Source organism: Brevibacterium antiquum CNRZ 918 (genome assembly GCF_900169145.1).
GTDB classification, from domain to species: domain Bacteria; phylum Actinomycetota; class Actinomycetes; order Actinomycetales; family Brevibacteriaceae; genus Brevibacterium; species Brevibacterium koreense.
Window position 1 is genome coordinate 173,015 of record NZ_FXZD01000002.1, and the last position, 57,671, is coordinate 230,685.

The 57,671-nt window shown below is 64.3% G+C and carries 48 protein-coding genes and 2 pseudogenes (2 of these 50 running past the window's edge); 32 read left to right on the forward strand and 18 right to left on the reverse strand.

Annotated features, from left to right (window positions below):
- Nucleotides 1–334 carry the end of an NAD(P)-dependent alcohol dehydrogenase gene (locus tag BANT918_RS03440; protein ID WP_101618957.1) on the forward strand. Its footprint begins 752 nt before the window's first position, so the window shows 334 of its 1,086 coding nt (coding positions 753–1,086); the start codon falls outside the window, past its left edge; it ends in the stop codon at nt 332–334.
- A gap of 175 nt (nt 335–509) precedes the next feature.
- A complete protein-coding gene (locus BANT918_RS03445) occupies nt 510–977 on the forward strand; it encodes a VanZ family protein (protein WP_233429332.1) in 468 nt (155 codons plus the stop codon).
- A 20-nt stretch (nt 978–997) separates the two neighbouring features.
- On the opposite strand, the gene BANT918_RS03450 is transcribed toward BANT918_RS03445, so the two are convergent.
- Nucleotides 998–1,471 carry a MarR family winged helix-turn-helix transcriptional regulator gene (locus tag BANT918_RS03450; RefSeq protein ID WP_101618959.1) on the reverse strand — a complete coding sequence of 158 codons (474 nt, stop codon included), beginning with the start codon at nt 1,469–1,471 and terminating at the stop codon, nt 998–1,000.
- 73 nt (nt 1,472–1,544) lie between these two features.
- Between BANT918_RS03450 and BANT918_RS03455 the strand changes: the two genes are divergently transcribed.
- Entirely contained in the window at nt 1,545–1,913 is a 369-nt protein-coding gene (locus BANT918_RS03455; protein WP_101618960.1) for a VOC family protein, read from the forward strand.
- A 3-nt stretch (nt 1,914–1,916) separates the two neighbouring features.
- On the opposite strand, the gene BANT918_RS03460 is transcribed toward BANT918_RS03455, so the two are convergent.
- From BANT918_RS03460 to BANT918_RS03470, 3 genes are all read right to left on the reverse strand, one after another.
- Complete coding sequence (locus BANT918_RS03460; RefSeq protein WP_101618961.1) at nt 1,917–3,002, reverse strand: methyltransferase family protein; 1,086 nt, start codon at nt 3,000–3,002, stop codon at nt 1,917–1,919.
- Nucleotides 2,999–3,838: a PhzF family phenazine biosynthesis protein gene (locus tag BANT918_RS03465; RefSeq protein WP_101618962.1), complete on the reverse strand. Its 840-nt coding sequence runs from the start codon at nt 3,836–3,838 to the stop codon at nt 2,999–3,001. Before BANT918_RS03465 ends, BANT918_RS03460 begins: the two co-directional genes overlap by 4 nt.
- A gap of 248 nt (nt 3,839–4,086) precedes the next feature.
- Entirely contained in the window at nt 4,087–4,767 is a 681-nt protein-coding gene (locus BANT918_RS03470; protein ID WP_101618963.1) for a LysE family translocator, read from the reverse strand.
- A gap of 206 nt (nt 4,768–4,973) precedes the next feature.
- Here BANT918_RS03470 and BANT918_RS03475 point away from each other — a divergent pair, with 206 nt between their 5' ends.
- From BANT918_RS03475 to BANT918_RS03485, 3 genes are all read left to right on the forward strand, one after another.
- A complete protein-coding gene (locus tag BANT918_RS03475) occupies nt 4,974–5,723 on the forward strand; it encodes a M50 family metallopeptidase (protein ID WP_101618964.1) in 750 nt (249 codons plus the stop codon).
- Between the two features lie 74 nt (nt 5,724–5,797).
- Nucleotides 5,798–6,475, forward strand: coding sequence for an HAD family hydrolase (locus tag BANT918_RS03480; RefSeq protein WP_101618965.1), 678 nt, complete (start codon nt 5,798–5,800; stop codon nt 6,473–6,475).
- 270 nt (nt 6,476–6,745) lie between these two features.
- The gene (locus BANT918_RS03485) at nt 6,746–8,737 is read left to right on the forward strand and encodes an HNH endonuclease signature motif containing protein (protein ID WP_101618966.1); all 1,992 of its coding nucleotides are present in this window, start codon (nt 6,746–6,748) and stop codon (nt 8,735–8,737) included.
- 144 nt (nt 8,738–8,881) lie between these two features.
- Here the strand turns inward: BANT918_RS03485 and BANT918_RS03490 are convergent.
- Nucleotides 8,882–10,429: pseudogene (locus BANT918_RS03490) on the reverse strand (nucleobase:cation symporter-2 family protein); the annotation flags it as partial.
- A gap of 498 nt (nt 10,430–10,927) precedes the next feature.
- Between BANT918_RS03490 and BANT918_RS03495 the strand changes: the two are divergent.
- Nucleotides 10,928–12,358 (forward strand): 8-oxoguanine deaminase, encoded by a 1,431-nt coding sequence (locus BANT918_RS03495; RefSeq protein WP_101618967.1) that lies wholly within the window; start codon nt 10,928–10,930, stop codon nt 12,356–12,358.
- 67 nt (nt 12,359–12,425) lie between these two features.
- Here the strand turns inward: BANT918_RS03495 and BANT918_RS03500 are convergent, their stop codons facing one another.
- Nucleotides 12,426–12,911, reverse strand: coding sequence for a hypothetical protein (locus BANT918_RS03500; RefSeq protein ID WP_101618968.1), 486 nt, complete (start codon nt 12,909–12,911; stop codon nt 12,426–12,428).
- Between the two features lie 145 nt (nt 12,912–13,056).
- Here BANT918_RS03500 and BANT918_RS03505 point away from each other — a divergent pair, with 145 nt between their 5' ends.
- The 6 genes from BANT918_RS03505 (at nt 13,057) to BANT918_RS17150 (ending at nt 18,662) form a co-directional block, all read left to right on the forward strand.
- The gene (locus BANT918_RS03505) at nt 13,057–13,506 is read left to right on the forward strand and encodes a DUF2871 domain-containing protein (protein WP_101618969.1); all 450 of its coding nucleotides are present in this window, start codon (nt 13,057–13,059) and stop codon (nt 13,504–13,506) included.
- 154 nt (nt 13,507–13,660) lie between these two features.
- Nucleotides 13,661–14,404, forward strand: a complete 744-nt coding sequence (locus BANT918_RS03510) for a type 1 glutamine amidotransferase (protein ID WP_101618970.1) — start codon at nt 13,661–13,663, stop codon at nt 14,402–14,404.
- A gap of 105 nt (nt 14,405–14,509) precedes the next feature.
- Nucleotides 14,510–16,240: an alanine/glycine:cation symporter family protein gene (locus BANT918_RS03515; RefSeq protein ID WP_101618971.1), complete on the forward strand. Its 1,731-nt coding sequence runs from the start codon at nt 14,510–14,512 to the stop codon at nt 16,238–16,240.
- A 318-nt stretch (nt 16,241–16,558) separates the two neighbouring features.
- A complete protein-coding gene (locus tag BANT918_RS03520) occupies nt 16,559–17,173 on the forward strand; it encodes a DUF6230 family protein (RefSeq protein ID WP_101618972.1) in 615 nt (204 codons plus the stop codon).
- Nucleotides 17,173–17,835 carry a DUF6114 domain-containing protein gene (locus BANT918_RS17510; protein WP_208617994.1) on the forward strand — a complete coding sequence of 221 codons (663 nt, stop codon included), beginning with the start codon at nt 17,173–17,175 and terminating at the stop codon, nt 17,833–17,835. Before BANT918_RS03520 ends, BANT918_RS17510 begins: the two co-directional genes overlap by 1 nt.
- A complete protein-coding gene (locus BANT918_RS17150; RefSeq protein WP_145996926.1) occupies nt 17,832–18,662 on the forward strand; it encodes a hypothetical protein in 831 nt (276 codons plus the stop codon). Before BANT918_RS17510 ends, BANT918_RS17150 begins: the two co-directional genes overlap by 4 nt.
- 250 nt (nt 18,663–18,912) lie before the next feature.
- On the opposite strand, the gene BANT918_RS03540 is transcribed toward BANT918_RS17150, so the two are convergent.
- Nucleotides 18,913–19,566: a GntR family transcriptional regulator gene (locus BANT918_RS03540; RefSeq protein ID WP_101618975.1), complete on the reverse strand. Its 654-nt coding sequence runs from the start codon at nt 19,564–19,566 to the stop codon at nt 18,913–18,915.
- A gap of 253 nt (nt 19,567–19,819) precedes the next feature.
- Here BANT918_RS03540 and BANT918_RS03545 point away from each other — a divergent pair, with 253 nt between their 5' ends.
- The 3 genes from BANT918_RS03545 to BANT918_RS03555 all read left to right on the forward strand — a co-directional run bounded on the left by BANT918_RS03545 (nt 19,820) and on the right by BANT918_RS03555 (nt 25,044).
- Nucleotides 19,820–20,836 (forward strand): 1-aminocyclopropane-1-carboxylate deaminase, encoded by a 1,017-nt coding sequence (locus BANT918_RS03545; protein ID WP_101618976.1) that lies wholly within the window; start codon nt 19,820–19,822, stop codon nt 20,834–20,836.
- A 48-nt stretch (nt 20,837–20,884) separates the two neighbouring features.
- On the forward strand, nt 20,885–23,302 hold the full coding sequence (locus BANT918_RS03550) for a transketolase-like TK C-terminal-containing protein (protein ID WP_101618977.1): 2,418 nt from the start codon (nt 20,885–20,887) through the stop codon (nt 23,300–23,302).
- 347 nt (nt 23,303–23,649) lie between these two features.
- Nucleotides 23,650–25,044 carry an NAD-dependent succinate-semialdehyde dehydrogenase gene (locus BANT918_RS03555; RefSeq protein ID WP_101618978.1) on the forward strand — a complete coding sequence of 465 codons (1,395 nt, stop codon included), beginning with the start codon at nt 23,650–23,652 and terminating at the stop codon, nt 25,042–25,044.
- Nucleotides 25,045–25,355: 311 nt separating this feature from the next.
- Here BANT918_RS03555 and BANT918_RS03560 read toward each other — a convergent pair whose 3' ends face one another.
- Nucleotides 25,356–25,952 carry a DUF402 domain-containing protein gene (locus BANT918_RS03560; RefSeq protein WP_167389369.1) on the reverse strand — a complete coding sequence of 199 codons (597 nt, stop codon included), beginning with the start codon at nt 25,950–25,952 and terminating at the stop codon, nt 25,356–25,358.
- A gap of 554 nt (nt 25,953–26,506) precedes the next feature.
- Here BANT918_RS03560 and BANT918_RS03565 point away from each other — a divergent pair.
- From BANT918_RS03565 to BANT918_RS03575, 3 genes are all read left to right on the forward strand, one after another.
- On the forward strand, nt 26,507–28,135 hold the full coding sequence (locus tag BANT918_RS03565; RefSeq protein ID WP_101618980.1) for a class I adenylate-forming enzyme family protein: 1,629 nt from the start codon (nt 26,507–26,509) through the stop codon (nt 28,133–28,135).
- Entirely contained in the window at nt 28,132–29,502 is a 1,371-nt protein-coding gene (locus tag BANT918_RS03570; RefSeq protein WP_267892064.1) for a beta-ketoacyl-[acyl-carrier-protein] synthase family protein, read from the forward strand. The genes BANT918_RS03565 and BANT918_RS03570 overlap by 4 nt, the downstream gene beginning before the upstream one ends.
- Before the next feature lie 77 nt (nt 29,503–29,579).
- Nucleotides 29,580–30,785 carry an acyl-CoA dehydrogenase family protein gene (locus tag BANT918_RS03575; RefSeq protein ID WP_101619223.1) on the forward strand — a complete coding sequence of 402 codons (1,206 nt, stop codon included), beginning with the start codon at nt 29,580–29,582 and terminating at the stop codon, nt 30,783–30,785.
- Between the two features lie 432 nt (nt 30,786–31,217).
- Here the strand turns inward: BANT918_RS03575 and BANT918_RS03580 are convergent, their stop codons facing one another.
- The 5 genes from BANT918_RS03580 to BANT918_RS03600 all read right to left on the reverse strand — a co-directional run bounded on the left by BANT918_RS03580 (nt 31,218) and on the right by BANT918_RS03600 (nt 36,034).
- Nucleotides 31,218–32,714, reverse strand: coding sequence for a dihydrolipoamide acetyltransferase family protein (locus tag BANT918_RS03580; RefSeq protein WP_101618981.1), 1,497 nt, complete (start codon nt 32,712–32,714; stop codon nt 31,218–31,220).
- Complete coding sequence (locus BANT918_RS03585; RefSeq protein WP_101618982.1) at nt 32,714–33,733, reverse strand: alpha-ketoacid dehydrogenase subunit beta; 1,020 nt, start codon at nt 33,731–33,733, stop codon at nt 32,714–32,716. Before BANT918_RS03585 ends, BANT918_RS03580 begins: the two co-directional genes overlap by 1 nt.
- Entirely contained in the window at nt 33,730–34,842 is a 1,113-nt protein-coding gene (pdhA, locus tag BANT918_RS03590; RefSeq protein ID WP_101618983.1) for a pyruvate dehydrogenase (acetyl-transferring) E1 component subunit alpha, read from the reverse strand. Before pdhA ends, BANT918_RS03585 begins: the two co-directional genes overlap by 4 nt.
- Nucleotides 34,843–34,953: 111 nt before the next feature.
- Entirely contained in the window at nt 34,954–35,439 is a 486-nt protein-coding gene (locus BANT918_RS03595) for a DUF6176 family protein (protein WP_101618984.1), read from the reverse strand.
- Nucleotides 35,440–35,575: 136 nt separating this feature from the next.
- On the reverse strand, nt 35,576–36,034 hold the full coding sequence (locus tag BANT918_RS03600) for an Lrp/AsnC family transcriptional regulator (RefSeq protein WP_101618985.1): 459 nt from the start codon (nt 36,032–36,034) through the stop codon (nt 35,576–35,578).
- A 367-nt stretch (nt 36,035–36,401) separates the two neighbouring features.
- Here BANT918_RS03600 and BANT918_RS03605 point away from each other — a divergent pair, with 367 nt between their 5' ends.
- The 3 genes from BANT918_RS03605 to BANT918_RS03615 are packed head-to-tail and all read left to right on the forward strand — an operon-like array spanning nt 36,402 to nt 40,706.
- Nucleotides 36,402–37,178, forward strand: a complete 777-nt coding sequence (locus tag BANT918_RS03605) for an electron transfer flavoprotein subunit beta/FixA family protein (protein ID WP_101618986.1) — start codon at nt 36,402–36,404, stop codon at nt 37,176–37,178.
- An 11-nt stretch (nt 37,179–37,189) separates the two neighbouring features.
- Complete coding sequence (locus BANT918_RS03610; RefSeq protein WP_101618987.1) at nt 37,190–38,176, forward strand: electron transfer flavoprotein subunit alpha/FixB family protein; 987 nt, start codon at nt 37,190–37,192, stop codon at nt 38,174–38,176.
- Nucleotide 38,177: 1 nt separating this feature from the next.
- Nucleotides 38,178–40,706: a cytochrome b/b6 domain-containing protein gene (locus tag BANT918_RS03615; protein WP_101618988.1), complete on the forward strand. Its 2,529-nt coding sequence runs from the start codon at nt 38,178–38,180 to the stop codon at nt 40,704–40,706.
- A gap of 168 nt (nt 40,707–40,874) precedes the next feature.
- Here the strand turns inward: BANT918_RS03615 and BANT918_RS03620 are convergent, their stop codons facing one another.
- Nucleotides 40,875–41,537, reverse strand: coding sequence for a GntR family transcriptional regulator (locus BANT918_RS03620; RefSeq protein WP_101618989.1), 663 nt, complete (start codon nt 41,535–41,537; stop codon nt 40,875–40,877).
- Between the two features lie 106 nt (nt 41,538–41,643).
- Between BANT918_RS03620 and BANT918_RS03625 the strand changes: the two genes are divergently transcribed.
- From BANT918_RS03625 to purU, 6 genes are all read left to right on the forward strand, one after another.
- Nucleotides 41,644–42,861: a sarcosine oxidase subunit beta family protein gene (locus tag BANT918_RS03625; protein ID WP_101619224.1), complete on the forward strand. Its 1,218-nt coding sequence runs from the start codon at nt 41,644–41,646 to the stop codon at nt 42,859–42,861.
- A gap of 26 nt (nt 42,862–42,887) precedes the next feature.
- On the forward strand, nt 42,888–43,229 hold the full coding sequence (locus BANT918_RS03630; protein WP_101618990.1) for a sarcosine oxidase subunit delta: 342 nt from the start codon (nt 42,888–42,890) through the stop codon (nt 43,227–43,229).
- Complete coding sequence (locus BANT918_RS03635; RefSeq protein WP_101618991.1) at nt 43,226–46,222, forward strand: glycine cleavage T C-terminal barrel domain-containing protein; 2,997 nt, start codon at nt 43,226–43,228, stop codon at nt 46,220–46,222. The genes BANT918_RS03630 and BANT918_RS03635 overlap by 4 nt, the downstream gene beginning before the upstream one ends.
- Nucleotides 46,215–46,880: a sarcosine oxidase subunit gamma gene (locus BANT918_RS03640; RefSeq protein WP_101618992.1), complete on the forward strand. Its 666-nt coding sequence runs from the start codon at nt 46,215–46,217 to the stop codon at nt 46,878–46,880. Before BANT918_RS03635 ends, BANT918_RS03640 begins: the two co-directional genes overlap by 8 nt.
- A gap of 165 nt (nt 46,881–47,045) precedes the next feature.
- Nucleotides 47,046–48,235 (forward strand): IS3 family transposase gene (locus tag BANT918_RS03645; RefSeq protein WP_101618993.1). Its coding sequence is split into 2 segments (ribosomal slippage): nt 47,046–47,330 and nt 47,333–48,235, totalling 1,188 coding nucleotides; the frame shifts between segments, so codons are not numbered across the junction.
- Between the two features lie 91 nt (nt 48,236–48,326).
- Complete coding sequence (gene purU, locus BANT918_RS03650; RefSeq protein ID WP_101618994.1) at nt 48,327–49,181, forward strand: formyltetrahydrofolate deformylase; 855 nt, start codon at nt 48,327–48,329, stop codon at nt 49,179–49,181.
- A gap of 192 nt (nt 49,182–49,373) precedes the next feature.
- Here the strand turns inward: purU and BANT918_RS03655 are convergent, their stop codons facing one another.
- On the reverse strand, nt 49,374–50,954 hold the full coding sequence (locus tag BANT918_RS03655) for an aminotransferase class I/II-fold pyridoxal phosphate-dependent enzyme (protein ID WP_233430340.1): 1,581 nt from the start codon (nt 50,952–50,954) through the stop codon (nt 49,374–49,376).
- Nucleotides 50,955–51,028: 74 nt separating this feature from the next.
- Between BANT918_RS03655 and BANT918_RS03660 the strand changes: the two genes are divergently transcribed.
- On the forward strand, nt 51,029–51,943 hold the full coding sequence (locus BANT918_RS03660; RefSeq protein ID WP_101618996.1) for a LysR family transcriptional regulator: 915 nt from the start codon (nt 51,029–51,031) through the stop codon (nt 51,941–51,943).
- Between the two features lie 66 nt (nt 51,944–52,009).
- Here the strand turns inward: BANT918_RS03660 and BANT918_RS03665 are convergent, their stop codons facing one another.
- Complete coding sequence (locus BANT918_RS03665) at nt 52,010–52,900, reverse strand: IclR family transcriptional regulator (RefSeq protein ID WP_101618997.1); 891 nt, start codon at nt 52,898–52,900, stop codon at nt 52,010–52,012.
- Nucleotides 52,901–53,124: 224 nt separating this feature from the next.
- Between BANT918_RS03665 and BANT918_RS03670 the strand changes: the two genes are divergently transcribed.
- The gene (locus BANT918_RS03670; protein WP_101618998.1) at nt 53,125–53,955 is read left to right on the forward strand and encodes an ABC transporter ATP-binding protein; all 831 of its coding nucleotides are present in this window, start codon (nt 53,125–53,127) and stop codon (nt 53,953–53,955) included.
- 103 nt (nt 53,956–54,058) lie between these two features.
- The gene (locus BANT918_RS03675; RefSeq protein WP_101618999.1) at nt 54,059–54,250 is read left to right on the forward strand and encodes a hypothetical protein; all 192 of its coding nucleotides are present in this window, start codon (nt 54,059–54,061) and stop codon (nt 54,248–54,250) included.
- A gap of 157 nt (nt 54,251–54,407) precedes the next feature.
- Here BANT918_RS03675 and BANT918_RS03680 read toward each other — a convergent pair whose 3' ends face one another.
- Nucleotides 54,408–55,418 (reverse strand): threonine/serine dehydratase, encoded by a 1,011-nt coding sequence (locus BANT918_RS03680; protein ID WP_101619000.1) that lies wholly within the window; start codon nt 55,416–55,418, stop codon nt 54,408–54,410.
- Between the two features lie 97 nt (nt 55,419–55,515).
- Nucleotides 55,516–56,371 (reverse strand): annotated as a pseudogene (locus BANT918_RS03685) (MFS transporter).
- Nucleotides 56,372–56,701: 330 nt separating this feature from the next.
- On the opposite strand from BANT918_RS03685, the gene paaZ reads away from it, so the two are divergent.
- Nucleotides 56,702–57,671, forward strand: the 5' portion of a protein-coding gene (gene paaZ / locus BANT918_RS03690) for a phenylacetic acid degradation bifunctional protein PaaZ (protein ID WP_101619001.1). The gene runs 1,067 nt beyond the window's last position; 970 of the gene's 2,037 nt are visible here — the first part of the coding sequence; its start codon is at nt 56,702–56,704; the stop codon falls past the right edge of the window.

Below are 57,671 nucleotides of genomic sequence, written 5' to 3' on the forward strand. Positions count from 1 at the left end.
CAGTGCGGACATCCCCGTCGACAAGTACCTGCGCCTGCTCAAGCCGCGGGGCGTGATGACCGTAGTCGGCCTGCCCCCGGAGAACCAGTCGCTGTCCTTCGGCTCGGTCATCGGCGGCGCCAAGGTGCTCGCGGGATCGAACATCGGCGGCATCGCTGAGACCCAGGAGATGCTCGACTTCTGCGCCGAGCACGACATCGCCGCGACAATCGAGACCGTGAGCATCGACGAGGCGGATGCGACCTATGATCGAGTCGTCGCCGGAGACGTGTACTTCCGTGCCGTCATCGACACCTCAACCTTCGAGGGCGCCGAGGTGTCCGCGCTCGCCTGATCGTCCCGTGCCGTTTGCTGCCGCTCGCCGAAAGGCCGGCGGCACCGCAGAGTCCGAGGGGTCGTTCCGCTGAACCGGCGGGACGGCCCTTCGGCGTTGTCACGCAGGCTCAGAACACGGTGACTGCGGGCTCGATTCGGACACTGCACGGAGGAAGCAGGGTAGTCTGAGCCGCATGACGACGCGGCACGGGCGGATGGGCAATGCGCCCCTCGTACTGCTGATCTTCTATACCCTGTTCATCGGCTTCATGACCTTGACCCCGATGCAGCTCGACCTCAGCCCTGCGGGGCCGATCGGCAGGCTGCTCCAGTTCTTCGCCGATCATCAGGTGACATCATGGCTGACCTATCCGCGCGTTGAGAAGCTGGCGAATGTCGCCATGTTCGTTCCATTCGGATTCCTGGTCGCACTGCACATGGGTCGCAGGCGCTGGTGGGTCGGTTGGGCGGTCGGCGCGGCGTTCACCTGTCTGATCGAGGGAACTCAGGCGACCCTGCTCTCGCCCACTCGCTACGCCACGATCAGCGATCTCATCACGAACACGCTCGGCGCCGGGATCGGTGCCGTCCTCGCGCTGGTTCTCATGACTCTGCTGCCCCCGCGAGGTGGACCGGAGGAGGTCGATCGCGTCGTGCGCTGAGGTCGAGAGCCTCGCCGACCTCAGATCTCGTGTGTGCTCTTCGTATCCTCGTTCTCGAGGGCGCCGATGCACAGGTCGAGAGCCTCGCCGAGGTGGCTCTTCAGTTCGGCGTCGAGAGTAGAGACCATGAGTGCTGAAATCCTCTCAACTCTTTCGACAGCCTGGTCGAGGGTCTTCCCTCCCTCATCAGTCAGGGTCGTCGGCAGGGCTCTGCCGGTTTCGGCCTTCGTTGCACGCGTCACGAGACCGCGTTCCTGCAGGCCTCTCAGCAAGGTGTTCATCGTCTGCCGAGTCACAAAGGCGCCGCGGGCGAGTTCGGAGTTCGAAGCTCCCGGTTCACGTCTCAGCAGCTCGAGGCAGGCATACTGCGGGGTCGACAGGCCGATCGGACGCAGCGCCTCGTCCATTTGCGAGCGCAGGGCTGACTGCAGATGCTTGAGCTGGTATCCGATCATCGCTTCCAGCGCGGCGGGCGTCTGCGGCTCTTGACTCATGTAAGCATTCTGACATAGATTGAGTATGTCAGAACACTGACATGCAAATTGAAGGCAAGAGATTGGAACCATCATGACTGTGACAGGACCGGATTTTCTCGCACTCCAGGTGCGAGACCTCGAGAAGGCAGCCGAATTCTACGAAACGCGGATCGGGCTCAAGCGGGTGCCAGCAGCACCTCCCGGTGCAGTCCTCTTCGACACCTCACCGATCCCATTCGCCGTCCGTGAACCGCTGCCGGACGTTGATCTCGACGGAGTCGATCGACCTGGCACCGGAGTGGCACTGTGGTTCAAATGCGATGACTCACAGGCGCTGCACGACAGTCTCGCCGCGTCGGGCGTCGAGATTGCGCGTGCTCCCGCACCGAGTCCCTTCGGACTGACCTTCACCTTCGTCGACCCCGACGGTTATGCAGTGACAGTCCACGACGCGAGCTGAGCCTTACTCCTTGCGGTTGGTCGAGTCCTTGGTCGAGTCCTGCTCGTTGCCGTTGCCGTTGCTGACGCTGGCTTCGTCGGCGCTGGTCTCATCGACACTGGTCTCAGCTTCAGCGGCCCAATCGTCGCTGTCCGATGAGGAGAAGCGCGGAATCCAGCAGGAGACTCGCGCGGCGTAGTCATCGAACTCGGTGCCGAAGCGCTCCCTCAGATCAGCCTCCTCGTGCGGACGGATCAGCCAGTTCCACAGCAGTGAACCGGCGACGGCGTAGGCGATGACCATCCAGGAGCCGATGAACAGGCCGATCGCTGCGCCTTGGACGATACCTGCGATGGCCATGGGATTGCGGACGAAGGCATACGGGCCCCGAACGACGAGGTGGTTGGCCATCTCGGCAGGCAGCGGGGTGCCGGAACCGAAGTTCGCGATTGCCCGTGCCGACCACACGCCCAGGACGCTTGCCAGGGCGAGAATGGCGAAGCCGGCCACGAGCACGAGGATCGGGAACTTCACCGACAGATTCCAACGCTGCTCGAAGGAATTGATGATCGCGGGCAGGATCACGAGGAATACGCCCCAGAAGACCACAAGCTGGATCGTGGTCCTGAGCAGGAGTTGAGATCTTACGCGCGTGCGGGAGCTGTGGAAGGAGAAGGGTCCGACGATGAGACGGTCGGACGGGATCCTGCCGAGGAGCATGAGCGCCCCGGCGATGACGCTGCCGACTGCGGCAGCCACCATGAGGACGGCGCCCAGGCCCGCCTCGGTGGTGATGGTGGCATAGATGACCATGCAGACAGCGACGAGGGCAGTCCAGGAGACGGCCACCCACACGGCCCAGCGAAAGTTGAGTGCTGCCAGAGCAGAGCCGATGACGAAGAGTGGGATGTCGATGGCGGAGACGAGCAGCGGGTCGAGGCTTCCCAGCGTGGCCTCGCGCAGTGTGGGAAGAGTGATGACACCGAGCCACCAGGCGGCACCGGCGAGAGCCTGGAGGGCGAAGTACATTCGGCCGTGGAAGATTCGCAGCGGCTTGTTCGCAGTGGTGGGCCTTTTGTGCCTGCTCGGCATCTTCATTGATCGGCTCATGCGAACGCCGTCCCTCGGAAGCACACGGTCGTGGGCCCGCCGACCCAGACCTCATCGTTGTCATGGGAGATCGAGATGACTCCGGCTCGACCGAGCGCGGTGCCCTGCGTGACGGTGTACTTCGCAGGCGCAAGACCGGAGCCGATGAGCCACTGCGCGACTGAGGCGTTGAGGCTGCCCGTCACGGGATCCTCGGCGACGCCTGCGCCGGGGGCGAACGCACGGATCTCATACTCATGGTCGTTCCCTTCCGGGTGGGAGCCCAGGACGCCGATCTTGCTGTCGGGAATCCGGGAGAAATCCGGCTCGAGGTCGAGGACCTGCCGTGCACTTGCCAGTCTCACCGCGGCCCACCCTGGTCCGTTGTCGACCCATTGATGACCGAGGATCTCAGCGCGATCGATGTGCAGGGCTGCGGCGATCTGCTCGACGAAGCCTTCGTCGAGATCACCGGTGCGGATCGGGTCGGGAGCGGCGAACGACAGGGCCTGGCCACCTCGGCGAATATTGACGAGTCCGGCACCGCACTCCTGGACAACGGCCCCTTCGCTGCGTGGGACGCCTCCGGCCTCCAGCCATGCGGCCGCCGAGCCGAGGGTGGGGTGGCCGGCGAAGGGGAGTTCGCGGGAGGGGGTGAAGATTCGCAGGCGGTAGTCGGCGCGTGAGTCGCTGGGTGGGAGGACGAAGGTGGTCTCCGAAAGGTTCGTCCAATTCGCGATCCGCGCCATGTCCTCATCGGCCAGTCCCTCGGCATCGAGGATCACAGCCACAGGGTTGCCGCGGTAGGGCTCGCTGGAGAAGACATCGACCTGGGCGAATGCTCGGTTATGGGGCAAGAGGGGGACTCCTTTGTTGAAAGGGCGCCATTTCCTGGGGGTGCGCACTTCCCATGGTAATGGGGTAAGGCTCCAGCTCGGGGATCAGGCCCCGCCGCGTCGGAGTGTCACCCCCGCAGCATTGCCGTGTGAGAGGAAGGGGAGTTGTCAGAAGGTGCGGCGTGGTTCTCGTGTGTCGAGTTGCTGCTGGCGGCTGAGGGCGGCAGCTGCCGGCTGAAGGCGCAGCGATCCGGTCGGCGACGTGGGGCCTACTGGCTGGCGAAGGCCAGGGTCCCGCCCAAGCCGATGAGCATGCCGCCGCCGATTCCACGGATACGCGACATCCGCCTCGGCGAGCGAGCGAACCAGCTGCGCGCCGTGCCAGCGATGAAGGCCCACGACCCGTCCGAGAACAGGGCAAGAACCTGGAAGAGGAGGCCGAGGAAGATCATCTGCAGCGGCACATGCCCGGCCTCGATCGAAACGAACTGGGGGAGGGCCGCGACGAAGAAGATGATCGTCTTCGGGTTCGAGATGCCGACGACGAAGCCCTGCATGAACATCGAGCGATAGCTGAGCTCACGGCCGGCGGGGACGAACGAATCCACGTCGCTCTCAGCCTCCAGTGCCAGCGATGGGTCCTCTGGCACCTCATTGCCGACCTTGCGATGTCGGATGCCCTGAACGCCCAAGTACACGAGGTAGCCGGCGCCGAGGATCTTGACGATCGTGAAGATGACGAGCGATTGCGCGACGATGGTGCCCACTCCGAACGCCACGGCCACGATGATCGGGATGATGCCGACGCTGCCCCCGAGCACGCTTGTCAGGCCCGAACGCCTGCCGTGGGAGAGTGATTGGCCGACGACGAAGAGCACCGTCGGCCCGGGAATCACGATGATGACGAGGGCTGCGGCGAGAAAGGCGAGAAGGGCATCGGTGGTCGGCACAGAAGAATTCTATGGTCGCGAGCGAACCGCAGGTAAGGGCCCGACGCGGAGAATTCGATCACATGTCAGACGGTCGTGGGGCTCCGGAAGGCTGACCATGTCGGGGAAGCCGACCTCGCGCTGAGGCCTGATCCTGAGGGCGTTACTCAGGGTCGGTTCATAGAGTGGGCCGCGATGAATGAGCTTTTGATGGCGGAGGTGCGTGCATGGATCTGAAGCAGGGTGTATCGACCTGGTGGGAAGCCATCACGTCCGGGTTCGGGCGTCAGGACGGTTTGGAACCCGATGTCGTGCAGCTGCTCCTCGTCATCGGCATTCCTCTTCTCGTCACACTGACGCCAGGGATCTGGCGATTCTTCGGCATGTTCGTCACCTTCGTGCATGAACTCGGCCACGCTTTCGCCGCGCTGATGACGGGGCGAGTCGTCAAGGGGATATCGCTGAATTTCGACCATTCCGGCCAGATGAACTCCTTCGGCAAAGTCGGCTTCTCCGCGACGTGGTCGGGTTTCTGGGGATATCCGGCGCCGGGCGTCCTCGGATTGGTCCTCATCACCTCGGCGACTCAGGGGTGGGCTCCACTGGCGTTGTCGATCGGTGCGCTCATTCTGCTGGTTGCGCTCATATTCATCCGGAACCTTGCTGGTGCCATGATCGCAGTGTTCACGGCCGTAGCCGCGCAGCTCGTCGTCGTGTTCCTGCCCATCGAATGGATCTCGGTGTTCGTCGCCGGCCTGGGAACGGCCCTGGTCATCGGCTCGCTCAAGGACCTGGTCAAGGTCGTCGGCGTCCATACCCGCAGGCGCCACATCCAACAGTCGGACGCCTACATCCTCGCCCAGGGTTCCAGCCTGCCCGCGGGGGTCTGGCTGAGTCTGTTCGCACTGGTCATCATCGTCTGCGCGCTCGCCTCCACATACATCCTGTACTCAGCATCCACGGTGTCGATCGGCTGAATCGGGGTCACTTGGGGCAGCTCGCGGCAAGGGCCGAAGACAGCTGGGTCAGTGCCAGACGGCAGAATCGGAGCATGAATTCGAGTCCGAAGTATGCTGCTGTGCTGTTCGACTGTGACGGAGTGCTCGTCGACTCTGAGCGTCTCACGAACACGGTTCTGTGGGAGATGCTCAATGAGCTGGGGTGGCAGATCTCGCGGGAGGAATGTGTGTCCCGGTTCGTCGGGAAGATGCTCCGCGACGAGGCGGACGTCATCGAGGAGCAGTCCGGCTTCCGTATCGACGCGCAGTGGCTGAGTGAGTTCCGTGGGCGTCGCAACGATGCTCTCGAGGCTTCCTTGGAAGCAATCCCGGGCGTCGCCGAGGCGGTCCGCGCCCTTGACACCGCCTACCCGGGCCGGCTCGCGTGCGCCTCGAGCGCTGACCGTTCCAAGATCAACCTGCAGCTGCAGAAAATCGGGCTCCTCGACGCCTTCGACGGCCGGATCTTCTCAGGAATGGAGCTGCCTCAGTCGAAGCCGGCTCCGGACGTGTATCTGGCGGCCGCCAACGCTCTCGGCGTCGATCCTGTCAAGACAGCTGTGATCGAGGATTCCCCGACCGGCGTGACAGCGGGCGTTGCTGCGGGCGCTCACGTGCTCGGTTTCTGCCCCGATTCGCCGGTCCACCAGCGACCTGAGGCGCTCGAAGGTGTGGGAGCCCATGAGATCTTCACCGCGATGGATCAGTTGCCTGGACTGCTCTTACACTGAGGCGCACGTGGAGGGGTGCGGGATTCCCCGGGGCCGCGGCGTCGGGTTTGTCAGGTGGTCGGCAGGCGGGGGAGGCAGTCTGAAGAAGCGGGCGGAAGAAGCGGACCCTGGTTGAAAAGTCCCTTCGATAGCGCGACTACATTGATTCAATGATCGAATACAAGTCGAATAAGTACACCGTTTGTTATCATATCGTAATGTTAATTACCGATGACTCCGATTAGAATTGAGGTAGGCACTCACAGCGACGTGAAGATCAGGTGACCACCAGTGAAGTTCCCCTCCGATTCCGACAGCACCGATTCCGAACCTGCTCGTGACTCCACTGGAACCTCTCATCCCTACGGGACTACTTCGGGCGCCGAGACTGGACCGAGTTCTGATGCTGGGGGAACAGCGCGCGGACCGGCACATTGCTCTCGTCGCCTCCGCATCGACGCGGATTCTCCCTTCGCCGATGCAGCACAAATATTTGCCGCGAGCGATCAGGCGCAGCTATCGGCGCTGGACGTCTCTGCCGAACTCTTCCTCAATGAAACCGTTGAGAATCTGCGCCTCTACAATCCCCACCCCGGGCAGCCATATGCTCACGCGACAATCGCCGAAACCGCCCGCAGGTTCCAGCGTGGCCGCCGTTCGTCCACAGCTGCGAAGCTCAAGAAGGGGAAGAAGCAACTCCCGCCCTTTCCGCGATTCAGGTTGGACCAGACCTTCTACGGATGGGTTCACGAACTCTCCCAGGCCGAAGACATCGCGGAGTTCACAACAGTTCTGGGCACGACGACCGCACGAGCATATGCTCAGATAACCTCGGCGATGATTCTCGTGCATGGGTTGCCCAAATTCTTTGCGCGCTGCCTCGCCGGTGAGTTCACGATCGAACACGTCCATGCCACTGCTCATGCCTGCCGGGATGTGAAGTTCGAGAACCTTCCTCTCATCGATGACTACCTTGCAGATCGTCGCGCAGACATCACGATTGAAACCTTCAAGAAGTCTTTGGGCATGAAGATCGCTGTCGTCGAACCTCTCGAAGAACGTGTGGAAGAGGCGAGCAACCGTCGACGCGTCGACATCACGACAACCGCCGATGGAACAGCCTTCCTCACCTTGGCTGGACCAGCTCCCGAACTGCAGGCCTGCTATCTGCGGATTGCGGCATTCGCACGAGCGATGCGTTCTGGGAACATCGCAGCATTCAGTGACCAGCTGGAGCCGGGCACCACGATTGACGATGACCGTGGAATTGATGCCCTCATGTTCGACATTTTCACGCGAACCATTCCGCAGCTCAGCATTCAGGTCACCTCGACCGATACGACGACGGGGGAGACGTCAACATGCGACATTCCGCTGGATGTGCCCGCTGAGCGGCCGCTGACCCCGGCTTCGGTCATCAATGCTGTCAGCGAAGGTATCACCGAGGCTTCCGCCGACAACGCCGGCGGATGCGGCTCGGAAGCCGACGGAGAGGTAAGCAGAGCGGAAGTCGTTCTCACGATGCCCACTCATGAGCAGTGGCTGGACTCGCAGGCCAAGATGATCACAACGGTCCCCTTTCTCACACTGGCTGGCTCCGCCGAACTTCCTGGAACGTTCTCCGATGGCTCTCCGATCCCAGCAGATACGGCGCGACGAGTCGCCAAGCATTCGAAGTCTTGGACACGGATTCTCACAGATCCGGCAAGCGGCACACCTGTCGACGCCAAGGCTACGACCTACCAGATACCCGCGAATGTCCGTCACACCTTGATTGCGAAATGGCAGGCATGCACGATTCCCGGCTGCACGCGCAGGGCAGAGAGTGCAGAGATCGACCACATCGTGCCCTTCGACCACGATCATCCGGCAGACGGTGGGCTAAGTCGATTCGGCAATCTCCACCCGCTGTGCAAACTGCACCATCAGGCAAAGACAGATCGCAAGTACTCAGTTCGGATGAACCGCTCAGGATTCCTGCAGTACGTCTTCCGACACGGAATGAGCGCCGAGGTGGCGGCCGGGGACCATCCGATAAACGCCGCCCACGCGAAAATGTTCGATGAGATGCAGCGGCAGGCTGGGCCCACATCGGATCCACCGAAAACGAAAACCCGGACAGCGGGCCAGCCGTGGCACGGAGACAAGCGACTATCGAAGGAATGTCCGGGGCCAGTCGCTGCCAATGGTCAGGCCGGGTGGGTGAAGAACACGTCAATGCTCAACGATCGCGCGAACGACAACGAATGGATCTGGGACTCCGGTGGCCCACCGCCTTTCTGAGCATCCGATCCCAGCAGAAAGCCGCCGGTGTTGGGTGCACATGCACCACCACCGGCGGCTGGGACTGATCTGCTGGACTGATCTGCTGGACTGAGGGTCTGGACTGATCTGCTGGGACTGAATCGTCTGTTCAGTCGGGCAGCGTCAGTCTTCGGTCTCTTTGATCACTCTACGCACGTCGTCTGGAGTCTTTGCCTCGCCCTTGTTGATCGCCTCCACGATCTTCTCGTGCTGATCCTCCGTGACGACTGGAACTTCCTCACCATTGCAGTCGACGATCTTCCCGTCCTTGACGGTGTCGCCCTCGGCAAGCAGCGCTTCATGGTTGATGAGTCGCTCGAGCTCGTCCCTGCGAATGACTCGACCGGTGCCTGCGACAAACACCGAGCGATCGGTGCGGTCCTTGCCCCCCGCGCCGATGTGGTTGAAGACCAGGTTGAGCAGTACGGCCATGAGCGTGGCCGAAGAGATCCCCGAGTGAAGGATGATGCCGACCCACGACGGGAAGGAGTTGTAGAAGTCGGGCTCGACAACCGGGATGATGCCGAACGCCAGGGAGACTGCGACGATGATCATGTTGAGGTTGCCCTCGTACTCCACCTTGGACAGGGTGCGGATGCCCGAAGCGGCCACGGTGCCGAACAAGACGATCCCCGCCCCGCCGAGCACAGGGGAGGGAACCGCGGCGACGACTCCGCCCATGACCGGGAGCAGACCGAGGACGACGAGGATGACACCGCCGGCAGTGACGACGAAACGGGACTTCACCCCGGTGATGGCGACGAGTCCGACGTTCTGAGCGAAGGCCGACTGGGTGAAGGAGTTGAAGATCGGCGACACTGCCGATGACAGCATGTCCGCACGCAGGCCGGAGGCTATCCGCTTGGAATCCACCTTGGTCTTCACGATTTCACCCACCGCGATGATGTCCGCGGTGGTCTCTGCAAAGGTGACGCTGATGACGATGAACATCGAGACGATCGCCGCTGCTGAGAAGGTCGGCATGCCGAAGGCGAAAGGCTCCGGGAACGCGAAGATGCCTCTGTCGAGGACCTGGGAGAAGTCGGCCCAGCCGAAGATCGCGCAGACGATCGTCCCGATGACGATCGCCAAGAGGATCGAGAGACGGGAAACCATCGCCACGGGAATTCGGCTGAGCACAAGGACGATCGCGAGGGTGCCGACAGCGATGAGGATGTTGCGAGCGCTGCCGTAATCGGGCGCCTCGGAGTTTCCGCCCATTGCCCAACCGGCGGCCACCGGCATGAGTGACAGGCCGATCGTCGTGATGACGGTGCCTGTGACGACCGGTGGGAAGAACTTCACAATGAGCGCGAAACCTGGTGCGACGATGAGACCGATCACCGAGGCGACAAGGACTGCGCCGAAGACCTCCGGAAGCCCGTCACCTCCAGCGAGGATTGACGTCATGGTGGCGACACCGGCGAAGGACACGCCTTGGACGAGGGGCAGCTGTGAGCCGAAGAACGGAACGCCGAATGACTGCAGAATGGTGGCCAGGCCGCCTATGAACAGGCAGGAGGCAATGAGCACACTGATTCCGCCACCGTCGAGTCCGGCGGCCTTGCCGATGATAAGGGGGACGGCGATGATGCCGCCGTACATGGTCAGTACGTGCTGAAGACCGTATGCGAATGATGTGCCGACCGGAAGTCTCTCATCCTCCGGACGAGTCGTTTCCGCTCGATTCTATCTGGGCGCCTGATTTGATGCCGACATCTATCTCTCCGTTGAGTTATTCCCTGAGTGACAGCCTCGGGGCCCTCGCCCGGATGGGCGATGTGGGTGGTCGACTGAATGTGAGGGATCGGTTTCAATACTTCCAGGATGCGAAAGTATATTTCCTTATCGCAAAATGCTAGGCGAAAGATTAAACGATGGCAACTTCATTTCGTGATCTCTCACACATGTTAGAGTTCAGTCTTGCCGGTGGATGCCTCGGGGGACAAATGAGTACCACCTAGGGTGCGTCACCTGAGAAGTAAGCGGTATGGCTCGGTATCGCCATGAGTGCAGGAGTCACTCGTGGGCCGCGACCCGTACACCCACACCGGACGGCGGAGCAGCAGACGCCGAGAAACCTGAGCTGGCGGCGATTCGCCCCAGTCGTGTCGCCGCACAACGGTTGAACTGATGATTCGACTGGTTCAGCACTGAAAGGCGGCAGATATGACCACAGGAATCGAACCCCCAGCAATCAGCAACCCATCCGGCTCCACGATGTGGCTGCGCAATCCCATGGCCGTCCACCTCGGGCGTGACATCGATCCGACTCAGGCCGCGGGTGGAATCGTCGTGGACAAGCAGTCCGGGACGATCGTCGAACTAGTTCCCACAGGTGGTGAGCCCTCCGGAGGAGCGCAGTCCGTCGCCGAGGTGGTCGATGCGAGTGCGCACGTCATCACTCCGGGGCTCATCAACACCCACCATCACTTCTACCAGACCCTGACTCGGGCCTGGGCTCCCGTGGCCGACCTGCCCCTGTTCGGGTGGCTGACCAATCTCTACCCCGTGTGGGCCCGACTGACACCGAAGGCCCTCGAATTGGCCACGACTGTGGCCATGGCCGAACTGCTGGAATCCGGGTGCACGACAGCAGCCGATCACCACTACCTGTTCCCGACCGGCATGGACGATGCGATCGACATCCAGGTCGAAGTGACCAGAAAGCTCGGCCTGCGCGCCATGCTCACCCGCGGATCCATGTCCCTGGGAGAAAGGGACGGCGGACTGCCGCCGCAGCAGACTGTGCAGGATGCTGACGTGATCCTTGCCGATTCCCGTCGGCTCGTGGAGGCCTATCACGAACGAGGCGCCGGGGCGCAGGTCCAGATCGGCTTCGCCCCGTGCTCACCCTTCTCCGTGACCACCGAACTCATGCGCGAGAGCGCGATCCTCGCCGAGGAGCTCGATGTTCGACTCCACACACACCTTGCGGAGACCCTCGACGAGGAGGAGTTCTGTCGGGAACGGTTCGGGCTGCGCACCGTCGACTACCTCGAGTCGGTGGGCTGGCTGACTGATCGATCCTGGTTGGCCCACGGTGTGCACTTCGACGATGAGGAGATCACCCGCCTCGGCGAGGCTGGTGCCTCCGTGGCACACTGCCCGACCTCGAACATGCGATTGGCCTCGGGCATCGCTCGGGCCGTTGAACTCGAGGACGCGGGGGTCAATGTGGGGCTCGGCGTCGACGGTTCGGCGTCGAACGATGCCTCGAACCTCATCCGCGAAGTTCGTCAAGCCCTCTACATCCAGCGTCTGCGCTACGGATCGGAAGACGTCACCTGCGCTCGTGTCCTCGACTGGGCCACCCGCGGTTCCGCGGCGGCACTGGGCCGCGATGACATCGGAGGTATTGAGGTCGGCAAGCAGGCGGATCTGGCGATGTTCCGCCTCGACGGCCTCGCCTTCTCCGGTTCACACGATCCGATTCCTGCACTCGTCCTCTGCGGAGCCGAAAAGGCCGATCGGGTCATGGTCGCCGGTCAATGGCGCGTGCTCGACGGCAATGCCATCGGCTCCGACAATCTGCCCCTGGACAAGGAAGCTCTCATCGCGGACCATCAGGAGGAGGCCCGCAAGCTCGTGGCCGGCTGAGCCCAGCCCCAGCTGCACTCAGCCCCAGCTGCACTCGACCTCAGCTGCACTCGACCTCAGCCCATCCTCAGTTCTCGGGTTTCTGGAACACCTCGCGCATGTGGTCGCTGGTGAGGAAGTCGCCGACGCCGATCATGATGAGGCTGAAGATGATCTGCTCGGTGATCATCCAGATCGGGTAGAGGCCGGGAATTGCGGCGATGACGAGAGTGATCACGGGAAAGATCTGGGCGAAGAGGCGCAGCCGCTGGTAGCCCCAGTAGTAACCCTTCGTCGAGCGCCAGAAGAAGTAGAACAGCGTCGCGGTCATGCCGAGGACGACGACGGTGCGCATCCAGACAGCGAACGGCACGGGTTGGCCCGCCTGTGCGATGACGATCGCGACGACGACGGCGCCGAACCCGAGGATCAGTTCGACGATGAGCAGCCACGTGATCCACGCGAAAGCGCGTTTCGTCTTCGGGTGAGTAAGTCCCTCGGCGGGGACGAGGAGCCCCGCCTTGCTGCCACCCGCGATGCGGTCGATCTTTGCGAACAGATCCTCGAAGGCCATGACTTCAGGCTAGCTTCCGAGTACGCCGAGAACCCGAGAAATCGGGGTATTTGATCATGTGAGAGCAAACATCAACCAAAAGTTGGGAACAGAGTTCAATCCTCTGGGTCAGGATCTGAGGGCCGAAACTTGATGAAGTGTAAGCATGAAGAAGATATTCAACGCGGCATTCGCATACATGATCATCGGCGTCCTCGCGGGTCTGTTCTACCGGGAGTTCACCAAGGCCAACGACTTCCCAGAGGGAGACTTCACCCAGCTGGGTGTCGTCCACACCCACCTGCTGACGCTCGGCTTCATCGTCCTCCTCCTCGTCCTCGTCCTCGACAAGGTCTTCGCCCTCTCCGGCACGAAGCTCTTCTCCTGGTTCTTCTGGACCTACAACGTGGGCATCGTCCTCACCGCCGGCATGATGGTCTGGCACGGAATGCTGACCGTCCTCGGCCAGGAGTCCAGCGCCATGATCGCCGGCATCGCCGGACTCGGCCACATCGCGCTGTCGGTCGGCATGGTTCTGCTCTTCCTGTCACTGCGGAAGGCGATCGTCGCCGGCAAGGCCGTAGCCGAGCCCTCGGCTCGGTCGGTCACAGACTGACCATCGCCACACAGATCACCGCCGCCGAGGTGGTGCCGGGGCCCGTACGCAACGACGTCATCGTCGAGTATGGGCCCCGATTCGTGCGCGTCGGGCAAACGCGGTGAGTACTCGAATTGCGCAGCGTGCACCGGAGTGGGCGAGAATCGTTGACATGAGTGAACTGAGAATTCTTGTCATCGAGCACGAAGCCGGTGCGGGCCTGGAGAGATTCGGCAACTGGCTGACCGAGGCCGGCGCCGAGACGGTCGTCCTGCGGCCCTACCTCGGCGACGAGATTCCCAACGAGCTCGACGACTACGCGGCTCTGCTCGTCCTCGGCGGTTCGGCCGGACCATTCGACGATGCGGACAACCCGTGGCTGCCCCAGGTCAGGAACCTGCTGCAGCGATCGGTGGCGGGGGAGTTCCCCAGCTTCAACATCTGCCTCGGTGGGGAGCTGCTGGCCGCGGCCACCTCGGCGAAGATCGTCCGCCGGGATCGCCCACAGATCGGGATCTACGATCTGCACACCACCTCGGCGGGGGAGGCCGATCCGGTGTTCGCAGCGCTGGCAGACTTCTCGTCACTCGTGGGCGAGGCGATCCCGGCGGTCCTCTTCCACCAGGAGGAGATGGAGCTGCCCGACGGTGGCGAACTCCTGCTGACCGGGTCCGATGCCCCGGTCCAGGGCTACCGTGTCGGCGAATTCGCATGGGGCACCCAGTTCCACCCTGAAACGGACGAGGCCGAGATCGAACAGTGGCTGGAATCGGACCCGCTCCAGCTGCCTGCCGGCAAGACCACTGAGTCGATCAAGGCTGAAGTCGCCGAGGCGGATGCTCAGCTGATCCGGATCAATCGAGCACTCGCCCACAGCTTCGTCCATTATCTGCTGGAACGTCAGAGAGCCGATTAGAAACCTGAATATCGGCTGACAAGCACCTCTGCAGTTGCTAGGTTGTTGTCAGGCGCCGGTGCCGGACCGATCCTCCGGACGAATCGCTATCAAGCGCCCGTGAGAATGAATCCCATAATTGAAAATTCAGCCCAGATCCACGACATCGCAGTCCTGGATTCCACCCCGATCAGTGCCGATCGGCTGACCCTCTCCTCACCTGCCGCGAACATTTCGGCAACGGCGGACATCACGGCCGCCGGCGGTGTCGACCAGGCGATCGAATCGTTCTTCGGCCCGATTGCCGAAGCGTTCAGCAACGTTGTCTTCTACGAGCTGCCCATCGGCGGGGTGGGGATCCCCCTCATCGTCGTCTGGCTCATGGCAGCCGCGGTCTTCCTCACCATCTACCTGCGATTTCAGCCGATCAGGGGGTTGAAGTACTCAGTCGGCATTATCCGCGGACGCTTCACCCGCAAGACCGACCCCGGTCAGGTCTCGAGCTTCCAGGCGCTGGCCACCGAACTCTCCGGCACAGTGGGGCTGGGCAACATTGCCGGTGTCGCCGTCGCCATCACCGTCGGCGGACCCGGTGCCGCACTCTGGATCATCATCTTCGGCTTCTTCGCGATGACGGTGAAGATGGCCGAAGCCACCCTCGGCGTGAAATACCGCAAAGTCCACGCCGATGGGACCGTCTCCGGCGGGCCCATGTACTACCTGCGTGACGGTCTGGCAGAGATCGGCCGTCCCAAGCTCGGTAAGTTCCTCGCAGTCTTCTATGCCGCGACCACCGTGATCGGTGTCATCGGTGCGGGCAACCTGTTCCAGGCCAACCAGGCTGCGGCTATCCTCGTCAAGGCCACCGGTGGCGAATCCAGTTTCCTCGACGGCAAACTGTGGCTCATCGGCGTTGTCATCGCGGCGCTGACGGCTCTGGTCATCCTCGGCGGGATCAAGAAGATCGGCCAGTGGACGTCGAGGCTGACTCCGATGATGGCGATCCTCTACTTCCTCAGCGTCATCGTGATCCTCGTCCTGAATGTCGGTGAGATCCCGCATGCCTTCGCGCTCATGTTCACCGGTGCCTTCACTCCTGATGGTCTCACCGGCGGCATCATCGGCGTCGCGATCGTCGGCATTCAGCGTGCGCTGTTCTCCAGCGCCGCCGGAGTCGGTTCGGCCGGTATGGCCCACGCCGCGTCGAAGACGACGAAGCCGGCGACCGAGGGCTTTGTGGCGATGTGGGAGCCGCTCATCGACTCCGTCATCATCTGCACCCTGACCGCCTTGGCGATCATCACCACAGGACTCTACGGTTCGAGTTCGGAAGATGGAATCGGACTGACCTCCGAGGCGTTCGCGACGGTGGCCGGATGGTTCCCGATCCTGCTGACGATCTGCGTCGTGCTCTTCGCGTTCTCGACGATCCTCGCCTACGGGTACTACGGCCAGCAGGCCCTGGGATATCTGACGGGGAACTCGAAGAAGGCAGACAGGGCGTATCAGATCTTCTGGATCCTGGCCGTCATCGTCGGCGCTTCCATGTCGCTGGAGTCGGTCATCGCGTTCTCCGACGCGATCTTCTTCCTCATGGCCTTCCCCAACCTGCTGGGACTCTACTTCCTGTCGAGGATCCTGCGACTGGAGATCCTGCGTCTGCGGAAGAGGATCGATGCCGGTGTGATGCGGGAGATCACTCCCACGGAGCTGCAGGTCGGCATGGGCGATCATGAGCCGACTGCCGAGCAGATCAGAGACGCCGAGGCGGGTCGCCGGCGCAAACGAGACAAGCTGCGTGAGGTGCGGGATTCCCTCCGAACCAAGAAGATGGAGCGCGCGAAGAGAGGCGAGTGACCTGCAGTGGGACTGACCTGCAGTGGGACTGACTGCAGTGGGACTGACTGCAGAGTCAAATTGCTGCAGTGCCTGACTGGTGAATTTGAGCGGTCCCACAGCGGGCCTTGCCACTTCGGTTGCCTGCGCTTCGGTGTGAAGGGGTTGTTGGGAATTCTTCTGAGCAGCAAGCTCTCTTGGTCTCCTGCGGCGTTGAAAAAAGTCGCTTCGAAGTGTTGACTCGATCTTCGTGACAGATATACGCGGCAGTAACACCTGCTAGTAACTTACGTCACAATAGCGGCTTCGACACAGCAGTCGGCGTCGATAGGAGGATCAATGAAGTTCCCGAAGTTTCGTCATATCCGCAAGCTCGGCTCCTCGCACACAGGACGAATCGCCCTTGTCGGAATTCCTGCCGGCATCGTCTCCGCCGCTCTGCTGGGCGGAGTTGCTCAGGGCGCCGTGCCGGTCTCATTCGCTGTGTCGGGAACTCAGTTCCAGATCACGTCCTCGCAGCTCGAAGGAACCGGGTTCTCTCAGTACAGCGGTACCGCGAAGGATGCCGAGGGCGTTGAGCACTCGGTCGTGACTGCCAACATCAAGGATGCCACGCTGGAGAATCTCTGCCAGTCGGCTGTCACGAAGACACCGATGGGCAAGGTGGGCGTCCTCATCAAGGCGGGCGGCGGCGAGGAGCCAGCATCTGCGAAAGATCTGCAGATCGGGATGACGGGACTCAGGGGCGACGCCGAGTTCAAAAACATTCGGATCGGCGTCGACGCATCCGATGTCAACACCAAGGCCAAGGGGTCCAAGGGTGACTTCGCTCAGGACGCCGACACGATTTCGATCAAGAACCTGGAGCAGGACTCGTGGAGCACCACGGCTTCGGTGTTCACCCTCAAGGACATGTCGCTGGAGCTCACTGACGGAACCGAGACGTGCTTCTGATGAAAGAAGCATCTGCCAGCGAGCAGCAGACCGACGAGCACCAGACCGACGAGCAGCAAGCCAGTCTGCTCGCCTTGTCCCGGCGCAGTCGTCGTGCTGCTGAGCGCGAAACGGCTGCCGAGCGGGAAGCGCCTGGCACGGACAACTCCGAGCAGGGGAACGACGGCTCGGGTCCAGATGGCGCACAGGAGCATTCCGGCTTCCGTCATTGGTGTCGGCAGAGGCCCTTCATCAGCGGATTGCTGGTCGTACTCGGCGGAATCGAACTCTTCTTCTCCAGTCAGCTCGATACGGGAAATCTGCAGATTCAGTTCGGTATCGAGGGACTCCAAGCCACAGTCATTCCGATCGTGCTGGTGCTGCTGGGAGCCTCCGCGATCTTCCGGCCCACGCACCACGTGTTCTACGGGATCATTGCGCTCGTCCTCGGCGTCTACTCGCTGATCGGGGTGAATCTTGGTGGGTTCATCATCGGCATGCTGCTGTCCAGCATCGGAGCGGTGCTCGTGGTCGCCTGGATGGGGCCGCGCGGGCCCAAGTCCAAGAAGACCAAGAAGGCCAAGGGGCCGAAGAAATTCCACGCGAAGGAACTGGGCGCTGAGGCGTCGGCGGCCGAACGGAAGGGAAACCAGGAATCCGTCAGCGCAGAGAGGGATTCATGACTGCACCCAATCGCCGCACGGCATCGGCTCTGGCGGCACTTGCTCTGGCCGTCGCTTCGACCTTAGGTGCGACGGCCTCGGCAACGGCAGCCTCCGCACCGCTGTGCACCCCGAAGACCGGGTGTGAGAGTCCGAATTCGTCTGGTCCAGAAACAGGCGCGAAGCCCTCGGCGCCGATCACACCGGGTGTGCCGATCAAGACACCGAGCGATCCAGTCGCCCCGGGTCCAAGCGAATCGCCGTCGCCGTCGGATGAGCCCTCGTCGCCGTCGGACGAGCCCTCGTCGCCGTCAGATGAGCCGACAGATCCCGCGACGCCGGAACCCACCGAATCTGGAATTCCGACCAAGGAACCGACTGAAGAGCCGACCGAGCCTGTCGAGGCGACGAAAGACGACGACGCACCGATCTTCACGAAGACTCCTGCGGCGATGGGGTCGGAGTCGCTGTCGTTCAAGGGACTCAGCGGACTCGCGATCGTCGATGTTCCCACGACTGACGGGGGGACGACCCGCACACTGAAGATCTCGGCGGACTCGATCACGATCTCCGGATTCTCGCTCACGGTCAGCCCGCCCGAGCAGCCCGAGGGCGGTGGGCTGGTGACCAAGGCCGACACTATGACGCTGAAGGGAAACGTCGATGTCTACCTCGGTTCGATCACCGCCACGACAAAGGACGGTTCCTCGTTGACGATCGGCACCGACACACCGCCGCTTCTAGATGATGTCAAGCCCGGACTGCTCCGGGTGACGATGGGGCTGGTCGGCTCCACCGCTGACTCGATCGAATACTCGAACACCGACCAGGCGATCGTCGAACCCTGACGCGTCGAGCCCTCACCCGCCGGGCGCAGCGTTCGAACTCGCTGCCTATCAGCAGGCCCTTCGTCTCCCGACGCCTCAAGGTGTTGGGAGACGGAGGGCCTCGTCTGCGTCGAAGCCCGGGGAGTTAGTCTGATCGTGCCGAGCGAGACCCCTTGGGCGCTCATGAACCCAGCACGATGGACGGGACCTGTGCTGCGGCGGTGTGCGGACGAATCGAGAGGTGGCGTGCAGGCGAATCGAGAGGTGGCGGTCAGTCGGTGCCGTGGCCGGCGAGGGTGGACCAGTTCTTGCGGGTCAGCTCCACCGCGCGGTCGAAGTCCCCGGTGCGCACCGCGGTGATGATCTCAACGTGCTGTTCAGGTGAGGCCGATCCCTTGACGGAATCGAAGTGCAGGTATTCCGTGCGGCGCAGTGTCGCGGTGACGACCTCAAGATGATCAGGGATGAGTGGATTGCCGCTGCGTGACAGGGCGACTTCGTGAAACGCGTCATCGGCGGCGATGGCTGCATCGATGTCGGAACCACTCAGTGCCGTTGCCAGCCGATCATTGGCGGCTTCCATTTCGGCGACATCGTCCTCATTCAGCCTGGGGAAGGCGAGGCTCATTGCCAAGGCGTGCAGCTGGGCGGCGATCTGGCGGGCGTTGACGACCGCATCCGGGTTCTCCGGGGCCACGCGGGTCATCCGTCCCGGCTCGGCGACAACCAATCCAGCCTGTGCCAGTCGCTGGAGCGCTTCGCGGACGGGAGTGCGGGAGACCTGCAGCCAGGCGCCCAACTCCTGGTCGCGCAGCTGCTCTCCGGGCGCCAGCTGGCCGCGGACGATGGCATCGCGAATCGAGCGATAGACATCGTCACGCAGCAGGCTCCGCTGTGGAACCGGCGCATTCGTGGGAATCGGCACTTTCGACCTCTTTCGAACCTGGCTTCTGGGTGATCCTGGCATGCGGGACCTGACCCTCGACCTATTGTAGTCCTGACCGGAATGCAATATATTGGATATTGCAACGAATGGATCTGAGCGAAACTGGACCGCTGATCACGTCAAGGACGAAAGACTGCGACGTCTGGCATACGCGACCCAGCATTCGCAGCCAAGCATTCGCAGCCCAGCAACCGCCGCACAACAGCCTGCATCACCCGAAGAAGAGGACATCATGGCCATCACAGATTTCGAACGCTACCCCCTGACCTTCGGACCTAGTCCGGTCCACGAACTGAAGCGACTCAGCGACCACCTCGGCGGGGCTCAGGTCTGGGCCAAGCGTGAGGACGTGAACTCCGGGCTCGCATTCGGCGGCAACAAGACCCGCAAGCTCGAATACATCGTCCCGGACATCCTCGCCTCCGGAGCGGACACGCTCGTCTCCATCGGCGGATACCAGTCGAATCACACACGGCAGGTCGCAGCCGTCGCGGCTCACCTCGGACTGAAGTCGCGCCTCGTGCAGGAGCGCTGGGTGGACTGGGATGATCCGGTCAACGACAAGGTCGGCAACATCGAACTCTCCCGCATCATGGGCGCTGACGTGCACCTCGACTCGGCGGGATTCGACATCGGCATCCGCTCCAGCTGGGAGAACGCCATCGCCGAGGTTGAAGCCGCAGGCGGAAAGCCATACCCGATCCCGGCGGGTGCCTCCGAGCACAAGTTCGGTGCACTCGGCTTCGTCAACTGGGCCTACGAGGTGGCGGAGCAGGAGAAGGAACTCGGCGTCTTCTTCGACACCATCCTCGTGTGCACGGTCACCGGTTCGACCCACGCGGGAATGATCGCAGGGTTCGCGGCCCTGGAAGCTGCTGGAGGCCCCAAGCGCCAGGTCATCGGCATCGACGCCTCCGCGACCCTGGACAAGACCCGGGACCAGGTCAAACGGATCGCAAACAATGCGGGTGAGCTCATCGGCCTCGGTCGCGAGATCACCGAAGCAGACGTTGACATCCGCCCCGGCTGGGAAGGCCCCGCCTACGGCATTCCCGACGAGTCGACCGTGAATGCGATCCGCACCACCGCCGAGCTCGAAGGCGTCATCCTCGACCCCGTTTACGAGGGCAAGTCGATGGCTGGTCTTCTCGACCTGGTCGGTCAGGGTACGGTGGCGAAGGATTCCACTGTTCTCTACGCGCACCTCGGCGGTCAGTTGGCGCTCAACGCCTACAGCTCGATCTTCTGAGCGAGACGCCTCCACTCACTCCACACTGCAACCAAAGGATCAACGACGATGCACAGGCCAGCCACGGACCAGACTGACGAGCTCCACCAGTTCGAGACGTCACTCCAGGTCAGCCCGCCGGACGCGAATGACAGGCCACTGCGAGCCTCGGCTTCGGGCGAGGACACGGTCCTCGATGAGATCGCGCAGCGAGTTCTGTGGCTGGCCACCTCGATCATCGACCGGGCCAACCGGGGTCGGGCCAACAGCGATGGGGTCAAGGTCGGTGGGCACCAGTCTTCCTCGGCCTCGATGACGGGCATCATGACCGCACTGTGGTTTTCGCAGATGCGCTCGATCGACCGTGTCTCGGTCAAGCCCCACGCCTCACCGGTGCTGCATGCGATCAACTACCTCCTCGGCGATCTCGACGTGGGTCATCTCGACACACTGCGCTCTCACGGCGGTCTGCAGCCCTACCCCTCGCGGACGAAGGACCCGGACACCGTCGACTTCTCGACCGGATCCGTGGGCATCGGGGCCACCGCGCCGATCTGGGCGGCGCTGTCCCACCGCTATGCCTCGGACCGGTTCCCCGATACTCCGATCGCTGGCCGCTTCTACTCCCTGCTGGGGGACGCGGAGATGGACGAGGGTGCGGTGTGGGAGGCCATCATCGACCCCGAGGTGCGTTCCCTCGGGGAACTCGTGTGGATCGTCGACCTCAACCGCCAGTCCCTTGACCGCGTCATCCCGGACGTGCAGGTCAGGCGCCTGCAGGGCATGTTCGACGCCGCCGGCTGGCAGGTGCTGACCTGCCCCTGGGGGCGCAGGCTCGAAGCCGTGTTCGCCGCCCCGGGCGGGCAGGCGCTCAAGGACCGCCTCGTGTCGATGCCCAATCCCGAGTACCAGCGACTCCTGCGCGCCCACCCCACCGAGGTCCACGAGCGACTGCTCGCCGGCTTGGGTGAGACCGATGCCGCGGCGCTGCGGCGCGTGATCGATGGCTTCGACGCCGATTCCCTCGCGTCCCTCATCCGCGACCTCGGCGGGCACGATCTGGGCCAGCTCGTCGACACCTTCGAGCACATCGACGATGGTCGACCCTCCGTGATCTTCGCCTACACGATCAAGGGGAAGGGTTTGGCCACGGAGGGTCACCCGGGCAACCATGCCGCACAGCTCACCGAAGCCCAGATGCGTGAGCTCGCGGCGGCCTCGGGCATGGAGCTCGACGATCCTTGGAAGACGTTCGCGTCCGACTCAGCGGCCGGCCGCCTGTGCACCGAGACCGCCGATCGCCTGCGTCGGGTGGACCACAAAACGCACACCGTCGCCGAGGTGCCGGTCGAGTTGGGTTTCACTCCGAAGTCGATCATCTCCACGCAGGCGGCCCTGGGCCGGTTCCTCTCCGATCTCAAGCACGTCGCTCCCGAGGTGGCCCACCGGGTCGTGACCGTGAGTCCGGACGTCGCGACGTCGACCAACCTCGGCGGGTGGATCAACAAAACAGGAATCTGGTCCCCGGCCGGCCGCGAGGACTGGTTCTCCGACGATCGGGAGCGGGTCCTCAAGTGGGAGGAAGGATCGGGTGGGCAGCACATCGAGATGGGCATCGCCGAGATCAACCTCGTGTCCTTGGCCGGTGAGCTGGGATTGACCGGGTCCCGGTGGGGTCAGCCGCTGCTGCCGATCGCCACGATCTACGATCCGTTCATCAACCGGGCGCTCGAGCCGTGGACCTTCAGCCTCTATGCCGGTGGGCGGTCGATCATGGTCGGCACACCCTCGGGCGTCAGTCTGGCGCCGGAGGGCGGGGCACACCAGTCCTTCAACACTCCCTCGGTCACCTTGGAGATCCCGGGACTGACGAGCTGGGAGCCTGCGTTCGCCCAGGACCTCGAGTGGACACTGCTTGAAGCGCTGCGGGAGATGGCCGATCCTGACGGAGACTCAGCCTACTTCCGGCTCACGACACGACCGGTGAGCCAGGACCTGGCCGCTGTGCCCAGTGATTCCCTGCTGCGTCAGCGCAGACGGGAACAGGTCATCGCCGGCGGCTACCGTCTCAGTGCACACCCGGCCAGCCAGGACCAGGTGACGCTGGTAGGTGCCGGGGCGATCATGACCGAAGTGATCGAGGCCGCCTCCAGGCTCGAATCGCTGGGGGTGCGGGCGGGCATCGTGTGCCTGAGCTCGCCGTCGAAGATCTTCCGCGCCGTCCAAGAGCGCTCCCGCGTGAACTCGACGTCGCGTTCGGCGATCGCCGATGAGCTCTTTCCGAGCGCTCACCCGGCCCCGCTCGTGACCGTCCTTGACGGTCATCCGCACACTCTGGCGTTCCTCGCCGGTGTGCGCGGGGACCGCACCCGTAACCTCGGTGTGACCGAATTCGGTCAGGCCTCCTCGGTGAGTGAGGCATACGAGATCCACGGGATCGATGCGGGCTCGATCGCATCGAGCGCGCTTGATCTCGTGGGGCGGTGATTGCGGCTGCGTGGTGATTGAGGCTGGGCGGTGGCTGCGCGCGACTGGGGCCGAGCGGGCGGGCCCGCGTACGTGGCTGGGACGGACTAGCCGATTGCCGAAACCGTGACCTCATCGACTCAGCCATGCGGATTCGGTGGAAAGTGATGCGAAATTCGTATTGATCAGCCGGGGTCGCCGGGAGGTATTCGAGACTGATGATTCCCCCAGGTTTCGCCACTTGTTGCGCGCGTCACGTGTTGATAGCGTGAGACGTGAGCATACGCAATCCGTTGATTCCAACGGTGATCGGGTATGCAAACGCCTTACCGGCGCCATCGGGGCGCCACTAGTCAAAGGAGTCTGGAATGAGCAATGTAGGCAGTGCTGCAGGCGGCTACCGTGTCGAGAACCCGGCCACGGGCGAGGTCGTCGAGAAGTTCGACAACGCCACTGACGCGCAGATCGAGGAGACCCTCGACGCGGCTCGCAAGGGCTTCCTGAGCTGGCGCGAGAAGACGGTCGAGGACCGCGCCGCGATCGTGAACAAGGTCGCCGCAAAGTTCGGTGAGCGCAAGGAAGAACTCGCGAAGATCATCGCCGAAGAGATGGGCAAGCCCGTCGCCGAAGGCATCGAAGAGGCCGAGTTCTGTGAGGCCATCTTCAACTACTACGCCGACAACGGACCCAAGTTCGCGGCCGATGAGCCCATTGAGTCGATGTCCGGTGGCAAGGCGTTCATCCAGCGTCGTCCAGTCGGAGCGCTTCTGGGCATCATGCCCTGGAACTTCCCGTACTACCAGGTCGCACGCTTCGCTGCGCCCAACCTCGTGCTCGGCAACACGATCATCCTCAAGCATGCCGAGATCTGCCCCCGGTCATCGGCTGTGATTGCCGACATCATGAAGGACGCAGGCATCCCCGACGGCGTGTACAACAATGTCTACGCCACGCATGAGCAGATTGAGACCATCATCGCTGATGACCGGGTCGAAGGCGTATCGCTGACGGGCTCCGAGCGCGCCGGTTCAGCCGTGGCCGCCACCGCGGGCAAGAACCTGAAGAAGGCAGTCCTCGAACTCGGCGGCTCCGACCCCTACATCGTCCTCGACACGGACAACATGGAAGAGGCCGTCGACACCGCGTGGGGCACCCGCCTCTACAACACCGGCCAGGTCTGCAACGCGAACAAGCGCATGATCGTCATGGACGACATCTACGAGGACTTCGTATCCGGACTGACCAAGCGCGCCCAGGACTGGACCAAGGGCACCCCCGCCGAGGCTGGTGACGGCAAGTACTCACCGCTGTCCTCGCGCGGTGCCGCGGAGAACCTGCGCAAGCAGCTCGACCGTGCGGTCGAGCAGGGCGCGAACCTCGTCGGCGGCGAGCTCGCCACCGACGGCTCCGCCTACGTCTCGCCGGCCGTGCTGACCGGGATCACCTCGGACATGGACGCCTACCGTGAAGAACTCTTCGGGCCTGTGGCCACCGTCTATAAGGTGAGCAGCGACGACGAAGCGCTCAAGCTGGCCAATGACACGCGCTTCGGCCTCGGCGGTGCTGTGTTCTCGAAGGACGAAGAGCGTGCTGCGAAGCTCGCTCAGCGCCTCGACGTGGGCATGTCGAACGTCAACACCCCCGGTGGCGAGGGTGCGGAGATTCCATTCGGCGGAACCAAGCGTTCGGGCTTCGGCCGCGAGCTGGGTCCCTACGGCATGGATGAGTTCGTCAACAAGCGCATGTACTACGTCGCTGACTGACACTGCTTCGCTGACTGGGCAGGCCCAGCAGGGCGCCGAAACGCGGGCGTCTAGCTGAGGCACTGCCGCCAGGTCTGAAGCGAGATCGAGACGCGGGCGTTGCGTCGAGAATGACGGGTAGAACCCGACCTCTCGACGCGACGCCCGCGTTTCGCTGTCCTGTACACGGTCGATACCGGAATCATCATGGCAGTGAACGGAGTCGTGAGGCTCGCCGCCTCGTTCATCTGTCTGGAAGTGGGGCGAGTGTCACAGGGCGGTCGGGCAGCCTTGCCGGCAACTCTCGGTGAGGCCGAGGTGCGGGGCAGGGCCTAGCTCTCAAACGTCCACGGAGCATCGTGGGGGAGAGGAGGGGTGGCCCAATCGAGGTGCGGCTGAAATGACTCGTAACCAGCATCGAAGGGAAAGCGCCACGCGGTTACGTCATCAACGGCGTCTGCTGCGGCTTGGCGGATCTCCGCGACGTCACCGTCGGAGAAGAGCCCTGCTTCGTGCGCAAACTCGAGCTCGTCCTCGTCTTTGTACCGATACGAGCCATCGGCCCCGACCACGACATCGAGCACGAGGTCTGAGGTTTCGATGCCCAAATCGGTTCGGGCGTATGGCACCTCGATGTTGATGTAATAGGAGTCTCGAAGTCCTGAATCGGGCTCGAAGAACCATACCGAATACATGGTCTCGGGCTGGAATACAGCGAGAATACCGCCGCCTGCCCAGTCCCGGATGGCCTGAGCACGAGGAGCCGTGAAACGGTCGGACCCTTCAAGAGAGCGAATGGGGCTCCCATCTGCGATCACCTGATGGAGCATGCGAGAACCAGGTGCCAACCACACCGCCAGATGACGGCGGTCGTCGGCGACGACCGTAACGGGCCGCTGGTCGAGGAGCCCCGGAAAGTCGGGATTCACATAAGTCCACATGAGCTGGTCGCCTGGCTGCCATCGGGTCTCACAAGCACTGCTCATGCTCACCATTGTCACCCGACTCAGGGTGTTCGGGGTGGGGGCGAGCACAAGCAGCACTGACCGATTTTCGGTCTGAAGCGAAGATAACGGATAGCCACGGTTGGCGGCGTGTCAAGATGTCGACATTGCTGAGTTGTTCCATATGGTTTCCGGCGGCAAGTGAGAGTGGTTAATTGGGATCGTTGACGCAGGTGAGAAGACTATGGTGAAATATCTTCCGAGATTTCGGATTAGTGTATCCGGTTAGGCGATCAGGTGTTTTCACGCCTGCCGACCCGGATCAATAATTGTATGATTACAGATTAGAAACTGAATCATTAAGGATCATCGGCGCCGATAATGGTCCATTTGCGGGTGGGGAGGTGTGCCTCCGGGCGGCCATCCGCCCTCATGCAACCGGCGCCTCCTATACTGGGGAAGCGGCCCAGACCGGGCCCGCAGTCCAACTGAGGACATACCCCGAACCCAGCCGGACCGCAAATGCTTGGAGGTTATACGTGCCGATCACTTCGACGATCCTCGACGTCGCCGGGAACCATCCCGAACAGCTCGCCCTTGTCGGCGCTGACGAGCGGTTGACGTACTCCGAGCTCGTCGAAGACTCTCGCCGGATGTTCGCCGTCGTCGACGAACTGCATCGGGCGCAGGCCGACCCGCCGACTCCCGCATCGGAGACCGACGGCATCCCCATCACCGCCATCAGCGTCACCTCGGCGTTTCACACCTCGCGAATCATCGCTGGACTCGCGGGTTTCCGCGCCGTATCCGCGACCATCGATCCGCGCTGGCCACTGACACATCAGATCGGCGTCATCGCCACCACCGGAATCGGTGTGGTCATCAGTGACTCGCCCTCCCTCGCCGAGGCGCTCGCCGCCTCCTCCTGGACCGGCACAGTCATCAGCCTCGCCGACTTCCGGGCCCGCGAAGACGCCCGGGCCCACGAGAATGTCGCCTCTGGTGAGCCGTCTGCACCCCCGGCCCCCGCACCCCCGGCCCCCGCACCCACCGTCCGCGACGGGTGTGAGCCCTTCCTCATGCTCTTCTCCTCGGGCACGACGAGCAATCCGAAGGCCTTCATCAAGACGCGTCAGCAGTACCGGGAAAATGTCGCCGTCTCCGCAGCCCACCTCGAGCCGCGCACCGGCGTCGCGACACTGGCACCCGGTCCGGTCTCCTACAGCCTCACGCTCTACGCGGTCATCGAGAGTCTCGCGACCGGGGGCAGCGTGCATGTCGCCGATGAATTCGACCCGATCACAATGGGCGTGCGCATCAATGCCGAGAAGATCACCCGCGTCGTCGCCGTCCCCGCCCTCGTCCGCGCCCTCGCCGAGGCGGCCCGCCGTGATCCCGAACGTTTCACCGGTCTCGACCTCGTCGTCACCGGTGGAGCCAACCTGCCAGCGAGCATCCGCGACCGCCTCGGCGAGATCCTTCCGGGAACCCGTCTGATCAGCTATTACGGTGCCGCAGAGATCGGTTTCATCGGGGACAGTCGCGAGGGTGACGGCACCTGGATCACCATCTATCCGAGCATCGGCGCGCAGATCCGAAGCGAGCTCTCGCGCTCGGAGTCCGGGGGACGTGACCCCGGTGCCGAGGTTCCCGACGGAGAACTCGGCACGCTGTGGATCCGAGCCGCCGCCTGTTCGTATGGCTACGTCACGGGCACCACCGACGCGGTGCTGCGCGGACCCGACGGCTGGGCCACGGTCGACGATCAGGGGCGGATCTTAAACGGCATGCTGCAGCTGGCCGGTCGGTCCGGAGACATCGCGATCACCGGTGGTCACAAGGTCTCACTTCCGGAGGTCGAACGGGCGTATGAGACCTACGACAACCTCGGCGAGGTATGCGCGATCGCCCTCGACGACCCGGCGTTGGGCAGCATCATCGTTGTGGTGATCGAAGCCAGCGCCGGTGCGGGCGCCGAGGGTTCTGGTGCCTCCGCCGAGGTGGCAGACAAGACCGCGCTGCTCAATCACGCACGCGCACGCCTGGCACCGCAGTTCGTTCCTCGCCGGATCTATCGGCTCGAGCGCCTGCCCAGGACGGTCGGCGGGAAGATTCGGCGCGCCGAAACCGTTGACCTCATCATGGACGGACAAGGACAGCGACTGTGAGCGCAGAGGGCCGGAGCGCCCCGAGCACCGAGGGCGGCCGCGTCGTCATCACCGGAATGGGTGCGATCACCCCCAGCGGCAATGACGTCGACTCGCTGTGGGACTCCGTGGTCACCGGCCGCAGCGCGATCAGTGTGCTCGAGGGTGAGCAGTTCGCGGACCTGGCAGTGCGCATCGGCGGCCAGGTCAGCGACTTCGACGCCGAGGCGATCCTGCCGCTAGCGCTCGCCCGCCGTCTCAGCCCTGTCCAGCATTGGGCCATCGCCGCCGCTGACCAGGCCCTGGCACAGGCCGGGATCACACGCGCGGGCGCAGGGGCAAAAACGGGCGCAGGGGCGAAGACGGGCGCAGGCGCGCAGACCGATGACGCTGATGCCGGCGACCTCCCGTGGGACCGATCCCGTGTCGCCGTCATCGCTGCCACCGGCTCCGGGCCGGTCGACGCCATGCAGAACGCGACTCGCTCACTGCTCGACGCGGGGCCCCGCACGGTGCCCCTGACACTGGCGATCCACGGCGCACCCGACTCGGCTGCGGCGCTGCTGAGCCAACGATTCGACTTCCGCGGGCCAGGACAGGGCGTGTCGGCAACCTGCGCGTCCGGGGCGATCGGCCTCGGCGAGGGAATGCGGCGCATCCGTCACGGATACGCCGACGCGGTGCTCGTCGTCGGGATGGAGGACTGCCTCAACCCGGTCAATCTGGCCTCGAACGCGAACATGCGGGCGCTGGCCGCCGGCTTCGAAGACGACCCCACATCTGCCAGCCGACCCTTCGACAGCGCCAGGTCCGGGTTCGTCATGAGCCAAGGCGCCGGCGCGATCCTGCTGGAATCCGAGGCCGGTGCCGCCGCCCGCGGCGCCACTGTGCTCGCTGAACTTGCAGGATTCGGCGCCGCCAGCGACGCCCACCACCCGACGAACCCGCACCCCGATGGCCGAGGTGCCGCCTCGGCGATGAGCGAGGCCCTGGCCGATGCCGGAATGGTCCCCGAGAGCATCGACCACATCAATGCCCACGCCACCGGCACCCCCGCCGGCGATGCTGCAGAACTCAATGCCTTCGACGCCGCACTGGGCGCCACCGCCCACTCGATTCCAATCACGGCCACGAAGTCGTCCACGGGCCACCTGCTCGGTGCTTCGGGCGTCGTCGAAGCCATCATCGCCATCCGCACGATGGTGGAGCAGACGCTGCCCCCGACGCTCAACCTCGCGACCTGCGAATTCGGCGGATGGGACATCGTCGCTGATCAGGCACGTTCCGTACCTCATTCTGAGAAGCCGATCGACACGGTCTTGTCGACCTCGTTCGGATTCGGCGGGCACAACGGTGCGATCATCCTGCGCCGGCCCCGCACCGACTGACATTCTGATGTGGTGAGCAGCTGGCCCCGTGAGCAGCCAATCCCGTGAACAACTGATCCCGTGAACAAGGAGACATGATGACTGACTGTGAGACCCACCTCGGCGAATTGGCCGAGAAATACCTCCCTGCCGAGGTCTGTGAGCGCTTCCGCGAACGCGCAGGTGCCTATGACCGCGAGAACCGCTTCTTCGACGAGGATCTCGAAGAGCTGAAGTCGCTGGGCTACCTCACCCTGTTCGTTCCCGACGCCTACGGCGGGCCGGGGCTGAGCCTGCACGAGGTCTCACGACTGCAGCAGCGATTGGCCTCCGCGGCCCCGGCCACGGCCCTGGCGATCAACATGCACCTCATGTGCACCGGCGTCGTCAAGGCCCTCAACGACCGCGGCGACTCCTCCTTGAACTGGGTCTTCGAGGAGGTGATGGCCGGGGAGATCTTCGCCTTCGGCATCTCCGAACCCTCCAACGACTGGGTCATGCAGGGGTCGAACACGGTCGCCGTTCCGACCTCCGACGGCGGCTATCTGCTCACCGGCGTGAAGATCTTCACCTCGCTCTCACCCGTGTGGACGCGCCTCATCGTCCACGGAGCGATCGGCGACAACAGCACGGGGATCGCGGGCCCCGATGCGGACCAACCCGCGGAGGGGCAGCTGGTCTATGGCTTCATCGAACGCAGCGCCGAGGGCATCACAGTCTCCGACCACTGGGACGTCATGGGCATGCGGGCCTCGCAGTCGCGGGCGACGATCCTCAACCAGGTGCCCATGCGGCCCGAACGGGTCTCGCGCACCATCCCGGCCGGCAAGCACCCCGACCCGCTGACCTTCGCGATCACCAGCAATTTCCAACTGCTCATCGCCTCCGTCTATGCCGGTGTGGCCGCCCGTGCACTTGAACTCGGTGCTGCCGGGCTGAAGAAGCGCACGTCCGCGAAGGCCGGCGCCACCTTCGCCGAGGTGCCCGAGACTCGCGCACGCCTCGCCGACGCGCACCTGGACTACCTCGCAGTCCCCGCCATGCTCGATACCTACACCAGGGACTTCGACGCCCTGGTCGACCACGGGGCCGGCTGGCCACTGCGCCTGGTGGGAGCCCGGATCAAGGCCTCCGATGCGGCCCGGAGCACGGCCGAGACAGCTCTCATGTGCACCGGTGGCAGCGGCTTCGACAACAGCCACGAACTCTCGCGCCTCTACCGCGATGCGACCGCTGGCCTGTTCCACCCGCCGAGCGCCGATGCCGCCCGCCCGATGTATGCCGCGGCCCTCCTCGACGACTGAGCAGCCGGTGGGCAGCCGCTCGGCCGGTCAATGCGCCTGGGCAGAATCGGGCGTGATCTGTGCTCGATCATCAGTTGTCGAGAATATGTCGTCGCCGGCGACGACATATTCAGGCTTGGAGTTGATCGAGGGTGGGTGCCGCCGTCTTCCGGCTGGGGCGTTGGTCGGTGCAGGCCGGAAAAACGAACAGATGTTCCTCTGACGACGAGCCCGCCGCCGAGGTGGCCCCGACAACGGTTTTGAATCGTGAGGTCCCGACATGCGCAACCTCGTCCCCATCGAATGGGCACCGCAGGTCAGCGGCCTGCCCCAGGTGAGTGATGTGCGTCACGGGATGTAGAAAGCGCGGAGACTTACAAAGACTTACAGAAATATCGATGGCGCCGAGCCGAAGGGACCCTTTTCACCCGAGACAATCTTCGCAGCCGCTGATCACAGCTCCGGCAGCAGCGAGATCGGGTTCTCGATGCAGTCGGCGATGAAGGTGAGGAACTGGCTCGGTTCCGCTCCGTCGCAGGCGCGGTGGTCGAAGACGAATGACAGGAACATGACCTTGCGAACGGTGAGTTCCCCCTCGACGACCCAGGGGCGGTCCTTGATCCGTCCCAGCCCGAGCATTGCGACCTCTGGGAGGTTGATGATCGGTGCGGAACCGTCGACCCCGAATACGCCGTAGTTGTTGAGCGTGAACGTGCCGCCGGACAGCTCCTGGGTGCCGAACTTGCCGGTCGACGCTTTGCCGACGGTCTCAGACACGGAGTCGCGCAGCGCTCGCAGGCTCATCTGGTCGGCGCCGTGGACGACGGGAACCATGAGGCCCCGCGGTGTCTGCGCGGCCAGGCCGAGGTTGATGTCACCGTGAGTGACGATCTCGTTGTTCTCGGTATCGATCGAGGAGTTGATGATCGGGTGCTTCTTCAGCCCGGCGACGACGAAGCGGGCCACGAGCGAGAGCAGGGAGTACTTCTCCCCGGTGCGGGCCTCGAGAGCTCGTTTCGTATTGAGCAGTTCGGTGGCGTCGACGTCGAGCCAGATCGTCGCTTCGGGGATCTCCTGGCGCGACTTCGAGAGTCGTTCTGACACGACCTTGCGCAGTCCCGTGATCGGAGTCCGGGTATCGCGATCGGCTGTGCCACCAGCGGGGATCGAGTCGGGCTCCGCCGAGGAGGTGGCTGGAGTGGTCTGGGTGGCGGGAGACGCATTGCCTGAATCGATGGCCCTGAGCACATCCGCCCTGGTGACGACACCCCCTGGCCCGGTGCCCGGGAGGTGTTTGGCGATGAGTCCATTGTCCTTCGCGAGCTTGCGCACGATGGGCGAGGAGACCGGAGAGACCGACACCTCGGCGGGGGGTTGGGAGGCTGTGTGGACTGGGGGTTCGGAAGCCGGCGCCGGGGGAGCGGCCACGGCCGCGGGAGTGGCCGCCGGCTCTGCGGCCTTGGCAGTCGTCGACGGTGCAGTGAAGTCGGATTGTGAAGTCTTCGTGCCGAAGGACCGCTTTTTCATCGACCGCGCCTTGGGCTCGGACGCTCCGTAGCCGATGAGATTCGCACCGCCGCCGTGCGAATCAGCATCCGTGACTGATGCCTCGCTCGAGACGGAACCGGAACAGGCGCCCGAGTTCGAGTCCGCGCTCAAGCCAGCACTCGCCTCGGCGACGGAGAGCAGGGCCTGACCTGCAGATACGGTGTCACCGGGGTTCGCGTGCAGCGCCTGGATCCGACCGGCGAACGGGCATGGCAGCTCGACGACGCTCTTTGCGGACTCGACCTCGACGACCATCTGGTCGACGTGGACCTCGTCGCCGACATCGACCAGCCAGCTGATGAGCTCGGCCTCGGTCAGTCCCTCGCCCAGGTCGGGGAGGATGAAATCGTGGGCGCTCGTCGCGGAGCCGGCGGTACCGGACACACTCGTCTCGGCACTCATCACAGCTCCCAATCCCAGGATTCGAGAGCGTCGAGAATGCGTTCGGCGGTCGGCAAGAAGTACTCCTCGAGCTTCGGGGACGGGTAGGGCACATCAAAGCCGGTGATCCGCAGGATCGGGGCCGACAGGTGCGTGAAGTTGGCCTCGGTGACTCGGGCGGCCACCTCGGCGCCGTATCCGCCGAACTGGGCGGCCTCATGGATGATCGCGGCACGAGACGTCTTGCGCACCGAGGCGGATACGGTCTCATCATCGAAGGGTGAGAGCGACCGCAGGTCGATGACCTCGATCGACAGCCCATGCTCGGCGCCATCCTCGGCCGCAGCCAGGGCTGTGCGCACGGTGGGACCGTAGGCCAGCAGGGTCACATCCGACCCAACGCGTACGACCTGCGCCCGATCCATCGGCGCGGTCTGCACCGGCAGACTGAGCTCGTCCTTCATCCAGTACCGCGACTTCGGCTCCATGAAGATCACCGGATCGTCGGAGGCGATGGACTCGCGCAGCAGCGAATAGGCGTCGGCCGGATTCGAGGGGGTGATGACGGTCAGACCCGGAGTCGAACACCAGTAGGCCTCGGAGGAGTCCGAGTGGTGCTCGACGCCGCCGATGTCGCCGGCATAGGGAATCCTGATCGTCAGCGGCAGGCTGACCTGTCCCTTCGTGCGGTTGCGCATCTTCGCGACGTGGGACACGATCTGCTCGAAGGCAGGGTAGGCGTAGGCATCGAACTGCATCTCGACGACCGGGCGCATCCCGGCCATCGCCATGCCGATCGCGGTGCCGACGATTCCGGATTCGGCAAGCGGGGAGTCCCAGACACGGTCGGGTCCGAATTCCTTCCGCAGGCCTTCGGTGACACGGAATACCCCGCCGAGGCGACCGACGTCCTCGCCGAAGATCAGGACGTTCTCGTCTTCTCTCAGGCTGTCTCGAAGGGCCTGGTTGAGGGCCTTTGTCATCGTCACCGAGGCTGGTGCCGGAACGTCCTCTGCCGTGGTGAGCGCGGTGACGGTCATGACCGGCCCGCCGCTGCCAGCTCGGCCTCGAGCTTGGCCTGCTGTGCGACGAGGTTCGCACGTGGGTTCGCATAGACGTAGTCGAAGAGTTCGCTCGGGTCGACCTTCGCTTCGGTGTTCATGGCGTCACGGACCGAGGTGGCAAGCTCTTCCGCGCTCGCCGTGATCTCGGCGGCGCGCTCGTCATTGAGGACGCCCGCTGAGCGCAGGTGCTTCTCGAGGCGGTCAATGGGATCGAACTGCTTCCAATGCTCGACCTCCTCGGCCTCACGATACTTCGTGGGATCGTCGGAGTTCGTGTGCGACTCCATCCGGTAGGTCAGGCATTCGATGAGCGTCGGACCCTCGCCGGCACGGGCGCGTTCGAGGGCTGCAGTGACGGCAGCGAACACTGCGGCGATGTCGTTGCCGTCGACGCGGAGGCCGGGCATCCCGTAGCCGGCGGCGCGGTCGGCGAGCATGGTCGCGTTCGACTGCTCACGCAGCGGAGTCGAGATCGCATACTGGTTGTTCGCCAGCACGAAGACGGTCGGGGTCTGCCAGACGGAGGCGAAGTTGAACGCCTCATGGGTATCACCCTCACTGCTGGCGCCGTCGCCGAGGAAGGTCAGGGTGCAGGCATCTTCGCCCTTGAGTTTGGCGGCCATGGCGAAGCCGGTCGCGTGCAGAGTCTGAGTTGCCAGCGGTGTCGCCGCAGGTGAGGTGTGATATTCGTTCGGGTCGAACCCGCAGTGCCAGTCACCGCGGAAGGCTGAGAGGATCTCCGTCACAGGCACACCGCGAGTGAGCAGAGCGGCAGTGTCGCGGTAGGTGGGGAACAGCCAGTCGCCCGGTGCCAGTGCGGTGGTGGCACCGACCTCGATGGCTTCCTGGCCTGCGGCGGACGGATAGGTCGCGAGTCGCCCCTGCCTGGTCAGGTGGGTGACCTGAGCCTCGAAACGACGGATCTGCACCATCTTCTGATACAGACCCAGGAGGGTGCGATCGCTCGGGATCCTCAGCCCATCGCTGGGAACCTCGGTGGGCTGGCCGTTAGCACCGATGAAGCTGACTGGCTGCAGCTGGGGCAATGAACGGTCAGAGCGAGAGGTGGGAACGTCAATGGTCATGGCCCCATGGTGGCGTGACCCGAGTCACCGATCCAGGGTCTGCGAAGAGGTTCGGACGGGGCGTGCGTTTGTGTCGGCAAGAGTGGACGAAGTGCTCGGTTGCCGCTGGGGTTAAGGGACGTTTGGCTCCGACGAGGCGGGTGAGGCCTGCCCTGTCTTGCCGAAGCGCTTCATGAGATCCAGCAGCGGTTCGGGGGCGAGCATGAATCGAGGCTCGAGCTCCTCCCATCCGGGTTCTTTCGCCTGTCGGCTGTAGGCGGCGTGGTCGGCATCGACCGGAATCCGCTGATCGTTTCCGCCTCCGTCTTCGCCCATGAGTGAGAGGTGATAGATCCACGTCGACCCATCAGGCTCGACGCTGCGGAACGTGGCTTCGAATACTTGGCGTTCTGCGGACAGGCCTTGCTGCAGTTCGTCGGGACGATCATTGAGCATTGTCATCCACTCGTCGAACACATCTTCCTGGCCTGCAACGATGCGCGAACGACTGAGCTCGAGTCTCAGTCCGTCCGGGACGGATGTCGGTTGGGGGTGGCCGGGGAAGTGGCGGGGGGTAGGGGTGAACGGGATCTGGGGCGGGCGCGCATCCTCGGGCATGTTTCGACTATCGCACAGAGTCTGTGTCCAGAGATGGACGTCTGTGTCCAGATGTGAACTTATGACGGTCCTAGGCGGAAGGAGCGGTCGGTTCTGCACATCAATGTGACTCACCCAGCGGCCGGAACTGATCGATTCAGTGCCCCGAACCGGGCCGGTGTCCTTCCGCCTCATCGAGGATCAGCAGTGAGCGCGACGACACCACACCCGGGACTTCGTGGATTCTGCGCAGAATGACCTGGGACAGTGCAGTGTTGTCGGGAGCATTCACGGTTACCAGAGCGTCGATGTCGCCGCTGACGGCCTGGACCTTCTCGACGAAGGGAAGCTCGGCGAGGTCATCCCTGACCTCGGGCCATGGCCGATCACCGATCTTGACGACGACCACCGCGGTCACTGTCATGCCCAGCGCACTGCGGTCCACCTCGGCGGTGAATTTCCTGATCGCCCCGGACTCGACGAGAACCGAGAAGCGTTTGTGGGCGGCGGACCGGGAGATGTGCACCCGCTCGGCCAGTTGGCGGACGCTCAGACGCGAGTCGTCGACGAGGGCAGCGATGATGCTGCGGTCGATATCGTCGAGGTCGAATGCCACGAGGCGCTCCTTCAACGTTGATGCGGGCGTCGGACGCACCGGTTCACTTCCGATCTCGCTTGCATCCGGTGCCTGGTCACGGTCGGTGGCTCCATTCTAGGGCCCCTTCTCTGCGCGCGCTCCTCCCGTTTCCTGTCACCGCTTCGTGCACCACGATGAGGTCGCAACGGCGACCTGCGGGTAGAATTTGTTCGAACGTTCGTACAATAGGTATGTCAGCTGCGGCACACAGGACGTAAGATGTCTGACTGAGTACTTTTCCGGGTTTCGTCTTGGACCCGGGTGTCGGACGAGAACGTGCTGACTGTAGATTATGAGGCAGAAGTCTCATTGCAGCTGGAGTTGCCCCACGGAATAGGAGTCATCCTTGAAGATCGCGGTGTTGGTCAAAGAGGTCCCGGACACATACGGGGACCGGAAATTGAATCTGGAGACCGGTTTGGCGGATCGCTCCGCTTCGGAAGCGGTCCTCGACGAAATCGGTGAGCGTGCGCTCGAAGTCGCCCTGTCCTACAAGGACGGCAGCGATGGAACCGAGGTGACCGTCATCTCGATGGCACCCGGAACCGCGACCGCCACGATCCGCAAGGGCCTGGCCATGGGAGCGGACAACGCCGTGCACGTCTCCGATGAGGAGCTCCTCGGCGCGGACCTCGGCCTCACCGCCGAAGTCCTGGCAGCTGCCATTCGCCGGGGCGGCTACGACCTCGTCGTGACCGGCAACATCTCTACAGACGGCAACGCAGGCATGATGCCCGCAATGCTCGGTGAACACCTGGACTTCCCTCACGTGACCGGCCTGACCTCGGTTGAGATCAGCGACGGCAAGGTCGCTGGGACCCGCGGAGTCGAGGGCGGCAAGCAGGAAGTCAGTGCACAGCTTCCAGCCGTCATCGCCATCACCGAGGCGCTGCCCGAGGCCCGCTTCCCGAACTTCAAGGGCATCATGGCAGCAAAGAAGAAGCCCTTCGAGGTCATCGCGCTGTCGGACCTCGAGGTCGATGCCAACGACCAGTCCACAGCACGATCGATCATGGTCACGGTGGCCGAGAAGCCGCCGCGTGAAGCCGGAGAGAAGATCGTCGACGAAGGAAACGGCGGAGCAGAGCTCGCCGAATTCCTCATCAAGAACCGCTTGGCCTAAGGAGAATCGATATGTCCGAATTCCCACAAGACTCCATTCTCGCCGTCATCACCGCCGACACCGAAGGTCAGCTGGAGAAGCCTGCCGCTGAGCTGCTCGGCGGCGCCGGTGAGGCCGGGACACCCGTCGCGCTGGTCCTCGCACCTGCAGGTCAGGGCGAGGCAGCTGCTGAACAGGCCGCAGCGTTGGGCGCCGCTCAGGTTCTCATCGCCGAGGTGCCGGAGGGCAACTCCGCTCTCGGAACCTTCGCCGTCGACGCCCTGAGTGCCGCCAGCGACCTTGTCACACCCGACGCCATCCTCCTCTCGCACTCGATCGACGGCCGCGACATCGCCGGACGCTTCGCAGTCCGCAGCGGTTCGGCTGTCTGCGTCGACGCCCTCGGCATCGAGCGTGACAGCGAAGGCATCGTGGCCAACCACTCCGTCTACGGAGGCGGCTACACCGCGTCGTCGGCACCGACCTTCGGTGCCCCGGTCATCACCATTCGCCAGGGATCAATCGAGACCCGTGGGGAAGCGCAGTCGGCGAACTCCCAGGCCCTCGACGTTGCCGATTCCGGCAAACGCTCCGCTCAGATCGAATCCTTCGAAGCCGTTGTCGAGGTCTCAACGCGTCCCGAGCTGCGCGGTGCCTCAAAGGTCGTTTCCGGTGGCCGCGGTGTCGGCTCCGAAGAGTCCTTCGAGCTCGTCGGCGAACTCGCCGATGCTCTCGGTGCGGCTGTCGGTGCCTCACGGGCGGCCGTCGACGCCGGGTACATCGCCCAGTCCCACCAGGTCGGACAGACCGGTGTCTCCGTGTCGCCGCAGCTCTACGTCGCGCTTGGCATCTCCGGTGCGATCCAGCACAAGGCGGGCATGCAGACCTCGAAGACCATCGTGGCTGTGAACAAGGACGGCGAAGCGCCGATCTTCGACATCGCCGATTACGGCGTCGTCGGCGACCTGTTCAAGGTCGTCCCACAGTCGATCGAGAGCTTGAAAGAGAAACAGTCCTGATATGGCCACGTACTCCAGTTCGCTGCGCTCGGGCCTGCCCAGAGTCCCGGGCGGTGAGCCATGGCCCCCAGAAGGCACCATCGGTGAGCCGCTCGAGCCGGGCGCCTCGGTTGTGCCGGAAGAGTCGTTCGAGCCGGAAGCTTCGGCAGCGCCGGACGAGTCCAGCGAGTCGGAATCGACTGATTCCGGCGCCGAGGTGGATGACTCGGTAGAGACCGAGCATCCTGCCGCGGTCGAGCAGACCGTTGAGGGCGAAGAGCCCGCCGATGAGCCCGGTTCCGTCGGGACCGGTGCGGCGGTTGGCGCGGCCGGTGTCGCCGTAGGCGCAGCCGCTGGGACTGCCGCCGTTGCCTCCGATTCGGAGGCCGAGCCCGATGAGACTCAGGAACAGTCGTCCGATTCTGTCGCCGAGGCGAGCAGTGAGGTTCCGCTGCGTCGTGGTCTGCCCCGCGTCGAAGGTGGTGACCCATGGCCGCCCGAGGGCCTCGCACCTGCCGGTGTGAAGGCTCCCTCCAACACTTCTGCTGCTTCTGCCGTTTCCGGTTCGGGAGCGGCACCTGCTGCCCCGGATGTCGCACCTGCTGTTTCGGATGCCCAGCGTGAGCCGGAAGCTCAGTCCGATTCCGAGCCCTCGGCTGCACCAGCTGCCGATGCACCAGCTGCTGATGCTCCGTTGGCCGCCGCCGCGACCGCAGGTGCGGGAGCCGCTGCCGGCACAGCCGCAGTCGCGTCCGCCTCCGGTGGTCAGAGCGCAGCCGAGGTTCCTCTGCGTCGTGGCCTGCCCAGGGTCGCCGGTGGCGACCCCTGGCCGCCAGAAGGGTTCGCGCCCGCTGGTGCCAAGGCCGCCTCGTCGAGTTCGGCACCATCAAGTGCTCCTGCGGCCGAGACTTCTGCTGATGCTGGTGTCGCCAGCGGAGACGAAGCACCGACTGCCGATGTGGCTGCGGCCGAGGCCGACACGTCCTCCGCAGCTCCGGCTGCCGCCGCGACTGCCGGTGCCGCTGGTGCGGCGGTCGCCGCGTCCGGGAAGAAATCCTCTGGCGAACTCAGCGACACGCCTCTTCGCCGCGGACTTCCCCGTGTTGTCGGTGGGGATCCATGGCCACCCGAAGGCTTTGCCCCGGCGAATGCCACGGCCACCTCTGCTTCGACCGGAGGCGACGCTTCAGGTGCAGGCTCGGCCGACACCACGTCGACCGCCACAGCCCCGGCATCCGCCGCCACAGCCGCGGACTCTGCTGCCCCGGCTGAGGAGCCGTCGGCAGGCACGTCCGCACACGCGGATTCCGACTCCTCGTCGGCAGCTCCGGCCGCCGCAGCGGGAGCTGCAGCCGTTGGTGCCGGTGCAGCCGGTGGCGCAGCTGTCTCGTCGAGTTCTGACGAGAAGCCAGCGGCCACCTCGGCGGAGGAGAAGCCGGCTCGTTCCGGACTGCCGAAGTCCACAGGGCCGGCGCAGCGGAAGCCGATGGCCAAGCCTGCTGCGAAGGCCACAGACAAGCCGACCGCGAAGCCAGCGGCCAAGCAGGCCGACAAGCCTGCTGCGAAGTCGAGCACCGCACCGACGAAATCGACTTCCGCCTCCGGCTCGGCCGCGGCCAAGCCGGCTGGCGCGAAGAAGAAGGAACCGACGATGATCGGTTCCAAGTCCGTGGGTCAGTGGGCGAAGCTCGGTGGTCTCGGTCTCGGCGGCCTCGTCGTCGTGGCTGGAATCCTCGTCCTCGCGGCACGAGGGCTGACGACTCTGCCCGGTGTCCCCGAGTTCCTCGAGCGCTACCCGGGTGAGTATCACCTGCCGGAGTTCGTCGATGACGGCTTCCCCGCTTGGGCGAGGTGGACGCATTTCCTCAATGTGTTCTTCATGGTCCTCATCATCCGTTCGGGTCTGCAGGTGCGCCACCAGCAGAAGCCGCCGGCCTTCTACACCCCGAAGAAGGGTGGCAAGAAGATCAGCATCAACCTGTGGTTCCACACGGGCATCGATCTTCTGTGGCTGGCCAATGGCGTCATCTTCGTGGTCCTGCTGTTCATCTCCGGGCACTGGGCGCGGATCGTGCCGACGAGTTGGGAAGTCTTCCCGAACGCGGTCTCGGCCATGCTGCAGTACGCGATGTTGGATTGGCCGGCAGAGGACGGCTGGGTCAACTACAACTCCCTCCAACAGCTGATGTACTTCATCGTCGTGTTCATCGCGGCCCCGCTGGCTGCTATCACGGGTGTGCGGATGAGCGAATGGTGGCCCAAGAACGCCACCAAGCTCAACAAGATCTATCCGGCACCACTGGCGCGTGCGATCCACTTCCCGACGATGATCTTCTTCGTGGTGTTCATCCTCATCCACGTGTTCCTCGTGTTCGCGACGGGAATGCGGCAGAACCTCAACCACATGTACGCAGGTTCGGATGATCTGAACTGGATCGGATTCATCTGGTTCGTGGCGTCTCTGGCAGTCATTGCCGGAGGTTGGTTCGCCGCCAGGCCGATGCTCTTGGCACCGATTGCGAACATGTTCGGGCGAGTCAGCAGCCGCTAGCCGCGGGCTGACCACGAAGGCCCCCGCAGGACGATCGAGTCCTGCGGGGGCCTTCGTCGTGCCGCATAACGTCCTGCGGGTGACGGTGTTCCAACGGTTGGCAAGGTCCTCGATCGAGTGGAGCTTTTCGAGCATTGGCTACAAACAGACGCCGAAGGACGGTTGGGGTCAGTGCAGGGCTGCGCGCAGCGTTGAGTCGAAGTCCCGGACATGCTCGGCGGCATGAGCTTCGGCCACCGACTGCTTGCCTTCGAGGATCGCTTCGAGGAGATCGATGTGCTCACGGATGTGGCCGATGAGGTCCGGAATGCGGGGAATGACCAGGCACCAGATCCGGGTCGCCAGGTCATCGAGGCGGACGAGAGTCTCCATCAAGTGCGGGTTGTCGACCGAGCGATAGATCAGGCGGTGGACCTCAAGGTCGCGCTCCATGAGGGCTCGTGGCTCATCGGTCTCCGTCAGTGCACGCAGATCGGCGATCGTCGCCTCGAACTCCTGCCGACGCTCAGGAGTGAGATTGCAGGCCGCTTTGCGGGCGGCGATGGGCTCGAGGACCTCGCGCAACTCGGAAATCGTCGACAGGTCCTTGAGGTCGACATTGCTCGCGAAGGTGCCACGACGCGAGTAGGAGACGACGAGGTGGTCGCTCTCCAGCCGTTTGAGCGCTTCCCTGATGGGGGTCCGTCCGACGTCGAGCTCGGCGCTCAGTCCAGCTTCGTTGATGGGGTCGCCAGGAGCGATGTCAAGCATGATGAGGCGGTGGCGAAGGATCTCGTAGGCACGGTCGGCAAGAGACATCTTCTGCGACGCCGCAGCGGACGACAAATCCATTCCCGAACTCCTGAAGTCACCTATTGCGCATTTGCTTTTCCTCGTCTTAGACTACAGGAACACATCTGATATATGAGTTGATGATCAAATGGTCGAAGGAGATCGCATGGCAGACCAACTCCCCGAGCACCCCGATTTCCTGTGGCGGAATCCGGAGCCGAAGGCCTCCTATGAAGCCGTCATCATCGGCGGCGGCGGACACGGCCTGGCCACCGCGTACTATCTGGCCAAGAACCATGGCATGACGAACATCGCGATCCTCGAACGCGGCTGGCTGGCCGGCGGCAATATGGCTCGCAACACGACGATCATCCGCTCGAACTACCTGTGGGACGAGTCTGCCGCGATCTACGAGAAGTCCCTCAAGCTCTGGGAACAGCTGCCCGAGGAACTCGACTACGACTTCCTCTTCTCCCAGCGCGGAGTCCTCAACCTCGCCCACACCCTCCAGGACATGCGCGAATCGCAGAGGCGCGTCAACGCCAATGCCCTCAACGGCGTCGACGCCGAATGGCTCGACCCCAAGCAGGTCAAGGAAGTCTGCCCGATCATCAACATCGGCGACGACCTGCGCTACCCGGTCATGGGCGGAACCTACCAGCCGCGTGCCGGCATCGCCAAGCACGACCACGTCGCCTGGGCCTTCGCCCGCAAGTGTGACGAAATGGGCGTCGACATCATCCAGAACTGTGAGGTCACCGGCATCGAGCGCATGGGCGACAAGGTCGTCGGCGTTGAAACCAACCGCGGCAACATCGCCACCGAACGCGTGGCCATGTGCGTGGCAGGAGACTCCTCGGTGCTGGCAGACATGGCCGGCATCCGACTGCCGATCCAGTCCCATCCCCTGCAGGCCCTGGTGTCCGAACTCTTCGAGCCCGTCCACCCGACCGTCGTGATGTCCAACCACGTTCACGTCTACGTCTCCCAGGCGCACAAGGGAGAGCTGGTCATGGGCGCCGGCGTCGACTCCTATAACGGCTATGGGCAACGAGGCGGCTTCCATGTCATCGAAGAGCAGCTGGCCGCCGCGGTCGAACTGTTCCCGATCTTCGCCCGCGCCCACGTGCTGCGCACCTGGGGCGGCATCGTCGACGTCACCCTCGATGCCTCACCCATCGTGTCGAAGACCGAGGTCGCAGGCCTCTACGCCAATTGCGGCTGGGGCACCGGCGGGTTCAAGGGCACGCCTGCCGCGGGACTCACTTTCGCCCACACCATCGCGAACGACGAACCCCACCCGCTCAACGCCCCCTATGCGCTCGACCGGTTCGAAACCGGTCACCTCATCGATGAGCACGGCGCGGCCGCCGTGGCCCACTGAGCCGACCCGACCTGGAAGGACGACCAATGCTTCTCATCGACTGCCCGAACTGCGGGCCACGCGACGAAACCGAATTCCACTACGGCGGGCAGGCCCACGTGGCCTACCCGGCCGACCCCCACGCGCTGAGCGACAAAGAGTGGGCCGAGTTCCTCTTCTATCGCAACAACGACCGCGGCCTCTTTGCCGAGCGGTGGAGCCACAGCCTCGGCTGCCGGAAGTGGTTCAACGCCGTCCGCGACACCGTGACCTATGACTTCACGGCCATCTACCCCATGGGCCATTCGCGACCGACAGGCGCAGGCCCGAGCGCTGCAGCCACTGCAGGCGCTGACCCGATTCCAGCCGAAGGCGAGGGCGCACGATGAGCTCCGCAGACACGAACATCCGCCTCGACCACGCGACCGGAATCGACCGTTCGCGTCCCATCTCCTTCACCGTCGACGGTCGCCACTATGAGGGTTTCGCCGGTGACACGATCGCCAGCGCCCTCATTGCTGCAGGTCGCATCGACTGCGGCAACTCGACGTACCTGGGACGGCCCCGCGGCCTCCTCAGCGCCGGCATCGAGGAGTCCAACGCCCTTGTCCGCGTGCATCCACGCGTTTCCGGTGACGTCAGCGAATCAATGCTGCCGGCCACTCGTGTTCCCATCACCGAGGGCCTCGAGGCCGACTACCTCGCGGGCCTGGGTATCCTCGACCCCGGTCAGGACGAACTCGTCTACGAGCACAAGCACGTCCACACCGACGTCCTCGTCGTCGGTGCCGGGCCGGCCGGCCTGGCCGCAGCGCGCGAGGCCGGCAGGTCCGGTGCCCGCACCCTGCTCCTCGACGATCGCGCCGCCCCCGGCGGATCGCTGCTGTCGAGCTCAGGGGCATTCGGTGTAGGAGGGTCGGCAGAGACCATCGACGAGGTACCTGCCGCTGCGTGGATCGAGTCGACTGTGGCTTCCTTCGCCGAGGCGGAGGAGCTCACATACAGAGCCAACACGACCGTGTTCGGCAGCTACGACTCGAACTACTTCGTCGCCCTCGAAGACCGCACCCTCGACCTCGTCGAGAACGACGGCAGAGGCCGCTCTGCGGCCGAAGCCAGGGACGACAAATCCACGGCAGGCCACAGCGCCACATCCCGGGCCGGCACCCGGCAACGGGTGTGGCACATCCGGGCCAAGCAGGTTGTGCTCGCCACCGGAGCCCACGAGCGCCCCATCGTGTTCGCCGACAACGACCGACCGGGCATAATGCTCGCCTCGGCCGTGCGGACGTACCTCAACCGTTTCGGTGTCGCCGCTGGTCAGCGCATCGCGATCGCTGCGACAAATGATTCGGCCTACGAACTGCTGGCCGATCTGCACGCGGCCGGCATCGAGGTTCCAGCGATCATCGACTCCCGGACCACCGCCTCGGCGATGGCTGAACGGGTCGTTGGCAGGACGGGAACCCGACTCATCCTCGGCTCCGCAGTCACCGGCACCGCAGGCCAGGGCCCGGCGGGACGCATCAGCCGGGTCACCGTCGCAGCCCTCGACGATGACTGCGTGGCCGCCGGGGACGGCGAAGACATCGACGTCGACCTGCTCGCCGTGGCCGGCGGATTCTCCCCGGTCATCCACCTGCACGGACAACGTAAGGGGCCAATCGTTTGGCGGGCTGACATCGCCGCTTTCGTCCCGAGAACACCGGTGCGCAACCAGTTCACCGTCGGTGCGATCAATGGCGACTACTCCCTCGAAGCGGCCCTCAAAGACGGGGCCGAGGCGGGCAATGCAGCAGCTGATCGCACCGGCTTCGCCGCTGCGCTCGACGCCCCCAAGGCCACAGCGATGACGTACGCACCGGCGCGCCCACTGTGGCTGGTCACCTCGGCCAAGGACGACCACACGGCGCTGACCACGCACTTCATCGACTTCCAGCGCGACCAAAGCGTTGCAGACGTGCAGCGGGCGATGAACGCGGGCATGCGCTCCGTCGAGCACATCAAGCGCTACACTTCGATCTCGACGGCCAATGATCAGGGCAAGACGAGCGCGGTCAACGCCATCGGTGCGATCGCCTCAGTCCTCGGCGAGACCGACCTGGGCTCAGTCGGTCACACGACCTTCCGGGCTCCCTTCGCACCGGTGCCCTTCGCAGCCTTGGCCGGCCGGCGGAAGGGTGAGCTGTTCGATCCGGCACGCATCACCGCGATCCACCCCTGGCATGTGGCCCACGGTGCGAAGTTCGAGGACGTCGGGCAGTGGAAGAGACCCTGGTACTACCCCCGACCGGGAGAGGACATGGACGCCGCGGTGCTGCGCGAGGGTAAGGCCGTGCGCGAATCGGTCGGCTTCCAGGACGCCTCGACGCTGGGCAAGATCGAGATCCGCGGCACCGACGCCGGCGATTTCCTGGGCCAGATCTACACGAACGGCTTCAAGAAACTGGCGGTCGGCAAGGGGCGCTACGGTCTCATGTGCAAACCCGACGGCATGATCTTCGACGACGGCGTGACCCTGCGCGTGGCCGAGGACCGCTACTACATGACCACGACCACTGGCGGTGCCGCGACCGTCCTCGAATGGCTCGAGGAATGGCACCAGACGCAATGGCCCGAACTCGACGTCGTCTTCACCTCGGTGACGGAAGAATGGTCGACCGTCGCGGTCGCCGGACCCCAGTCCCGGGACGTCATCGCCAAGATCGCCCCGCACCTCGACGTGTCCAACGAGGCCTTCGAGTTCATGGGCTTCCGCGAGACCACCCTGGCCAATGGGATCCCGGCGCGCATCTGCCGGATCTCCTTCTCCGGTGAGCTGGCCTTCGAGGTCAATGTCGAGAACTACTACGGCCTGGCCGTGTGGGAGGCCGTCGCCGAGGCGGGAGCCGAGTTCGACATCACCCCCTACGGCACCGAGGTCATGCACGTCCTGCGTGCCGAGAAGGGCTTCATCATCGTCGGTCAGGACACCGACGGGACCGTGACCCCGCAGGATGCGGGCATGGAGTGGATCGTCTCGAAGTTCAAGGACTTCATCGGCAAACGCTCCTACTCACGGATCGACACGGCCCGCGAGGACCGCAAACACCTCGTCGGGGTCCTTCCCGTCGACGGCACGACCCGGCTGGCCGAAGGTGCGCAGCTCATCACCGCCGGCACCCCGGTGACCCCGGAGGCCGGGCCCGTACCGATGATCGGCCACGTCACCTCCTCCTACATGTCGCCGAGCCTCGATCGCCCGATCGGTCTCGCCTTCGTCGAAAACGGCCGGAACCGGACGGGTGAGATCATCCAATCCCCGGTTGCAGGCAGCCTCGTCGACGTCGAGATCACCTCGCCCGTCTTCTACGACCCAGAAGGGAACCGCCGCGATGGCTGAAACCACCCACACCACCGAGCAGCGCCAGACTCAGCTGCGCAACGTCGAGTCCTCCGCCGAGGCGCTCGATACCCTCCGCGTCTCACCCGGAGCCCACCTCGCCGAGGAGATGGCCACCGCCACCAGGGCCGGCAGAGACGAGGTGGGCCTGCGGGAACGGGCGTTCGCCGTCCAGCTCGGGCTGCGCGCCACGCCGGGAACCGCCTCGGCCGAGGCCCTCGAGTCCGCCCTGGGAATCACCTTGCCCGGGCAGATCGGCGAGGTCACCGGCGACGAAGCGGGACTGCATGCGTTCTGGCTGGGTCCCGACGAGTTCCTCGCCGTCGACGTCTCCCGGCGTCAGCAGCCCGGGGAGACCCTCATAGCCGAGGCCTCCCTCGAGGGGCTGCCGGGACAGGCTGTGGATCTGTCCGCGAACCGCACGATCCTCGAACTGAGCGGGTCGAAGGCACGTGAAGTCCTCGAAAAGAGCGTCCGCGCCGATCTCCATCTCCGTGCCTTCGGCGTCGGTACGGCGATATCGGCCCAACTGGGGCCGGTGCCGGTCATCGTGCACCACTCCTCGGCGCTTGAATACCGTATCTACCCGCGGGCGAGCTTCGCGGACTTCACGATTCGTTGGCTGCTCGACGGAATGGCGGAGTTCCTCACCGACTGACGCAGAACGGGCAGGGGAGCGCGGGTTCGAAGGGCGCGGGTTCGGAAGTCGCGAACTCTGCGCAAGCCGGGAACCGAGCGTCTGAAGTTGACCAAGGGGACTGATGCAGGGTTAGGTGACATCTAATCTGGCTTGTTCATAGGCAAGCCTGGAAGGATAGACACCATGCCACAGCCCTACCCGAAAGAATTCCGCGACGACGTCATCCGCGTCGTCCAGACCAGGGATTCCAAGACGACGATCGGACAGATCGCCAAGGACTTCGGAGTCCACGAAGGCACCATCAACAAATGGCTCCGCCAAGCAGAAATCGATGCCGGCAACAAACCCGGCAACACCAGCGACGAGTCCGCCGAACTACGAGAGATGCGTCGGCGCAATCGTCTGCTTGAGCAGGAGAACGAGGTCCTGCGCCGCGCGGCCGCCTATCTGTCACAGGCGAACCTGCCGTCAAAAGGCTCTACCCGCTCGTGAGAGAGCTCGCCGTCGACGGGATCCCCGTGGCGGTGTCGTGCCGGGTCTTGAAGCTCTCCCGCCAGCCCTACTACCGGTGGCTGGCCGCGCCTGTCCCTGATACCGATCTCGTTGAGGCATATCGGGCCAATGCGCTCTTCGATGCCCACCGTGATGATCCCGAGTTCGGGTACCGATACCTCGCCGACGAAGCCGAAGCGGCCGGCCAACCCATGGCGGCACGCACTGCGTGGCGGTTGTGTTCGGCCAATGACTGGTTTTCCGCCTTCGGTAAGGGCCGGGCCAAGAACGGGAAGAAGCCGGGCCCACCCGTTCACGACGATCTGTGCGCGGTTGTCGATGCCGACGGACGGACCAGGCACGAGTTTAGAGCTGATGGACCGAATCAGCTGTGGTTGACCGACATTTCGGAGCACCATACGAATGAGGGTAAGCGCTACCTCTGCGCGGTCAAGGACGCCTACTCGTCACGCATCGTCGGCTATTCGATCAGCTCGAGGATGAAAGCCCGGTTGGCTGTCGATGCCCTCGAGATGGCTGTGACCAGGCGCGGTGACGTGGCCGGATGCGTGACGCACAGCGACCGTGGCAGCCAATTCAGATCGAAGAAATTCACTCGGGCTTTGGCCCGTCACGGCATCATCGGGTCGATGGGACGAGTCGTCGCAGCGGGCGATAACGCGGCCATGGAATCGTTCTTCGCCCTGTTGCAGAAGAACGTTCTCGACCGTCGCCGGTGGGTCACTCGCGACCAGTTGAGAATCGCGATCGTGTCCTGGATCGAGCGTACATATCACCGACGTCGCCGACAAGCCCGGTTGGGTCGATTGACACCAGTAGAGTACGAAGCAATCATAGAGCCAGCTGCTCTCGCAGCATGACACTCACGCTGTCACCCTTCTTTGCAACAGTCCCAAGGTGAGCTTGTCACCCAATGATTGAGTACACCCATCGAGCAAGGAAGCAGCGGATATGCAGGATTACGTCTTCACCCTGGAATGCGACGAACGGCCGGGAATTCTCCATTCCGTCACCGGCGCCCTCCTCACTCACGGGGGTGACATCAAGGAACTCAAGCAGTTCGACGATCAGTACACACAGCGCCTGTTCCTGCGCATCGACTTCAGTGTCGAGGAGGGATCGAACGGTGCGATCGATGGTCTGCGCGCCGACTTCGAAGGCATCGGCACCGAGTTCGATGCGCGCTGGCAGCTGTGGCCGCAGGGGGAGAAGCGTCGGGTCCTCATCATGGTCTCGAAGTTCGAACACTGCCTCAACGACCTGCTCTTCCGCGCCCAGATCGGCGAACTGCCCATCGAGATCGCGGCCGTGGTGTCCAACCATCCCGACCACCGCGAGCTCGTCGAATGGCATCACATCCCGTTCTTCCGCATTCCGGTGACCAAGGAGACGAAGCCCGAGGCGGAGGCGAAGCTGCTCGAACTCATCGACCGCTTCGAAATCGACCTCGTCGTCCTCGCCCGCTACATGCAGGTCCTCTCCGACGACCTGGCCCGCGAGCTGACAGGCAAGGCCATCAACATCCACCACTCGTTCCTGCCCTCGTTCAAGGGTGCCAAGCCCTACCACCAGGCCTGGGAACGAGGAGTCAAGACCGTCGGGGCGACCGCGCACTTCGTCGACAGTGAACTCGACGAGGGGCCGATCATCGCCCAGCAGCTCGTCGAGGTCGACCACTCCTTCGGCCCCAAGGACCTTGTTGCTGCCGGTCGTGACGCCGAATGCAAGGCCCTGTCCAACGCCGTGAAGTGGCACTGCGACGGCCGCGTGTTCCTCTCAGGAAAGCGCACCGTCGTCCTGCGCTGAGTTTTCAGGCCACGCTGCAAGTCGACACGGGCGACGCTGCATCATCGAGCGGACCACTTACCGTTGAGCGGACCAGTTATAGCCGGTCCGCTCGGCGATAAGTGGTCCGCTCGATGATGGACGGCCAGCGCCAGCGCCAGCGCCGGCGTGGGTGCTGGCCGATCAGCCGACCCCAGCGGATCTCGGCAAGACTCAGCTCCTCTCTGCCACGACGTTGAAGGTATCCATCCTCGCGTCCTGGGCTCCGCGCACATAGCCCGAGGGCGCGGCCGCGGTCATGCGGAGGAAATCGACGACCTCGGCGCTGAGCACCTCACCGGGCAGAACATTGGGCACACCGGGCGGGTACGCGGCCAGGGCATCGGCTGAGACCCGGCCGACCGCCTCGGCGAAGGGAACGGTCTGCGGCGCCGCGAAGTAGGCGTCGCTGATCTCCAGACGCTTCTCGCAGCTGCCGGGCAGAACGATGGGGCGCTCAGGCTCGGACTCGGATCGCGGCAGTGCCTGCAGGGCCGTCCAGAAGCGATCGACATCGACAGGCGAGGTCGCGCCGATGAGCAGCAGCAGCGCCGAAGGTGTCGCGAGTTCGCAGTAGATCCGGTGGTCGCGGATGAGCTGGTACTGGGCATCGGCGCCGGTGATTCCGGCACCACGGGTATCGATGACGACCTTGAACGGATCGTTGGCGATCGCATCATGACCGCCGAGGATGTCGGGAGTCGCATCGCGGAAACGGGAGTCCTTCTGAACTCGGGCTCGAATCTCCTCGGCGGTGGCAAGGGCTTCGTCGATCGCCTCCGGGTGGGTGACGAGGTGACGGCGAGCCTCGTCGAGGGATGACAGGAGGATGGCACTGGACGAGGTCGATTGGTAGGACTTCACGACCCGGTCGACCAGGGTTTCGATGCGCAGTGCCTGCCGGCCGTGGCCCAGGTGGATCATCGCGGACTGCGCCAAAGACCCGGCGCCCTTGTGGGTGCTGGAGATGACGAGGTCGGCGCCCAGACGGACCGCGTTGACGGGCAGCCTCGGGTGCATACCGAAGTGGGATCCCCAGGCCTCATCGACGATGAGGGGAACATTGTGGCTGTGGGCCACCTCGGCGATCGCGGCGATATCGGCCACAGCACCGAAGTAGCTGGGGGAGACGAGGTAGACAGCGGCCGATTCCGGGTGCTCGCTCAGGGCGTATTCGACCTGGGCCGGTGTCACACCGTGGGAGGAGCCGAGGCCGGGGTCGACCCGGCCGTGGATGAAGTGCGGTCGCAGTTCGGCGTGGGTGACGCCGTCGATGACGGAGGAGTGGACGCTGCGCTGGAGGACGAATTCGCGTCCCAAGCCGCGCACGACGGTTGTCGCGATGTGGTTGCCGCCGGAAGCGCCGTTGGTGATGAACCAGGTCCGTGCTGCGCCCCAGGCCTCGGCGGCGAGCTGCTGGGCGGCCATGATCGGAGTCACCCGTTCGTGATTGATCATGCGCCAGTTCTCCTGGTCGACGCCGCTGAAGAGCATGGGGAAGTCGATGCCCATGCCGGCCTCGCCGACGATTTCGGCCAGTCCCGGCGCATGGTCGCGGCTGCCCTGATGGGCGGGCACGTGCAGGCGCTGCCAGTCCTCGGCGGCCAGGCAGCGCAGCGCCTCGGCATACGGAGCGGTGTGCTGGCGAGGATCGACGGCGGTGGCGATCTGTGCTGTGGCGTTTGCTGGGGCGGCCGCTGTGTCCGTGACGGAGGCAGCCGCGGTGTCGGGGTGCAGATGAGTTTCGGCGAGCATGACTCCCACACTAGGGATCGAAACTTGCCTACGATATAGCAAGAAACCATTCACGGTGTCATAGTGTCTATGTCATGATGAATCTGCAGCAGTTCCGGGTGCTCCTGGCCATCAGGGACGAGGGAAGCCTCAACCGCGCCGCCGAGGTGCTCGACCACGGAGTCCCGACCGTGACACATCACCTGCGCAGCCTCGAATCCCATCTGCGGATCAAGCTCGTCGACCGGTCGCGGAATGGAACCCGACTGACGCCCTTGGGCGAGTCCTTCGCCGAGGAGATCGAACCGGTGCTGGCACGCATCGACCGGGCCGAGCAGCTCGTCACCGCCCAACGCGATGCCGGCGTCGTCTCCCTGCGCGTCGGCTCGTTCTCCTCGATCGGCTCACGTCTGCTTCCGGCTGCTATCGCGGAACTCCAGCACCGGACATCCGTGCGCGTCGAGGTCGTCGAAGCTGAACCCAGCGAAGTGGTGCGGATGCTGCACAGCGGCGAGGTCCACGCGGGCCTCATCTACGACATCCCGGAACTGCCCGAGTTCGCGGGCCCCGAGCTGCGGCTGCGCACCCTCCTCGACGAGCCGTACCGGGTCATGGTGGCCAGCGACGGGGAACTGGCGACGCACGAGGTCCTCGACTTCGCCACGATGGGCGACGTCGACTGGGTGTGCAGTCGCAACGAATCGGAAGCCTCGGTGCGGGTGCTGCGGCGTATCTCACGCGGCCTCGGCTATGAACTGCGCGAACTCATGCGCAGCGACGACCTCTACATGATCCACGGGCTCGTGGCCGAGGGTCTCGGGTGCGCCCTGACCACCGAGGCGGCCGTGGACACGGACTTCGACGTCGTCCTCCGACCCGCCAAACAGGACCTGGGCCAACGTCGGGTGTCCTTCGTGACCCGGCCGGGACCGACCCCGGCTGCAGTGGGTTGGCTGGGAGAGATTCTGGGTTCGGTGGCAGCACGACTGGAGGCCGCCTCGGCGGGGTGATCAGAGGAGGCACCCTGGGTTCAGCCAGCGGTGTACCTCGGCTCTGCGATCGGGCGCGGACGTGGCTCAGGGCTCGGACTGGGTGCTCAGTGCTTCGGCGATGGCATTGGCCTCCCGGCGCAGCAGCGCAACGAGGCGTTCGACGCGGGGACCGGTGACGCGATCGGCGATGCTCGCGATGGAAAGCGCCGCACGAGGACGGCTGCCGCGGATCTTCAGCGGAACGCCCACCGCCCAGGATCCCTGGGCAAAGAGGCCGGGATTGTGGACGAAGCCATCGACCCGGGCCCGGTCGATGATGTCGCGCAGCGCGGTGACGGAGACCTTGGGATACCGTTCGGTGAAGATCTGAGCATTGGCGTCGAACTGCGCATCCACCTCGGAGGGGGAGAGCTCGGAGAGGATTGCCAGGCTGCCGGCGCCGATTCCCAACGGGTGGCGGTCGCCCACGGACAGGGCGTTGTTGAGGATCTCGCCGAAGCCCTCCTCGCGACGCGCGCAGATCGAATGGTTGCCGGTGCGCAGGGTCAGGAAGGCGGTGTCCTGGCTCAGCTCGGCCAGGCGCAGCAGGCTCGACTCCGCCTCCGTGACCAGAGGGTCGAGGGACTTCTGCGCCAGCTGACCGAGGATCTGGGACTGCACGCCGAGGCGGTAGCCGCCTTCGTCGAGGCGTTCGACATAGCCCATGGCGATCAGGGCCTGGAGCATGCGATGGACGCTGGCCTTGGGCCGCCCGCTGATCGAAGCGACTTCGGACAGGCTGGCACCACTGCCGCGCTCGCCGGCGATGAGGCCGACGAGATTGAGCAGGGACAATGCCCGCTGGATGCTCTGGGCGCCGGTGCCGGGCTCCAGGTCGTCGACGGCGTGGGCGACGTTGAATGACGCCGATCGACGCAGGATCTTCCCGCGCATTTTGATGCGGTGTTCGTCATGGGGGTCGGCGCCGTTGTGCATGCCTCCATTATGGTCGTCGCGATCGAATAAGGGCAGTCCAGTCGGTGTCGCTCTACCCGGACGATGCCCGAGGCGATCCATGATGTGGAACAGGACTCGGCGCCCCACGAGGCGGCGCCGGTGCCCAGCCTCCTAGACTCGGATCGGTCCCCTGCTCACTGTGGGCGGACCGGCGAACTCAATCTGGGCGAACACAATCTGATGGTGACGGGGACGAACTGGCGATGACGGGCACGAAAGCAGGCGACGTGGATACGACGGTCCTCAATCTCAACGATGTGACATTCCGACGCGGGGAGACGCAGATCCTCCACGGCATCGACCTGAGCATCGGCCGCGGCGAGCACTGGGTCCTCATCGGCCCCAACGGTGCGGGGAAGTCGACGATACTCAGCTTCGCCTCGGCGCAGGTCTTTCCCACGTCAGGCACTGTCGACATCCTTGGGCAGCGCATGGGCAGGGTCGAACTCCAGGCCCTGCGCCGGCACATCGGGCACGTGAATCCACGCCATCCGCTGCGCTCGAACCTGAGTGTGCGCGAGGTCGTCCTCACCGGACTGACCGGCACGATCGAGCGCCCCTTCCGTTGGGAGCCCAGCCCGGAGGAGATTGCCAAGGCCGAAGGCCTCATCGCCGAGGTGGGGCTCAGTTCCCGCGCGGATGCCGGGTGGAAGATCCTCTCGCAGGGGGAGCGGGGCCGGGCACTGGTCGCCCGAGCGCTCATCGCCGATCCGCAGCTCCTCCTCTTCGACGAACCGACCACCGGCCTCGACGTCGCCGCCAGTGAGCAGCTCCTCGAGACGATCGATTCGCTGTCGGTGACCTCGCCGCAACTGACGACGCTGCTGGTCACCCACCATCTTGAGGAGATCCCGGAATCGACCTCCCACGCCATGCTCATCTCCCACGGCCGGCTCACTGCGGCTGGTGACATCGCCGAGGTGCTCACCACCGACCAGGTCAGTGCGGCCTTCGAGCACCCGATCGATGTCGGTTTCGCCGACGGGCGCTTCTCGGCACGTGCGATCCGGCAGCGCAGTCTCGCAGTTCGATAGTTCACTGCCGCCGACTCGGTAGTTCACCTGCGCCGACGAGGACTGCGGGCCCGTCGCGACCCGCGTCATTGCGCACGTTCCCTGAGCGGCTTAGTCTTGAAGCATGAAGATGAGTACCGTATGGAGCATCATTGGCGCGATCATCGCCATCATCATCGCGTGGTGGGTGGTCAACGTCGCGTTCTCGATCGCCTGGTTCCTCGTCAAGGCGATCATCGCAGTGGTCGTCGCGGCCGTGATCTTCACCCTCATCAAACAGGCCTTCAAGTCCAAGGACCGCCAGAAACAGCGCTAGAGGCTCATAGCTCGCGCCGGAGACTCGCCGCTGCTGTCCTTGCTCCTGCGCGAATTTCCCCAGTCCTGCGCTATTTCGCGTGAGTGACCCCGATGCCTCATTTTGCGGACGAGAACCCTGTCTGCAAACAGGCCGCTCGTCCGCAGACCGGGGCGAGTCAGAGATCGCCGAGGCTGGTGTTCGCTCCGCAGAGGACGACGCAGACCTTCTCATCGGGTGCCGGAACATAGACCGCTGAATCGCTGGATCCGTGGATTCCCGCCAGCGCTGTCGCGGCCGCATGCTCGACAGCCAGCCGGTGCTCACCCCACAGATGCCGGCGGGCCCCGACAATCTGCTCATCATCGACGAGCACCGAGGTGACCAGGTCGTTCTGCGCCGCAGCCACAGCCAGGGGCGTCGCCCGGCGTGCGCCCAGAGAGTCCGCGGCCACCGAGTCGACGGGAACGTCGACGGGTTCGCCGGCCTCCAGTGCGGCATTCAGCGCTCGACAGTTCCTCGGTTCCACCGCGACGGTGCGCACCCCATGGAAAGTAGCCGCCGTTGCCACGCCAGCGAACAGCCCGCCTCCGCCGACGGAGACGACGACCGTGTCGAGGTCGGGGATCTGGGAGAGGATCTCGGTCATCATCGTGCCGGCACCGGCGGCGATGAGCGGGTGGTCATAGGCATGGGAGGCCAGCGCACCCGAGGACTCGGCGAATTCCTGGCAGGCCAGGGCCGCCTCGGCGAATTCCGATCCGATCAGGCGCATATCGGCACCATAGTCACGCAGACGCTCGACCTTGACCGCGGGAGCGTTGGCGGGCAGGAACACGGTCGCCGGAACATTCGCGTCGCGGGCGGCCCAGGCACACGCCAGACCCGCGTTGCCGCCCGAGGCGATCGTCACGCCGGCCTCAGGGAAGGTCCCTTCGGCCAGGTGCGTCTGGATGAAGTTCTGGGCACCACGAGCCTTGAACGTGCCCGTGTACTGCATGAACTCCAGGGCGAAGTGAACGCCCGAACCGTCCGGATCGTCAGCCGGTGATGCACTCCATGTCGCGGCCGTCGGAGTCGGAGCCTCGGGGCGGTTCCCGGGCTGCGCCGAGGCGACCGTGACCGGGCGTACCCGACCGACGATCCGTGCGGCGGCCGCTTCGATATCGGGATAGGTCAACTGCGTCACTGGTGCCTCCTCGGGCGCTTGCGTTGGTTGTTCTACAGCTTAAACCCCCGAGCTCAGGCCCGGGGGGGTCCTCAGCCTTCAACCCGCAGCGCAAGCCTCAGCTCGTGTGCTTCGCGACGCCCAGCGGCACACCCTTCGTCTCCTTGACCAGGCTGACGGCGATGAGCGAGATGACGCAGACGATGATCATATAGACGGCGATCGACAGCGATGATCCGGTGCGCGCGAGCAGGGTCTCGGCGATCGTCGGGGCGAAGGCGCCGCCGAGGATCGCGCCCAGGGCGTAGCCGATCGAGACACCGGAATAGCGGACCTGGGGTGGGAACATCTCCGCATACATCGCCGACATCGGGCCGTAGGACAGGCCCATGCCGAGGGTGAGGACGAAGATGCCGATGCCGTACATCCAAATGCTGCCGCTGTCGATCATGAGGAACGTCGGGACCAGCCACACGATGAGGAGGATGTAGCCGATCTGGAAGGTCCGTACGCGCCCCAGCTTGTCCGAAAGCGCACCGCCCCACATCGTGAAGACCAACCAGCCGAAGCTTGCCAATGTCGTGGCCAGCAGCACGGGAGCCCGGTCGAGACCAACCATGCCGCCCGGCTCGATGGGCCTGGAGGCGTAGGCGGCGAAGAACGCGATGATCATGTAGCCCACGGCGTTGTTGCCGATGAAGATCAGAGCGGAGAGGACGACCGGCGATGATCGCGCCCAGTGGTCTGAACAGGAATGAGATTCCCAGAGACGCCCACGCCATGATCTGGCCCAGCGCGGGATTGTCGGAGGCGAGGGGGCCGAAGTACTGAGCCGAGAGGATGAGCCCGGCGGCCTGGGCGTAGATGAAGAAGTCGTACCACTCGATCGTGGTGCCGACGAGGGTCCCGGCCAGGACCTTGCGTTCCTCACGGGTGATCGAGGCCGGTGCAGCTGCGGGCGTTGCTGAAGTCATGAGTGATCTTTCCATCGCTGGTTCGCTGCGGAGACGGTGGTCCTCTGCTCTGAGTGATCGCCGCTGCTTCCACGCGAGTGACCGAATGGTCGGTAATTGCCTACGAGCACAATGCAGATGGTGACCGCTGTCACTCGGGCGTTGTGGTGACGGCGCAGGGCCTCGCCCGAGCCGGGCCGAGGTAGTTCCAGGGTTCCGGGGTGATCTGCCGGAGTCGACGCGGCAATGACATTAACCGACCGATTGGTTAGTATTGCTTTCAGGAATCGGCAGCGGTGCCGACGTCGGCCGCCGTGCACCCGGAGACATCGTTGAACAGGGAGAGCAGACATGACCGAAATTCTCAGTTCGTATGTGGCAGGCGACTGGCACACCCCCAACGGGAAGCCCGACAGCGCCCGAGCCGTCCACGACGCGACAAACGGCCAGCTCCTCCACCACGTCTCCTCGGCGGGCGTCGATTTCGCCGCCGTCGATGAGTACGCGCGCGGCACCGGAATTCCCGAACTGCAGAAGCTGACCTTCCACCAGCGCGGAGTGATACTCAAGAAGCTCGGCGCCTACCTGATGGAACGGGCGAAGGACTACCACGAGATCTCCTTCACCACCGGCACCACCAAGCGCGACGGCTTCGTCGACATCGAAGGCGGCATCGGCACCCTCTTCACCTATTCCGGCGTCGCCCGGCGGCAGATGCCGAACTCCACGGTCCATCTCGACGGAGGGGTCGAGCGTCTGTCGAAGACCGGCACCTTCCTCGGCCGCCACATACTTACCTCCCGACAGGGATTGGCAGTCCAGATCAATGCCTTCAACTTCCCCGTCTGGGGCATGCTCGAGAAGTTCGGCCCCATGTTCGTCGCCGGTATTCCCGTCGTCGTCAAGCCCGCCACTGACACCGCGCACCTGACCCGTGCAGTGGTCGCTGACATGATCGGCTCCGGACTGCTGCCGGCCGGTTCCATCCAGCTCATCAGCGGCGACGTCACTCCACTGTTCGACTATCTGGCCGAACAGGACGCCATCGCCTTCACCGGTTCCGCGGCCACGGCGAAGCGCCTGGGCGGTCTGGAGTGCGTGCGCGATCGCGGCACGCGCTTCTTCGCCGAAGCTGATTCCCTGAACTTCTCCCTACTGGGTCCCGATGCCGGGCCGGGCACCGAGGAATTCGACCTCTTCGTCTCCGGCGTCGTCGCCGAGATGACCGTCAAGGCCGGCCAGAAATGCACGGCGATCCGTCGTGCCCTCGTCCCCGAACAGCACGCCGAGGCCGTCGCCGAGGCACTCGTTGCGAAGCTGT

Excerpts from the sequence above, each read along its gene's own strand:
- BANT918_RS03445 (WP_233429332.1), top strand. The coding sequence starts at position 510 with ATGACGACGCGGCACGGGCGGATGGGCAATGCGCCCCTCGTACTGCTG.
- BANT918_RS03450 (WP_101618959.1), bottom strand. The coding sequence starts at position 1,471 with ATGAGTCAAGAGCCGCAGACGCCCGCCGCGCTGGAAGCGATGATCGGA.
- BANT918_RS03455 (WP_101618960.1), top strand. The coding sequence starts at position 1,545 with ATGACTGTGACAGGACCGGATTTTCTCGCACTCCAGGTGCGAGACCTC.
- BANT918_RS03460 (WP_101618961.1), bottom strand. The coding sequence starts at position 3,002 with ATGAGCCGATCAATGAAGATGCCGAGCAGGCACAAAAGGCCCACCACT.
- BANT918_RS03475 (WP_101618964.1), top strand. The coding sequence starts at position 4,974 with ATGGATCTGAAGCAGGGTGTATCGACCTGGTGGGAAGCCATCACGTCC.
- BANT918_RS03480 (WP_101618965.1), top strand. The coding sequence starts at position 5,798 with ATGAATTCGAGTCCGAAGTATGCTGCTGTGCTGTTCGACTGTGACGGA.
- BANT918_RS03495 (WP_101618967.1), top strand. The coding sequence starts at position 10,928 with ATGACCACAGGAATCGAACCCCCAGCAATCAGCAACCCATCCGGCTCC.
- BANT918_RS03500 (WP_101618968.1), bottom strand. The coding sequence starts at position 12,911 with ATGGCCTTCGAGGATCTGTTCGCAAAGATCGACCGCATCGCGGGTGGC.
- BANT918_RS03505 (WP_101618969.1), top strand. The coding sequence starts at position 13,057 with ATGAAGAAGATATTCAACGCGGCATTCGCATACATGATCATCGGCGTC.
- BANT918_RS03510 (WP_101618970.1), top strand. The coding sequence starts at position 13,661 with ATGAGTGAACTGAGAATTCTTGTCATCGAGCACGAAGCCGGTGCGGGC.
- BANT918_RS03515 (WP_101618971.1), top strand. The coding sequence starts at position 14,510 with ATGAATCCCATAATTGAAAATTCAGCCCAGATCCACGACATCGCAGTC.
- BANT918_RS03520 (WP_101618972.1), top strand. The coding sequence starts at position 16,559 with ATGAAGTTCCCGAAGTTTCGTCATATCCGCAAGCTCGGCTCCTCGCAC.
- BANT918_RS17510 (WP_208617994.1), top strand. The coding sequence starts at position 17,173 with ATGAAAGAAGCATCTGCCAGCGAGCAGCAGACCGACGAGCACCAGACC.
- BANT918_RS17150 (WP_145996926.1), top strand. The coding sequence starts at position 17,832 with ATGACTGCACCCAATCGCCGCACGGCATCGGCTCTGGCGGCACTTGCT.
- BANT918_RS03545 (WP_101618976.1), top strand. The coding sequence starts at position 19,820 with ATGGCCATCACAGATTTCGAACGCTACCCCCTGACCTTCGGACCTAGT.
- BANT918_RS03550 (WP_101618977.1), top strand. The coding sequence starts at position 20,885 with ATGCACAGGCCAGCCACGGACCAGACTGACGAGCTCCACCAGTTCGAG.
- BANT918_RS03555 (WP_101618978.1), top strand. The coding sequence starts at position 23,650 with ATGAGCAATGTAGGCAGTGCTGCAGGCGGCTACCGTGTCGAGAACCCG.
- BANT918_RS03575 (WP_101619223.1), top strand. The coding sequence starts at position 29,580 with ATGACTGACTGTGAGACCCACCTCGGCGAATTGGCCGAGAAATACCTC.
- BANT918_RS03580 (WP_101618981.1), bottom strand. The coding sequence starts at position 32,714 with ATGAGTGCCGAGACGAGTGTGTCCGGTACCGCCGGCTCCGCGACGAGC.
- BANT918_RS03585 (WP_101618982.1), bottom strand. The coding sequence starts at position 33,733 with ATGACCGTCACCGCGCTCACCACGGCAGAGGACGTTCCGGCACCAGCC.
- pdhA (WP_101618983.1), bottom strand. The coding sequence starts at position 34,842 with ATGACCATTGACGTTCCCACCTCTCGCTCTGACCGTTCATTGCCCCAG.
- BANT918_RS03595 (WP_101618984.1), bottom strand. The coding sequence starts at position 35,439 with ATGCCCGAGGATGCGCGCCCGCCCCAGATCCCGTTCACCCCTACCCCC.
- BANT918_RS03610 (WP_101618987.1), top strand. The coding sequence starts at position 37,190 with ATGTCCGAATTCCCACAAGACTCCATTCTCGCCGTCATCACCGCCGAC.
- BANT918_RS03615 (WP_101618988.1), top strand. The coding sequence starts at position 38,178 with ATGGCCACGTACTCCAGTTCGCTGCGCTCGGGCCTGCCCAGAGTCCCG.
- BANT918_RS03620 (WP_101618989.1), bottom strand. The coding sequence starts at position 41,537 with ATGGATTTGTCGTCCGCTGCGGCGTCGCAGAAGATGTCTCTTGCCGAC.
- BANT918_RS03625 (WP_101619224.1), top strand. The coding sequence starts at position 41,644 with ATGGCAGACCAACTCCCCGAGCACCCCGATTTCCTGTGGCGGAATCCG.
- BANT918_RS03630 (WP_101618990.1), top strand. The coding sequence starts at position 42,888 with ATGCTTCTCATCGACTGCCCGAACTGCGGGCCACGCGACGAAACCGAA.
- BANT918_RS03635 (WP_101618991.1), top strand. The coding sequence starts at position 43,226 with ATGAGCTCCGCAGACACGAACATCCGCCTCGACCACGCGACCGGAATC.
- BANT918_RS03640 (WP_101618992.1), top strand. The coding sequence starts at position 46,215 with ATGGCTGAAACCACCCACACCACCGAGCAGCGCCAGACTCAGCTGCGC.
- purU (WP_101618994.1), top strand. The coding sequence starts at position 48,327 with ATGCAGGATTACGTCTTCACCCTGGAATGCGACGAACGGCCGGGAATT.
- BANT918_RS03655 (WP_233430340.1), bottom strand. The coding sequence starts at position 50,954 with ATGCTCGCCGAAACTCATCTGCACCCCGACACCGCGGCTGCCTCCGTC.
- BANT918_RS03660 (WP_101618996.1), top strand. The coding sequence starts at position 51,029 with ATGATGAATCTGCAGCAGTTCCGGGTGCTCCTGGCCATCAGGGACGAG.
- BANT918_RS03665 (WP_101618997.1), bottom strand. The coding sequence starts at position 52,900 with ATGCACAACGGCGCCGACCCCCATGACGAACACCGCATCAAAATGCGC.
- BANT918_RS03670 (WP_101618998.1), top strand. The coding sequence starts at position 53,125 with ATGACGGGCACGAAAGCAGGCGACGTGGATACGACGGTCCTCAATCTC.
- BANT918_RS03675 (WP_101618999.1), top strand. The coding sequence starts at position 54,059 with ATGAAGATGAGTACCGTATGGAGCATCATTGGCGCGATCATCGCCATC.